This is a genomic window from Caballeronia sp. LZ003, assembly GCF_031451465.1.
GTDB lineage: Bacteria > Pseudomonadota > Gammaproteobacteria > Burkholderiales > Burkholderiaceae > Caballeronia.
In genome coordinates this window covers 1-55,296 of the sequence record NZ_JARUXJ010000197.1, presented here as the reverse complement: position 1 = coordinate 55,296, position 55,296 = coordinate 1, and the positions used below count along the sequence as shown (strand labels likewise).

Genomic DNA, 55,296 nt, shown 5'->3' with positions numbered 1-55,296 from the left:
GGACCGGATCAGCACAGAAAGACATCGATCTGACGACTGCGACGAGCTTCGGCACGCGCGATGGCGAGAACTGGATGCAGTCGCTTGATCGCCTTGTTGCGGCATCCGATCTATACGCGGACGTAGACTTCAACGCGCATCATGTGACGCTTCGCCGCTCGGCTCCCCAGTCGGTGGCTGTGAACTATGTTGCGCCGGTTGCTCAGGCTGCCGCAAATCCAGTCGCCGCACCGGCGGATTCGCCAAGCGGTGATCCTATCGCAGAAATTGCGAAGAAAGCTAACGCGGACACGCCGGCCGCAGCGGGTTCCGTCCTCGCAGCGAAATTCGGAGCGATGGCGATCCGCGACGGTGACGATACCCATATCCAGATCAAATTCTCGGCCAAACCTGCTGCTGAATTGAAGGTCACCGGACAGGAGGGTAAATCGCTGCGTCCGAAGTGGGATGACGCGACCAACGTGGTGACGTTCAATCGCGCAGAGCGGTTCACGATTTCGAGCGGCGCCGACAGTGTCGAGGTCGCGCGTGTTGCTGGGATCGTCTATGAGTTCGATGCCGGGAACAAGGCAGCCCTGCAAAGTGTGTTTGATCAGGATGGCTCGACATTCTTCAAGTTTGCCGACACGGTGGGCAAGGTGACAGTGGCTGATGTCGGCCACATGGGCTCCGGCGAGCAGAAGGGGCGATATTTCAAATTCATCGGCACGGCCGACCAGTTCATCGTTAATGCCGACGGCAATGTCGTCAACGTATTGCGCAAGCACGATGTCCGATTCTTTGATCGGCCCGCATCATGAGCCGACTGCTTCACCTCCTCACGTTTCTCTGTGCGGCCATCTCAACGCATGCGCATGCCGACTGTCTTGACGATGCGGCGAGCTACCACCGCGTGAGCGTTCAGGTCGTACGAGCAATCGCGCAACAAGAGTCGGGGATGCGCCCTTACGTGACCAGCAGAAATACAGACGGTAGCGAGGACATAGGGCTTATGCAGATCAACTCGTCGTGGTTGCCAAAGCTGGCTCGCTACGGCATCACACGACAGCACTTGTTCAACGCGTGTGTGAACGCGTACGTGGGAACGTGGATTCTTGCATCGAACGTAAAGCAGTTCGGTCCGACTTGGAAAGCAGTCGGCGCGTACAACGCGGTGTCCTCGAACAAGCAACTCATTTACGCCAACAACATTTACCGTCGCCTGCAGCGCGCGAACTGACCAACATGACGCCTATTTTCTCTCTTCAAACGCATCGCACCGCGCGCGTGGTGGCTCACTTGTTTGCGTGTCTAGCTCTTACGACGGTTTCCGGCCTTGCTTCGGCGGACCCGGACCAGTCCCGTCTTGCCCCGCCGCCCGGCGACGGCTGGCAGATGCTTGCAGCCCCCGGCGCACATGCCGCGCCGACGCAGATAGCGTTGGCTGCGCCGACGGCTACCCCTGCGGCCGTGCCGAAAGCGCTGCCCGGTCCGGCTGCGCCAGTTGCGCTGACCGGTGCACCGGCCGCGAAGCCGCTCGCCTCCCTCGATGTTGCACCGGTTGTTGTGCCGGGAGCTGCCACTTCCAGTGCGCCGGGCGGCATTCTCTCGTTCACGATCACGCCGCAGGACATCAATCTGCGCAATGCGCTCGATCGCTGGCTGCAACAGCAAGGCTGGCAGCTCGCATGGAAGATCGACGACGACTTGCCGCTCGAATTCAACGCGACGTTTTCTGGCGACTTTAAGTCGGTGCTCACGCAAGTGATGCAGGCGACCAATCACATGCGCACGCCCACGCGCGTGTGCAAGCACACCAACAACGTCATCCGCGTCGTCGCACGCGCAGCTAACTGCCAAGAGTAATCGTCATGCGCCTCATAAAAATTAAATCTGCTGTCGCCATGCTCGTGGCCGTATCGCTGACGGGCTGCGCGGTATCGCAATTCGACGTCAATCATGCTTATGATGCGGCGAACGCCGACGCCAGTCGCGCGATGGCGAATGTGCCCGAGTCGATGGCCCTCGTTGAAGATGTGCCGACCGCCTTTCTCGGGGACCGTCTTGTGCCCGTCGCGTACGAAGCGACGCTTCCCGCAATCTTCCGCGAGAAGAGCGTGACGTTTCCGGGCAATCTGCCGGTGTCGAAAATCGCGACGTTGGTGTCGAGCGCAACTGGCTATCCGGTGCATCTGAGCCCAGATGTTTTCATTCCGCGCGACGCGCTGATTCCGAAGACCAACGGAGGTGGGGTGTCGGTGCCCATGCAGTCGGCGGCGCTGGCGAAAACCAATGTCGAGCCAGTCTACGCGCAGCCGTGCAGTTGCAAGGTGGGCGAGTATCTGCGGGGCGTGACAGAGAACCTCGGACTCGACTGGACCTTCGACGGCACAACCATCTCGATCAGCCGCTTCGTCACCAAGACGTTCACGATCGCTGCTATCCCGGGCAAGGTGTCGATAAAGTCGACCTTGTCGAAGGGGACAGATACTTCAACCGGCAATCAGTCGTCGGGTGGCACGATGGGCGGCACATCCGGTAACACCGGCTCGTTCTCGTCGATCACGTCGTCGGGTCGCGACGGCACGTTCGATCAGATTGCTATCATCCAGTCGGAACTGGAAAAGTTGAAATCGCCGCTCGGCGAAGTCGTCGTGAACCCGCAAAGCCGCCTGGTTATGGTGCGGGACACGAAGGAAGCAGTCGATCGGATGGGGGCGTTGCTCGCGCGCGAGAACGCGATCTCTACGCGCCAGGTCGCGCTGCGGGTGCGCACGCTTCAGGTCGATATGAGCAATGGCACGCAGGCCGGCGTGTCGGCGGACTTCGTCTTCAATCGGATCTCGGACGGCCTGAAGCGGTATGCGGTCGCCTTTGCGTCGCCCACGTCGCTCGCGACGGCCGCCGGCGGCACGGTTGGCCTTTCGGTGCTCAAGCCTGGCTCGCCGCTCGAAGGCACCAACGCCATCATCAGCGGCCTGAACAGTTTCGGCAAGACGGTGCAGGACAACACTCAAACGAAGCTGACGTTGAACGGTTTGCCCGTGTCGATCGGATCCTTCGAAACGAAGGGTTATCTTGCTTCCACTTCGCCGAGTGTCGGCTCGCTGACGGGTGGCACATCGGGCGTCCCCGGCCTGCAACCGGGCTCCGTGACGGTTGGTGACTTCGTCAATATTCTGCCGTCGGTCAACGACCACAATCAGATCATTCTTTCATACTGGAGCGACAGCTCGAAGCTCAACGGTCCGTTCACGACCATCAGTACGGGATCCGGCGACACGCTGCAGCAGATTCAGTTGCCCGACATTCTCGGCAGCAAGGATGACCAGACGATTGCGCTGTCCGATGGCCAGACCGTCGTGCTCTATGGGGCGCTGACCAATCACTACGACGGCACCAGCAACAACGGCATCGGCGGCCTCTCGGGCGCATGGAACAAGGGACGCACATTCCAGGTGATCATGCTGACGGCGACCGTCGTCCCGTCGATCTGAGCGCGAGGTAAGCACATCCATGCACTTCGAATCGATACCGGGAGAGAAGGGCGCCAAGCTCGTGTTTGGGCTCGAGTGGCGCGCTTACTCTGCCAAAGGCGCAAGCGCTGAACGTCGGCGTTATGCTCAAGACCTAGGCGCCACGCACTACACCGAGATCAAGGCCAAAGACGAGACCATCGCGGGCTTTTGCGAACTCGACGCCTCCCAGCGCAAGGGTGGGAAGCTCTACTCCGCCGCCGCACGCATCGCCACGCTCGATCGAGTGCGTCGCCGGCCGGCAGTGCTGGTGTTGATTCAGAATGACGAACGCGTGCATCTTGTACTCGTTCTGCGCGGCGCGGTTTCGGTCGACGAGGAAGTGGCGCTCAATGCGCTTGCTGACCGGCGCGAAGAGATCGAGGACCAATGCGCCAAGGCGGGCCTCACGCTCGCGACGCTGGGCCACGGCGCGCTGCTGCACGCGCTCGACGAGAGTTTCGAGCTTCGTGAATTGCTAGTCGCACGCAAGGTCGGACTGATTAAGAAGGTCCCGGTCGCCATCCCTACTGCCGTTCCGTTGCTGGTGATTCTGGCAGCCGTGTTCTTTGGCGGCAAGCAACTGATCGACGTTCTGAATCCGCCGCCACCACCGCCGGCACCCCCGCCGACATTTATGCAGGAATACCAAGCGGCAGTGATGCGCACGCTTGGCGCTCCCGCGCCGCTGGCCAACATGCTCGCTCCGCGACTGCTCGCGAGTTTCGGCACACAGGAAAGCAATGTAGCCGGTTGGCAGTTCGAGAAGGCTTCCTGTTCGATCGCCGGACCCTGCGTCGTGACATACAAGCGTCAGGGCGGGACGTTCAAGGAATTTGATACACGCGCGCCCGAAACGCTGCGTCCGATCGTCTTCAATCCCGATGGGTGGCACCTCACCACGCGCGGTCCGGAAGTCACTGTAGCTGAGCGCGTGGCGCTTGCTCAGCAGAAGACATGGCCAAACCAGCAAGCGCTTATCAAAGCGCTGCAAACCGATCCGCAAAAGCTTTCGACCAAGCCGGACACGCTCGACAGTCATGGGTATGTCGTGGATATCAAGCCTGCCGAGCGGCTGATCCCCCGACAGCCGATGGCGGGCGAGGTGCAAGGTCCGCTCGTGCAGCGGGGCACGTGGCAAATCGATGGATACAAGTGGCAGAGCGCGCTGCTCGCGCGCCTGCCCGACAACATGGCGCTGGATACCCTCGACGTGGAGTTGAAGGAAGACGGCACCGGGGTGCATTTCACTGCGAAGGGTAAATATTATGTTCTCAACTAAGCGGCTGACCACAACGAGCTGGCCGCGCCGAGCGGTGTGCTTCGGCGCGTTGGTTCTTGTCACCGGCCTGTCCCAGGCGCAGGAAAGCCACCTCTCGCTTGACGATATCGACAAGCTCGCGCGCCAGAAGCTTGTAGATTCAATGCGCAAGACCGACGGGGCAGGATCCGGTGGCGTGGGCTTAGGCTCCCCCCTCGGTGCGGCCGCACAAGCCCCGGTGACGGTGCCGGCACCGGTGCCGGTGAAGGTTGAACACAAGCCCGCACTCGCGCCCAAACGCGTGATCCCGGTCTCCTTCGTTGGAGCCTATTCCGATATGTCGGGCGCATACGTGTTGTACGACTATCAGGGCACAACCTATACCGCGCGTCAGGGTTCCCGGCTGCTCAACGGTTGGACCGTTGCGTCGGTGAACGGCTTTGAAGTGAGCCTCGCCGACGGCAAGCGCAAATGGACTGAAAACATCTCGGCGCCGGTTGATACGCCGGTGGCACTTGCTGATAGCCCGTCGGTTCGAGCAATCACCGATCTTGGCTCCCCCCTTCCTCCCGGTGGCCTTGCGTCGGCCGCTCCGTCCTTCGTTCCTTTCGCGAAATAAATCATGGGTCTTTTTGGACAAGAAGAGCAGAACATCCCAGAAGCGCGCGGTGGATTTCTGAAACGTTTCCGGACTCCGCGCTCGAGCTTCGTTGAACCGAGCGCCGGCGCGGAGCCCGAGTTGAAGCGCTCCGCTCGCCGTCGCGCACAGACCGAATCTGATGATCGAAAGGAAGCGCGAGACGATATCGCTGCACCCCGCGCGACCAATCCTCAGGTTTCGTTTCTTGGGCGCGCGTTGTCCGGCGGCGACATCGAGGACGTCGAGAGCACTGAGGTCGAAAATGATGGTGTGGCCAACTCGATCATTGAGCCAATGACAGGCGCCCAAGCTCATTATCGCACCGTAGTCGGAGATGCGGAACATGGACTGGCGGGATTGGCGACGGACGAGCTAAATAGTGAACCTGCATATCGTCCCTTCGTGCCGCCGACATTCGCTCGTCCGAGCTTCGCTAGCATGACGGCCGGCATGGCGGCTATCGAAAGTCGCGGAGTGAGCAGATCGACGCCGGTCATTGACGAAGCGGCGGCCTCACCCAAGCCAGAGACGCCGACCGAAGAGGAGTCTGACCTTTTCCAGCAGTCCGCTGATCGCACAGAGTCACAGCCGCCCGAGGTAGTGACGCCTCAGCAGCGCACTGGGCGAATCGCCATTCCTGAAGACGACGTGACCGATGACGAGGATGCATTGAACGCCCCGATGCCGGGACGTCCCGAACTGGTATCAGTTGAGTCTCTACCCGAATTCAAGCGCATCCTGACTGTGGCTGACGACGATGCTGCATTGCGCATTCCAGCCAGCGCACGCAAGCAATTTGTCGCCGTGGAATTGCAGCCAGGCGTCGCAGTTACGGTTGCAAGCTCGCGCTTCGCAGAAAAAGCGCAGTACGCCACGTTCATTAAGGATCTCGGCGCGAACGACATTCTCGTGCGCGAGGAGATGATCGCAACCGAGGCGGTGATCGCGGCGATTTATGCAGGCAAGTCCGCATCGTCGGCCAACTCGGTAGTCCGTGAGGCTAGCCGCGCGATCGGCAATTTCCGTGACATCGTCGAAGCGGCTCATTCCTTCGGTGCCAGCGACATTCACTTTGAGCCGCGCGAATTTCACAACGAGGTCGAGGTGCGCTTCCGGGTGAACGGCGACATGTACACGTTCAGTCGCATGCCCAAGGGCATCGTGCGTCGTGCCTTGTTCGCCGCATACAGTGATCTCGTCCAGCGCAATACGAACTCGGGCAACAGCTTTCAGCCCAGTGCGCCCCAGTCCGCGATGATTCCGCTTGTCGTCAAGACGGATACGGTCAATCTACGTTGGCAATCATCGCCGCTCGTTGGCGGGTACGATGTCACACTGCGTTTGCTCGACGGCAACTTCAAGAACTACAACGTCCTGCTGCCCAAGGATATGGGGCTGGAAAAGAGCCAGCTCGACTTGATCGACACGCTGAACTATGTGAGCGGTGGCATCACGGCACTGACCGGCGAAACGGGTTCGGGCAAGACCACGACGCTGCGCGCGCTATCCTACATGTTGCCGGATCGCGAGTTGAAGAAGCAGTTTGCGGTGAATGAGCCGTCCGAGTATCCGATGCCGTGGCTGTCGGACTATTCGATCATCCGTCGTCCGGATGAGACTGACGACGAAGCCAACCGCAAGTATGCCGAGGTCATCCGAACGCTCATGCGGCAGGATCCCGACGATCTGACCATCGGCGAAGTTCGTGACCGCGTCGTGATGGGCCTCGTCGCCGAACTTGCGTTGACCGGTCACCCGGTGCGCTTCTCTTTGCACGCGGGGGACATCATTGCGGCGGTGATGCGGATGGCGGGCGGTCGCCTGCAACTGCCGATCGACGAGCTTGCGTCAGAAGGCTTCATCAATGCGGTGGGCAATCAGAAGCTGATCCCCACGCTCTGCGAGCACTGCAAGCTGCCGGCTGAAGATGTGATGCCGAAAGCCGACCTCGAAATTCTGCGCTCGAAGTTTGGCCTGGACACGTCGAGCATGGCATGCCGCAACTACGACGGTTGTGAGCACTGCCGTCTGAAAGGGCTCTTTACGCGCCTCGGCAAAGTCGCTGGCGGCACGAAACGTCCCTCGCTTGCGGCCGAACTTTATCGTCCGACACCTGAGTTTCTTGAGCGCGTGGCCAAGCGAGACTGGGCAGGCGCGCGCCAAGTATGGCGGGGCGAACGTCGTACAGGGTTCGATAACGCCGACATGACCGGAAAGACGCTCTATGAACATGCTCTTTTCAAGGCTTCGCGCGGTTTGATTGACCCACAATTCATCAATCGCTCGATGCAGTCGTTCGCGCAATACCGCGTGATGCCCGGCGTCGATGGCTTAATGGTCTAACTCGGGTCGCCCATGTTCAACAGCTTCGTCAAAACGCTGCCGGTCCGGCAGCAGCTCGCGATTGCGCGCGTTCGATTTCAGAAGGTCCGCGAGGACTTCTATCGGGAGACGCGTCTGGATATCGCAGCCAAGGGGTTGCGCAATACCGAGACGCTGTTCGACCGGCTCGAGACCTACGAAAAGCGCGGTCGCAGCCGTGGCCGCGTCGAATGGCAGGTCTTCGCGCGTATCCGTGAGACGATGCAGCGGGGTGAAAGCTTCGCGATCGCAATCAAGCCATTTATTCCGGGCGATGAATACGCGTTGCTCGATATCGCGGACGAGTCTTCGCGCGAGGACGCCGTGGTGCGCGGCTTCGAGCTCGCGGAAATGGCGGCCAAGGCCAAGCGCGTCTTGTCGGCGACGACGTCGGTGCAGATGGCCTATCCGGCATTGCTGCTGGTCTATATGTACGCATTCTGCATGCTTTTCGGCGGAGTGATTTTCCCGCAAGTGCTCGATGTGCGGCCGCTGGAGCAATGGCCCGATTTCGGGCAGTTGCTCTATCACGTCGACACCTTCTGCTTCGAGTACTGGTGGCTCACGCTAACGGTTCTGATCGGCCTTGTGCTTGCGTATTTTGCAAGCCTGAAACGATGGGCTGGACCGCTTCGCGATCGCTTTGATCGCATGCCCCTCCTGTGGCGTAATCGGCGGGATCTTCGCGCTGCTTTGCTGATCGTCTCGTTGGCTGGCTTGTTCGATTCCAATCTTACGCTGCGCGCGTCGCTCGAGCGGTTGATGAAGACGGCTGATCCGTGGTTGCGTTGGCACCTGTCGACCATGAACCGACGCCTGACCGCGCGTGCTGATGACCCCATGCGCGCGCTCGACACCGGCATCTTCTCGATCACGATCGTCGACACGGTTACGGACGCTGCAGGCCGCGACCAGTTTGAGGCAGCAATCAAAAGTCTCGGGCGCGAGTCACTGGATCGCGTCGTTGAAGCGGTCAAGCGCAATGCAAGACTGACTCACTACATTCTGCTTGGCTTTGCGGCCGCGCTTTTCCTGACGCTTGGCATCGGATCCTATGTGGTCACCGGGGCCGTCAATCTCACCTCCAGTAATTCCGCAGTCTCCAGCTACTAAGGATCATCAAATGACCAACGAAAACAAACAGAGCATCGAAAATAAACAAGCCACCCACGCCGATGAAGCGAAAGCGCGTCGTGCCCGTATGCTCAAGCACGCGCGGGCGACAAGGCAATCGGGCGAGCTCTCGATGATCGAAGCGGGCGCGGTGATGGCAGGCGCCGCGTTGCTGGCGCTTGCTGTCTACGCCGGCGGCAAATACGTGCTCGATCTCATTCACTCGTCGCAGTTCAAGAGCGAAGCGCAGATGTTCCATACCGGCGTCTTGAACGCGACACAGAACGATGCAGATTTTTCGTCCGAGACGCTCAGTGTCCTCGCGCAGAATCATGCGTTTGATTCGGCGGGTTCGCGGGTCGCTTCGGACAAGTCTGCGGTGAAGGGTATGTTCAACGGCACCGTCACGGCAGCGGTGAACACGCTCGTAACCTCGAACGACTCGTTGGTGCTGACCTATCCAGTCACCTCGACCGTGTGTTCGTTAAGTGCTGCCGCGCTGATCACGGTGTACACGCAAGTGACCGTGAACGGCACGACGATTTTCTCGCCGACCGTCACCTTCAATCCGCAAACGGTCGCGACGGCCTGTGCCTCCAACGGCTCGATGGCGTCAATGGGACTGTGGACCACTCGTACCTGATCGCGGACCGCCGACATGGGAAGCATTCTTGAGATGTTGATCGTCCTGGTCGGCGCTGCGTTGCTGACGGTACAAGGGATCAAGGAAGACATCGCTGCCAAACGCCAAAACATGCTGCAGATCGAAGGGCAGAACATTGCGTCGATCAATTCGGCGTTGGGCAGCTACATCACGAACAATTTTGCGACGCTGATTCCGGCCAGCTTCTCACAGAGCACATCGACGTCGATCGCGGCTCCGACGCTTGCGCAGTTGAGCGTGCAAGCAAATAACAAAGTTTCGTTCAAGAGCTCGTCATTTTGGGGCGGTACGTATCAGATAGCGATGTCGGTCGTGCCAGCTAGCTGCTCCACAGCAGCAGGAAACTGTCACATCGCCACGCAGATCTATCCGAGCACGCCGCTCATGAAGAGCGGTACGCCCGACATAGCAGGTGCGGGCATTATCACGGCCGCTGGCGGCTCACAGTTCGGCTACTCGACGAATCGGGCGCCAGGCACGATTACCGGCAACCAAGGCCAATGGACCTTGCCGAACCCGGCAGGCAACCGCGCCGGGATGGTTCTTGCCATTAATGGCTTTGGTTCGGATGGTAATTCGTCATACTACCGCCGAGATGGCGCGCTGCCATTGACCGGCACGATGAACGCCAACAATCAGGACATGCAAAACGTCGGCAATGTGACACTCGGCGGAGGCAAAGTCTTGAAGCTGCAGGCGGGCAATAGCGTGCAAATCGACAATGGAGCGATGTACTACGGCGACAGCGTGAACGCCGCCGTCCGTACCAAGGGCGCGCTTTATGTCCAGAACTACCAAGGAACGGGATCGGCGCCGATCAATGTCGGAGACGTCAATTCGAGCGGCACGTTGAACGGCAACGCTTTGACAGTAAATACAGCGACCGCAAACGTCGCGAACATAAACGCTGGTGCGGCCAACTGTGGCTGGAACGGCGTCACGATCCGCAACAACCTCATGTACGTCTGTAATAAGTGGGGCAACTGGGTCGGTGTTAGCTCTTTAGTGAGTAATCAGTCTGCCGATGCTCAATACACAGGGTACTACAACGGTTGGGGCATCAATCCGCCGGCGTGCGGTGCAGGCGGAAGTGCCTGGTACCGGATCATCCCCCAAAGCGTCACCACCGATTACTCGAATCACAATCCACCGATCGCTGGCGCGCGCTTCGGGATGGGCTGGAACGGAAGTCAGTGGGTCTTGCAAATCTACGACGTTCTTGCCGATGGAGCGAACACGCTGGTCGCCGATCAACTCGGCCTTCAGGCGCAGGTGGACGTGGGCTGCAATTACAGCAATCAATAATGATGAAAATAAAGAGAACGACGGGACTGGCGCTTTTGCTTGTCTCAATAATGAGCGCAACGTTGGCGATACCGCACGTGGCGACGGCGCAATGGGTCCAAATCCCTCTCGGCGTGCCACGAGCACCAGGATGTGACCCCGGCTATTCTTGGCAGAAAATCGGCGTGCGCTATCAATGTGTAACTCCACAGCCAAGTTGTGCTTATGGATTCGCGTCTGGGCCGGCATGGAACGGGAATTCGTGGTTCTATGCATGCAACGCTCCGCCGACGCCGCCGGCTCCTCCAACTCCCCCACAACCGCCTACGCAGCAAGACCCAACTCGGCAGGCGTTGGCAAACTGCGCAGCCTACGCTGCACAGTACCAAGTTACTTTAGGTCCATTAACACGAACGTTCCAACGGAGCAGTTCCAGCGGAACGTACACTCAACGCTATTACGACACATCGACCGGACCTACGTGGACGAAAGCCGATGGTTTTACTCAAAGCAATAGTTATGAGGTGTATTGTGCCACCATGGATGCTACTGGCGACTGGGCGCCGTTAGGCGGTGCTGGTCCCCACGCAATCTTTCGAAACGAAGATTCATGCCAAGGTTGCGGTGGGGGCTCATAATTTCATCTGGCGACAAATACGCAAACGCCCCGATGAGTTGCGTCGGGGCGTTTGTGCGTCGCTCAGCAAAAAGAGCTAATTAGCTTGCTGCTGTTGTGAATGACCAAGATGCGGAAATCGCGACTCCGTTGCGTGCGCCTTTGAATGTAACCGTATAACCAGTGCTGGCCTTTAAGGGCCCGAGGGGAAGCAACACAGCTGTACCACTCGGCAAACCATTGTTCACGTCAGCTGTCGCGATCGACGCGGATCCTGCGACTGCGGCAGACGGTACTAAGATACGAGCGGACACCGTTGTCCCCGATGCATCTGCCAAGGTAAGCTGACTAACCGTCAGAGTGTCGACCCCTTCTACGGCATTCACGCGGATAAGGACTGGTCGGCCAGGAGAGGGCAGATCAGGCGCTGGATTCGGTGCCTCGGAACGCATAGCCAAAGCAACACCGGCTTCGTTCGAGTACGGCGAGTGAACAATCGCCGTTGTAGCGATCTGCTGACCACCGATCGAGGTGTAAGTATTTGGCCCCGGATAAGCGGGCACGCCGCTCGACGTTCCAAAGTCACTGCTACATACATAGTTCTGGTACGCGCTTGTTCCTGCGTTATAGCCGAGCCCAATCGTCTCTTGAGTATATGTCAGAGAGACTAGATGATAAACCGAGGCTAACGCCTGTCCAATGCAGTCTGCTGCTGCTAATGAATTTGATGATCCGGTGCCCGATGCTAGATTTTCGCTGATGTATTCGGTCGAGGGGGCTCCGGCCTTACGCGCGCGCGCCAGTGGCGTGTCGGCATAATAATTTGCATTGCTGGAAAGTTCATCGTGCGAAAGTGAGGTAATAACCCCAGTGCTGAGGTTGCTGAACAAATAGAGGGCCTGAGCCTGCGCCGACGTGTCCAACGCCTGGTCCTGGCTCAGCATTCCAACCCCCATCGCATTGCGATATGCGTTGATTTGGTTAAACGCAGCGAGCTGAAATGAATCGGCAGCGTAGGTAGGCGTTGCCACAGACGTGCGAGGAGCAACGCCGGACGTCGGCTGACTTGCAGTCGGCGAGCTTGCTCCAGCTGCAGGCGACGCAGCGCTATTGCTACCGCCGCCGCCACCGCCGCATGCAGCGACCAAAAGCGATGCAGCGATCGCTGTCATCGAAAGTTTCAAGTTGCTCTTCATCGTCATTTGTTTGTTTCTCGTCTAGTTGTTGCAGTCGCCCCGCGATCTGCTTAGTTTCATCTTATCGAGCGATATTCGAAGTCAAGTTGCCTCCAAAAGAGGGCTTCGAAATCGCTTCCTCGTTAAAAAGTTGCCGTTGGCCAATAGGCGGCGCACGAATTGTAATGCCCGGTAAGGGGTGAAATCGGACCGTTGTGGTCCCGCAACCGTTTGCCGTCGTAGTTACGTGCGGACCCGATAATTCTTCACTTGACGAGCAATGAAGATAACGCCAAGCACGGCGGCAACGGCAACTGGTTGTTTCGCGCCGGCAGTTGATACGAGTGCGGTGCCACCCCATAGGAGAATTAAAAATGGTGCGAGAGCTGCGAACCATTTACTTCGCAGCACCGGTGCGAACGGCCGCCTTCCTTTACCGTACCTCTGCGAGAAACGAACGTTGCTGCTCTCGAGATCGAATCCGTCGGGCGACGGTGCGGTCGCTCGGTCGCTCCGGTAGTGCTTTTCATACTGCTTGAATCGTCCGTCACCGCGGCCGCGTAGCCATGCGCCGACGCTGTCCGAGAAGAGATAGGCGAAGTCCTGCATAGCTCAGTGCGTCACGTCGGAGTGAAACGCGATCGCCCCGATCACATCGGGAATCCACCGGCCGTCAGCCTCGCCGTAGTACGCGCCTGTTTGAAGGTCGAGCCAGCCAAACTGTGCCCGACCGTCTTGTGAGAAGACGATGAGCCCGGCTTCGACGGAAAATTCATGCGGCATTTGCTTACCTCCGATTTCGGTTTAGGACTTTGCCTTCTTCCTCTTTTTCGAGGCAAGACGTGATTTAACGGAATAGCTACAGCCCGGGCAGACGAAGTCTTTGGCGAGCTCGATCTTGCCCTGTTCGTTAGCAAGAACGTAGTCGGTCTTGCATGTGCGGCACGGAGCCATCGACAGCCTAGAGTCCATCGCCATTGCACCGGTCAAGTGGTTCACACGATCTGCGGTGATCATCAGGTCGTCGCCAAACAACTTAGCTGCAATGTCATTGGTTGCAATCAACGCTTCGGGGATATTCGCGTCGTTCCTGAGCGCGCACCGGTACAGCCAAACCACAAAAGTCGCTTGGACGCGGTTGATCGCACTTTGTACGTACCACGTGAGCGACTTCGTCCTACAGCCGACCGGCGAGCTAACTCCGTGGATCTGCTTGTAGATGGTGCGTGCGGTGGTGCGGTTAAGGTTAAAGAAGTCAACTGCGGTCGACGCGCGGCAACCCTGCGACATGAGGACTCGCGCAAATCCGTCGCGTTCTGCCCGTTCGAGCCGAAGGTTCGACCATGAGGCTTTATACGGCAACGTGGATGCTTGGATCTGTGCCGTGCTCATGAGATAGTGCGCCACCGATTCGTTGGAAAGCCACCCGGTGCAGTATTCTGTCCAGAACAACGAATCCACAAATCGCCATCTAAATAGCAGAAACTTGATCTGACCGATAGCTGATTCAAGCTGGCGCATTGGCCGCTTCATAAGATATTCGGCGAGTTCGAACGTAATGCCGAGTAGCGGGGCTGCAAGGATGTTCATATGCAGGACGTCTTTGAGCAGCGTGACGTACATGCAGTTGTAATGGAAGATATCGCGGCCGATCATGCCCTCGACGGCGGGCATCTTGGACGCAAGGTGTTCGACCGTCGGCGAGTACATGACGCCATCAACGAAAGTCTCCCAATCGCGGGGATTCGGCAGTGTAGGCAGCAGTGCCAGAAACGGCATGTTCATCAACGTCGCTTTCGGTGCAGCGTACTTGTTGAACGTATCCATATTTTCAAGGGAGACCGCGAATACCGTCTCGGCGCCCTCGTAGCGAGTGAGCACTTTGTGCATCACTTCAGTGAGGGTGTAGTTCGCGCGCTGAATCTTCTCGGCGAGGTAAGCGTGGAGGGTAAGACCGGTCTCGATCGCGTTAATTGTGGTAATGGCCATTGTGTTATTTATTTTTAGGTTTCTATCGTGGCGCGGATGACGCGCCATCGTTGCTTGTCGTTGTGCTGCTTTTATCGAGAAAGCCACGTATCGATTTCAACAAGCGACTTGCGCAACATTCCAGAGAGCGCTTCGACCAACTGGCGATGCTCCGCCGTATCGCTGGATGCTTGAATGGCCAGTTGGGCCGACGACAGCTTTCCAGCGAAGGTCTCGTAAGCCGACGTTGCTGCGCTCAATGCGTTTTGCACCTTCTCGGCGGCATCAATAGCCGTTTTCGCGTCATTTCGCCGTTGCTTAAGCGACTCTAGTTCCTGCCGGGCGATGTGAAGCGCTTGTTCCGTGCTGGCAAGCTCCGCTGTCTTTGCGTTCACGGCCTGGGAGATTGTCGTGAATCCTTCCGGGGGTTTAACGATCTCCTTTATTTGGACTTCAGGCTTTTGTGTCTCGAGAGCGCGACTAAGCCGTGCAATTTCCTTGTCCTTGTCGGCGATATCCTTTTCCATGCTGCTCAAACCTGCGGTGCGGCTGTTGAAGAGTTCGTCCAGCCTCGCTAGCTCTTCTTGCTTGGCGGTCAAAGCCCGCGCGTTTGCTGACAGTGCCTCTGTGAGGTGAGCGACATCCTTTCCTGCGAGGAACAGCTCATTTTTGCTGTCCTCTAACAATGATGCGACGTTCTCTAGTTGGCGTTCGCTGTCGGCAAGAGCTTCATCTCGTTGTTTGAGCTCTGTCAATAGTTTCTTCACGTCTCCGCGCGTCATTTCGCGGCTGTCCTTCTGCAACATGATTTCGTTGATGTGCGCGTCGGAAACATGCTTGGCTACCAGCATATTCAACTCGCCGACGTTGAAAACGCGGATTGCTTCGGTGTTGTCGCCAAAGCGCTCATAGCAACGAATGTAGCTTTTCGCCGCCGATTCCCTGATCTTCAGCGCTTTCTCGAAAAAATCGAAGGCCAGGCAAGCAGCCCTATTGCGTATCTCACGAGTGTCTCCCGCTTTCGCAACCATGTTGTTGCGAATGAGATGTCTCGAATGGAACAACTGATTGCCGAGCGCGATCATTTCAGCTGCGATCCGCTCTCTCGATTCCGCGACAGCCATCATGGCATCGGTCAACCGACCGATCAGTTCCTCTTCCTGACCGAAAAGCTCTCTCGCAGCTTTATCGATAGAGGATCGAGTGACGTGCCTGCGATCATCGGTAGGTGCGACGAATTCGTCGGACGTGTCGTCGTCGACCCGAATGGGGAGGTGATTAAACTTAGTTGGGGTGTTCTTGGATGTCTCGCCGTTCAGCATTTCTTCTCTCCAGATTTGCGACAGCACCACCCGGTGCTGTTTTCCGCGCCGCAAGGGTCTCTCGAAGGCCTCGCGGTACTACAAAACAGTTCAGCCTCTGTTCTATCTAACCGTGCAAGGACAGAAAAAACAGCCGCGTTTTTCATCAGTAACAAAGGGTAACATTTGTCATTGATTCCACATTTGGAAAAGAGGCGTATTTTTACCCCTCTTTCATTGTCTGGCGGTGCATAGCGCCGTATTTATCACGTACTCAGCAAACGTTTATCGGAAAGTTTCGGTAACACTTTAGTTCGTTCATGGGAGAAAATACCTATAAAGAAGCTTGCATTATCCGAGAACTTTCGATCTAAAGGTGTTTATTACAAACGGCTAACGCGTTCCTTATGTTTCAAGTGGGCACCTGTCCTGTCATCGGCAAACATCAAAACCGCCGTTTTTGCGTGCTCGACGCTCACTTGCTTATCGGAGGTGAACAGATCTCGTTTCATCCGCAGCTATTGCGGGAGATCATCGAGTGTGAGGAGGTCAGCTGAAAGTTTCGAATCGAGCACCGCGTCCTGTGAGGAAAATAATCCCGCACCAAAGACCGGCCACATCGACGGTAGTTGCGCTTGCAGGAAGCGGATCTTGCTTCGGTTCTGTTCGATTGGAGAGCGGCGTTCGTCTGTTTGGCCATTCGGACTGGTCCGGGTTAGCTTTCCGTCATCGGCCGCCGGTGCAATGTGCCCCGATCAATTTTTGGTTTCGAAAATGAAAACGCCGAAGGGTGTTACGGCAAGGTGGTCGATTTCCGCGGTAGGGAAGTCGGTCCAGGCGCGTGGTCAATGATGAGCGCGCCTTCGTGCAGATAGAAGTCATTCCCGCAAAGCCAATAAAGCGTCTTCCGAAGCCTTGCCTGTGCGGCGGCTTCTCCCGCCGCACCGATGGCTTCAGCGCCGCGGTTCAGAAAGCGGGGGGCGGGGCGTTTGATACTCGCCTTCGTGAGATGTCGGTACGCGTAGTAGCCGCCGACCACGACCATGATTTCGAAAAGCATTGCGTTACCTGGTTGGTTTGTCTGTGACCAGCTTGACACGCTCTAATCGTTGTCAAGGCGCGCAATGCAGTGCAAAACGTGCATCTCTCGAATAGACGCCATGTTTTTGGGAGCTTTCGCGTACATCGGTTTGCAAGACCAGCGTAAATTGGCCTTCATCCCCGCGTCTTCGACGCATCGACTGAAGCCACGCGAGATTTCGCGTCTGCTCCATTTCATCTTTTCCGCATAGAGTTGCTTCCGCCACGCCTTCTCGAGCCGTGACGAAAGCGTCTCTCCGCGCGCCGTTTTTCCCTGCTCACCCGAGCATCGAAACTTCCAGCGTTGTACTGGCTGGACATCCCCTAGTGCGTCTTTTTCTGGAGAGAAAAATGCCGAAGCAGTTGGTTTCCAAGGCGATCAAATCGCCCGCTTGGTTGGTCGCTGTGTGCTTTGCATTGTGGCTTGCTGCGCACTCGTTCTTCGCGTTTATGTTCGTCTCTTTCGTTGTCTTTTCGTGGATCAAGAGATCGATGAAGGCGGCGTTGAAAGAAGAGAAGATCGACGACGCGAAAGCTCCTGCACATGCTGTTGTCGCCCCTGCTGAAGCCAACGTCACGCCCATCAAACGGCAGTACGCTAAATCCGCAGTGGTCGTTCCACTTAAGACAGGCACCGACGACTAGTCGCCATGCCTGAATGTCAAGACCGCCCGAAAGGGTGGTCTTGATCCATCACCCCAACGGGAAACCATCCCGTTGCGGGCATGGGTTCTCGTTCATTCGGAGATTCCCATGCAAACCGAAGTAGCCGCATGGCAATTGGACATGTTCGACGCTTCAGCAGCGCCGATGACTCGTGTTCAAGCCAAGCCCGATCCGCTGCCCGATCCGCACCTGTGGAGCGCGGTGGTCAAAGACAAAATGGTCGACGCGTTGGTCCGTCTCGCGATGGATAGCAGGCGCGGAGACAACATGCCTGAGTCGCTGATGGATTGCGCTGCGTTGTTCAGCGAACGACTCAAAAACAAGAAGAAAATGGAATTCGAGGACTACCGGGCTACGCTTGGCTGGGTCATGGAGTTCTGGAATGGCGCTCTGCCTTATCGGTTCGTGTGCCAAGTCAATGGCGTTGATCCCGAGATCCTGCAGGATGTCATCCTGAGCAATCCTTTGCTCAAACGCGACATGGAAGAGGTGCGTCGCGAGTGCGTCGGCACACTGCTCTAGGAGGCCATTCATGAGCGCATCAACCTTTGGTCGACTGCTCGGAACGTTCTTCGGGGCATCTGTTCAGATACAGCCTCGCACCGTCCAAACATCCGAGCATTCGTCCCCAATCGAAGTGGGAATGGGCAGCGCCAAGGAACGGCATATTGCCATCGCAGGGCAGCCCACGCTCTTTCGGGACGAAGGCGGTGTCGTTGTGCAGTTCCGTCCGGCGTTCGGCTATGAGTTGAAACCGACAGCCGTCGGCCTGAAGCTTATACCGGCGCTCGCCCCGCACTGGGAAGTGCTGCGAGAGCACAAGGGCACGTTGACTGACGCGATTGCGGCGGCTGTCAAGGACGCTCACTCGCCAGAGGCATCTCCCGCGCACTCAGTCAATGCGGAAAAAGTGCGCTTCGTTCCACTCGGCGACGCGCAACGTCAGCACGACGTCGTGGACGCCGTCGTGCTGACGCCGCCTGCAACTACTGATTCATCCCCTCGACGGACTGAGCGCGCGCGGTATGGCGTTTTAAAGGAGTGGGGCGAAAAGGAGTTTCCCGATGGCAAGCGCCCGGGCAAAACCTACGAGTCGTTCTGCATCACCCTTGCGCACCGTGGCGGACTCGACGTGCTGCAGGGCGAGGGCCTTCGCGATGCTATCGCCGAAGCCAACTGCAAAGTCGGCGATCGAATCGAGGTCAGACGCCTTGGCAAAACCAAGGTCCCGGCTGTAGATAAACGTGGAAGACCGAAGCTTGATGCCAGCGGCGCGCAAGTGCTGTGGGATAAGTGGCTTTGGTCGATCAAAAAATCTTAAGGAGCCTTTACATGGCATCAGTAAACAAGGTCATTCTCGTGGGCAACCTCGGGGCCGATCCGGAAACCCGGTATCTCCCAAGTGGCGATGCCGTCGCCAATATTCGATTGGCCACGACGGACCGCTACAAAGACAAGGCCTCCGGTGAAATGAAGGAATTGACCGAGTGGCACCGCGTTTCATTCTTCGGTCGCCTGGCGGAGATCGTCAACGAGTACCTGAAGAAGGGCTCGTCGGTGTACGTCGAAGGCAGGATCCGCACGCGCAAGTGGACAGACCAAGCGGGTCAGGAGCGTTATTCGACTGAGATCGTTGCCGACCAGATGCAGATGTTGGGTGGCCGATCTGGAGGAGAGCAACGTTCCTCAGGCTCGGACGACTTCGAATCGTCACGCCCGCAGCGTCAAGCTCGACAAGAGAGTGCTCGCCCGCCGGCACCAAGTCCGTCACCTGGCAACGCGAAGTCGTCTTCGTCTTCGTTTGGCGGCGGCGGTGGGTTCGACTCGATGGACGACGATATTCCCTTCGACAAGCTGCACCCGCGACAGGCATGGGCCGCAATCTGATCCTGTAAGCGCTCACCTTTTCTCCCGCATCACCTCACCTTCGCAGTTCCGTCCGGCCCATTTGGGCTGGCGGAACCCGAAGCGTCCGCATTCTCCGCATCTGCCGCCGCGCCTCGCGCATCGATCTCTTCTGCACAACGCCTTTGCTGAAAAAAGCCGTCCGCCCGCGCGCCGGGAAACACGGACCGCTTTTTTGAGCACGGTTTTACCGCCTGTCTCAGGCATCGACCATAACCACCCCAAACGACTGGAGTGCCAACCATGAATGTAAAGAGCCTCAAGCTCACACCGGAACAGTGGGTTACGTTGCTCCAGAAGTACGGAGTGCCGGAACGCTCACTAACGGGAAAGAGTGGATCGTGTCCGATCTGTGGCGGTAACGATCGCTTCACTTACGACAATAAGCGCGGCCGCGGCGATTGGGTGTGCCGCAAATGCAATAACGGTGACCCCAAAGCCGGAGATGGCTACGAGCTCATCTGCAAGGTGACAGGGATGAGCTTTCCCGAGTTGATGGTTGAGCTCAAGGGCGGCACGATCGCAGAGGCCCGGCATTGTCAGCCGCAACCAGCAGCGCCAGCGCCTGGGCGAAAGGTCGATCCCGAATGGGCGCGAACGCGGCTTGATTCGATGTGGGATCGTGCGACGCGTATCGGGCCAGATGGATTGGTGTCGCGCTATTTGCGCGCACGTGTTCCGGGGCTGACGGCGTCGCCGTCACCCGCGCTGCGGCAGGCGATGCTCGATTATCGGCACGAGAAAAAGGTAATCGGGCAGTGGCCGGGCATCATCGCGCGTTTTACGTTGCCTGACGGACGCCTTGGCACACTGCATCGCACGTTCCTCGATCGCTCGAATGCCGCGAAGGCGACCATTGTCACTAACGATGGCGAGATCTTGCCCTCGAAGTTGAACGACGTAACGCTTCATAAGCTCAACGGCGGCGCAGTCCGGCTGATGGATCCCGTTGACGGGGAGATTGGCGTAGCCGAAGGCCTCGAGACGGCGTACGCCGCGCATATGCAGTTCGATGTGCCGGTCTGGTACTGCCTGAACCGCATTCTGCTCGCCGACTTCATGGTGCCGGATGGCCTCGGCATCCGCGTCGTTCACATCTTTGCCGATTTCGACGCGGTCGATCCACGCACGGGCAAGTCGCCGGGTGTGGACGCGGCGCTGAAGCTGGCCAAGCGGCTGCGTGCCGAAGGGTACACGGCTATGGTTCATCGTCCGAAGAAGCGGGAGACCGACTTTGCGGATGAGTGGCTGGCCGGTCACGGTCCGCAGAGTGCTGCATCCACTGTGCCTGTGGGCCGTTCCGAGCCGCAAGCCTTGCTTGTTTGATTGTCCGCGGCGAGTGCGCCGCTAACAGTAACTTTTGCCCGGTGGGGATTCGTCCCCATCGGGGCCGCAATCCGCCCGAGCTTTTCCAACGGAGAAGAGGAAATGAGCTTCAGCATGATTGTTGGCCGGTATCAAATCGTTGCTACGTCCGGTGTCGAGAACGGCTCGGTCAGAGTAGGGAAGTCAGAAGCGGAAGCTTATGACGTGATCGATCGTGGCCAGGGTGCTCACGGGCGACTCGACAAACGAGGCGTCACGCTCAACACCGCATGGTTCTATTGCATTCGTCGACAGGCGAGCGCACAAGGTGTATCTCTGCTGCATTGAAGTTCCCTTAAGTCAAAACCCCGACCGTTGGTCGGGGTTTTTTTTCGCCTGGTCATTTCGCGCCTACTTGAAGCGCACCACGTAGTTCAAGCGCCACTTCAAAACAAAGAACAAGACCTTTAGGAACGGGATCAGAATACCCATTGCCCATAACATGGTAAACCCAGCTGCGAACAGCAAAGTTTCGCTAAAACCGTTTTTTGGCAGGTGGACACTCACAAACATCGTGAAGAACGACGCCAGCGCAATGACGGCGCGGCGGGTGACGAATGGCAGGGCCATGAATTTAGCGAACATTGCTGCCTCCTTTCTTCCGGCTAATGATAGCGCGGTGAAACAAGAATGCGGCTTCGTACACCGCGATACCTGCGGCGACCAGGATCCACATCCGAACACCACGTGTCCAGTCAAGTTGCATCAAGCTGTCGAGAATGTCCATACCGCCTCTATAGTTGGTTGACGTGTCGCAAGCGGATGCTTGTCAACATCGATAACCCATCTTCGCAGATGCGCGCCAAAGTCAAGGTGTGAACGAATCGACGCGGCGGACAAAGCCTGGATGCCACGTTTGCGTTGCCGCCGCACGCCTGGGTGATGGTGAACGTCTAGGTCCGACTGCTTGCGCAGTCGGGGTATGACGATATAACGGCAAGTTCAAAGCGAATCTGAACTACGGCTGTGGACCGATCTATCGACTAGAAGCCGGCGAACTGGTCAGCGATCTCATCGACGTTGAAGCGATGCGATAACTCCGACATTGCATCTGGCTGTGCCGTGTCGACAGAATATTGCTCGACGGTCGCTACGATCGGGCGCGGCGAAACTGACGTCGTCGTGGGTGCCTCTGGCTTCGTGAGTGGTCGATCCGCTAGCCGCAGCGCCGGCGTTGCGTCCGGAGCGGATGCCTCGGGAACGGCGCTCGCCGGAAAACGCACCCGGTCGCTGGCTAGCGAGCGCAACACGGCCGCGCGCAGACGCGTGTTCTCGAATTCCTCCAAACGCTGATATAGCTCGGGAAAGAGCGCCTCGTCCACCGTCACCTTAATCAGCATTTTCCTTGTCATGCTGCTGCCCCGAGCGATTTACGCTCACGGGCCAGCGTCGATTCGCCGACGATAAGAAAGCCTTTCACATTCGCAAAACACGGTGCCTCGAGCAGATCGACTTGCGTACGGGGGAAAGCTGCGCGGATCGCCGGTTCATACAGAGCCGCCCCGCCACCGGTCAACACGATGGAACGGATATCTGCCGTGCGGCCGACCTTGTTCTGGATTTCCTTGACCGTGCTGAGAATGACCGCTTGAGACTGTTCAAGGTAGGGCGCAAGGTCGATGTCCTTGTTATAGAAAAGGAGGGGCTTCTTAAGCCTGAGCGATTCGTCGATACGCTCGATATCGGTCACCGGCTCGCCCTCCTGCTTTCCGATCAGCGACGCGATGCGCTGGTAGATCTGCGATGCGCCGCCCGGGGCGCCGCCGCTACGCCGGTCGTTCATCGTGAAGCCGTTTGCGACCACCCAGTCGGTCGTGAAATAGCCAACATCGATCACGAGATGTGCGTTGTCACGGTCAAAGCGGCTGCCGCCATACTCAGAGAACGAAACGAGCGAGCCTAGTGGCTGCGGGATGACCTTCACGCTGCCGATTTGTACCTGCCCGTGACCGAAATTCAGTGTGCCGGTGAATGCCTCCCGCACGCCTTCCGAATACTTGCCGATGCTGTGCACGGGTAACCCTAAGACTAGGCGTTCGACATCGGTGATCCCGGCGAAATGCAATGCGCCATAAAGCAACGCTGCATAGTTTGGGGTTGTGCAGAAGTCCTCTGAAAGCGTGCGGCCTGCGTTTCCATACGCCGAGGATCGGTCAACGCCCGGACCGACTTCATACACAGTGCCATCGACTTCGATCGCAGCGACTTTCCGATCAGCGAGAACGCCGTGGCCAAAACTCGACACCGCTTCGCTGACAAGCAGCGGAGCAAGCGACGGGAACATCATCGTCGCCAGATCCGATCCCATTCGGAACGCGCATTTCGTGTTGCCATAACCCACGTCCACCGCAAAAACTTGTGCTTTCAAGATTCTCCCTCCAGAGTTCAAATGACGTTAGCAGCGTGTCGCGCTTGGGCCCGTACTTGACCCTCGCTTGGCCCCAGGAGGGGCCAAGCGGTACGGTCATAGAGACCGCAACGCTTCGTAGGGGCCATGCTTGTCCCCGCAAGGAGCCAAGCAATTGCCTATGTTGACCATGCTATGGGGCAGCGCCCCAGCAGGGCCCCGGCAGAGGCCAAAGCCCGACGCTGGTGAACTCACTCTATCGGGAACGTGGCGAAGTCAAGGCAACAAAAGCTCGCATGATTTAGGCAGCTTTCCCTGCAGGTCTTGGATTTTTCCGAGATATTCTTTTTCATACCTACCGCGCGACCAGCGCATCGACCTCCTAAACGGACCATCCGAGGGCATCGCTTTGCCTAGCGAAAAGCCCTCTGTCACAGGCCGCAAAATGAAGCGGCCTTTTTCTGAAGCTAATCAAGCACAAGGTTACCCAAGTTGAGGAAACCGGACAGGCGATATCCATTGGGTTTGCGGGCGGTTTTGCCCGAATCTGCGAGTTGAGACGGCTTGGGAGCGGACACGGACACTGGTCCGGACGCTTCTAATTACGCCGTCTCGGCGAGCATGGACACATCCTTTCAGCACACGAAGCTGGGTACGTTGCATGAAGCCCGACACACTGCGGCGGATTGAACGCGCTTGGGGATGGGGGTATGGGCAAGCCGATAGACGCAGCTCATCCCTGTACGGAAGACGAACGGTAGGCGCGACCGGAGAAAGAACAGCGCAAACGAATTACCGAGCAATTGGCCAAGGTCGTGCGGTCGCAAGACAGAGCACACGGGCGCAGGAATGCGTCTAGGCCGGCGCGGTAGCCGTAGAAGCGGCGGTTCGGGTTCGCGCAGCGATGCGCGCCACGGGCAGCGGCAACGGCAGGGCAAGACTCAACGGCGAGGACTGCGAAAGCGGCCCGCGTGCGAGTGACCTGCAACAACGTCGCCAGCGGTTTTCACGCGGAGCGTGAGAACGGCAGCACGCAGCAATACGGACGGTCGATGCACGTTTCTTCCACGTGCGGGGCTATCGAATGGAATCGCTAAAGAACAGGAAGGCAGGGCCCGGCGGGGTTACGCGACGCGCAGCGCGATCGAGACCAGGAGATAGGCTCCCTGCGGCTCTCAAGCGGCGCGAACGAACCGGGATCGAGTGAGCTCGCCCGGACCCGAATCAACGCGAGCACGAGGTCTTGATGGAGCCTTCAAACGGGTTCGTCCTCAGACGGCCCATGAGTGGAGATGTGATTGTCGGCTCGTACCACGTCATGTTGGGGCCTGTCTTCTGGGAGTGCTTTAGAGATCCAAACCAAATCGCATATTACGGATTGACCTTTGACGTGGACCGGGCACATCGCTTTGAGAGCGACTCAATGGATAAGGACGCGTTGCTGTCTCAGATCCTTGAGAGCTATGCCGATCTTGACCCGGGAAGTGACTTCGAGCAGGTCGGTAAGCGAACGGGCGTGTCGCGGACGGAGTTCGTAGAGTGGATTGCAAACACGGTTTGGCTTGAAGTTCGCGTTTGTACGGTTCCCGTATTTTTGTGTCGCCTTCAAGGCCGTATTGACCGATCGTCTGAGTGCACGCGAGACCTTTCTTGCGCACATCGGTTTAGCCCATCGACGGCCCTGTTTGGCAAAGATCTGGATGCCATCCGACTTCACGGGCGGCTCGTACCGGCGACTGCTGCGCGCGAAGTGGCACGAATGGCACGGCAAAAGCGAATGGTCCGATGGGAGGACCGTGACCTCGCGGCGCATGCAGCGTGGTCGGAGTGGAAGCTATCACTTCGCTTTGGTCTCGCCGACGTGAAAGCACGACGCTTAGCGCTCGAGCACGCGGGCATGGCGGGATGGGAGATCGCTTCGTCAAGGTGTGGGCGGTATGAACGCCACTTTTCAAGTTCGGCTGAACTAGCGCAGGCGTTTGAGCTGGGCCGCGCGTTCCATCGCGCGGTGAGTCTTAAGTTGACCAGTTCTTAAGGAGCAACGAATGGCAGTGACGGTGAATGTACGCACGCTTCTGAGCGAATACAAACTTCCGAGCGATTTCAAGGGCGAACTCAGCGTACTGTTCCAGGATAACGCGGATCGGGTACACAGTCGCACGCGGGTCACTTCGAAACCGCTATCTGTGAAGACGCAGGGATATCGATTGCAGAAGCTGTGCCGGTCTTTCGTGGAACTTCGCGAGAATGGCTTTGCACTGCAATCGCCGTGGTCCGTTAAGGAAAAACACATTCGCTTTCTTGTGAATTTGTGGATCGGAAAGAAGCAAAGCGCCGGCACGATTGAGAACAAACTCACCTACCTCCGTGCGTTCGCGGGTTGGGTCAGCAAGCCCAATCTTGTTGGTACGTTGGCTGATTACGTCGATCGCAAAGAACACGGCCTTATTCGCACGTATGCAGCGCTCGAGGATAAGTCTTGGGAGGGCAATAGAGTTGATGCAGTGGCCAAAATCAACGAGATTGCCGGGACGGATTCAGTCGTAGCAATGCAATTAAAGCTCCAGGCAGCTTTTGGACTACGCGTCGAAGAGAGTTTTTTGCTGAGACCCAAGGAATCGATTCGCCGCGACGGTTTGTTAAGCGTCACCCGCGGGACAAAAGGCGGCAGGGATCGCGTTGTCCCGATGCAGTTGCAAATGGCGGTATTGGAAGATGCGATGCAGTTCTGCAACACGCTCACCGGGTCGACGATTCCGGACGGTTATACCAAGACGCAGTGGAAGAACCGCTATTACGAGGTGCTCAAGCAACACGGCGTGACGAAAGCAGGGCTGGGCGTCACGAGCCACGGTCTACGTCATCAGTACCTCCAGCAGATGTATGAGATGCTCACCGGCGTACCCGCCCCGGTCAAGGGTACGGGAGAGAAAGCTGACATCAAGCGACACAGGGAAGCGATGAAACAAGTTGTTGAGGCAGCGGGGCATAGTCGTCCCGATAAGGCCAACGCCTATGTGGCCAGCTTTAACATTGCGGCAAAGCAGAGGTCTGCGGCAATCAGCCTAGAACAGGCGCTCGCCGCGGTCGCGTCAACTGAGGGTGATAAGTCCGCTGCGGCGAAAGCCTTGGGTATTTCTCGGCAGGCGCTTTACCGCATCCTGGGCCAAAAATACGGTTGAGGTGTGACAATTCTCGCGTGTGTGCCGTTTTGTTACAGGCAAGCAAATTCAATAATAGCTTGATAAATCAGTGACATGGCCTGTGGGAATGGTCGACCTAGGCGTTATCAAGATAATTCCTAGGCGTATCTTGGTGACCGAGACTAATTTAGAAGCCAGCCCAACTGTTGATTAGTCAGCGCATGGTAGGTCAGGATGATGGCGAGCGCGAACACAGTTGCGAGCTGCGGGACGAGCTTCGTGCGAAGACGATAGGCCGTGCGGATGTATTCGATAGGGGACATTCTTGTTTCTCCGGATGTCGTTGGGACGGTAGGCAATACAGTCCGAGTATCGCAGACCCGGGTGAAGGTCAAGTCACCACCGATTGCGATCCGGAAGGTCATCCACGGCGAGGTTGATGCTGTTCTCGAAATTTCCCTCGTCTCCACCGGTCGCCGGTATGCGTGGGAACTGGATCGACGCGATGCCATCAATGTAGATGCGCTTGGCAAGTTGTTGGAGCTTTCGATACCTCGCCGCGTCGTTGAGTACAGTGTCCACCGCCCAGTAATCGCTCATCGTGATTTGGCTATCGACGATCTTCTTGGCGAGCATTGCGAAGATTGGACCACGTTTCTCCCAGTCGTCTTCTGTTCTGGCGAGCAAGTCAATCAGAAACGGCGCATCCAGAGCGCTGATCTCCTTTCTAATCAGTTTCAGAAGGTCACCCTCTTTTGCGACTGGGCGCCTCATGCGGGCGTTCCATATCGTGCCGGCTTTTTCGAAAGCAGCATGCCGGTCGTTCCCCATCGGAATCCAAGGCGTCTGCATACCGCAGTCTTCGCAGAAGATGCAGCACACTTTTTCTTGCGGAATCGCAAATAATGACCGTGCCTCGAGGTCATTCATCTGAGGCGCGACACTGTCCTCGGCACTCAGGTAATCCCGCGCGGGGGCAGATGGGCACTTCAGCAGCCGGTGGGAGTAGCCAAAAGCCCATTTTCCGCCGCAATGGTCGCAGGGAAACAGTTCGTCAGTCATGGCGTGGTCCTGGGCGTTGCCGGCGGGCGGCGAGATGAATTATGTAGGCGAGATGCATTATAGCGAGCACCGCACCCGCGCAATCCTCGCCAAAACCCGACGACTGGAAACGAGCAGCTATGTGGGGATGCAATCCGGAGCGATCGCGTCGTCGTCATTGTGCTGGCCGGTCAGACGACAGTAAGGCGGGGACGTCTTTAAGCTCACAGGCGGTCCACAAGGCTTTTCAGCGCGGCGACCTGCTTTTCAAGTTCATCGGCCGAGCGGCGATGAAGCTCGCATTGATCTTCATCCAACGCCATGCCGTTCGGCATACGCTTGCTCTCGGCGATATCGCGTAACGCGTTGATCGCGGCTTTCAGGGCTAGAGCGAGATCGACTTTCATTGGCATGCGCTCCGCAGGGAGGATCTACGGTTGGTGTGCGTGCGAACTACGCTGCTACACGATTTGCTGCGATCCCATTGTAGTCTTCGTGGCTGACGAGGCGCAGGGGCAACAATGTAGGCGCGTCGAAAAGGAGTCGATACGATCGGCCGACGGGCACGGAGAGAAGCTTACCCGCGGACGATTTGATGAACTTGCCGTCGAGAGAAAATGGATGAACGCCGCTGCTGACCTTCGCGAGCAGCTCGCGTGCTTCGCGCTGCACTGCTGAGAGATGCCGAACGATGGACAAGTCAATGGGGTCGGCCGCAATCGAGTTGCGTTTGGCTGCGCGTTTTTCTTCACAAGCGCGCAGCTGCTCGCCTTTTCGCTTTTCGGCCGCGGCGCACGCGTGGCAATGCTTTCCCTTCCCGGTGTGGCCGCATTCAAACGTCTGTTTCATGGTGCTGCTCCGTAGATTTCCGATGAGCCTATTGCACCATTGATCACTGCTCGGTCAAGTCTCGGTTGGCGACTGTTTCGAGGCTCTTTCTGAAGGGGCAAGTGCGTCGAGCTCTTCAGATAGTTTCAGCACGCGTGCGTCAGCAAGTGCCAACCGAGCGTTCAGCCGATCGATTTGAGCAAGGGCGAGCCCGTACTGCTTGGAGAGCATCGCCAATGCCCAAAATGGGCTGAGCATCGCGCCGCAGAGGGAGCAGACGACGCTGCCGACTGGATGGACCTTGATCTGTCGATGGGTGCATTCATCTTGCGAGCGTTCTTCCCGTTCGGCGACGCTCACAGGCCTGCGAGTAAACTTCAGAACGTTGCTCATGCGATGACGTGCTGGGGGAAGCCGTCGTGCAATCGCCCGTCGAGCAACCTTCCGGATGATTTCTTACCTAGCGCAATACTGACTGCCGCAGAAGGCGCACTGTTTTGCGCGGTGGCAGCCCACTCGTGATAACCGATGCCAGCGACACCGTTTCGATCGGCAAGCGTGGTTTCTTCGCCGTCGGGTAGACGTGCCATCCGCTTGCCGCCTTCGGCCGAGATCGCGATTGATGTCGGATACCACTCGCCCCATTGTTTGAAGAGGAAGGGTACGCCGGCGGCCGCGCACTCATCGCGAAGGGATCGAGCCCAAGCCTCGTGCATCGGCCGGGCACCATGCCCGCCTTCTCCGCCGACGATGACCCAATCGAGAGAATCATGGCGGCCCGGATCATGGATCGGATCGCTAACGTGGCCGCCACACGTAGCACAGTAGCCATCACTCGTTTCGACGCTGACCGAAAAGCCAGTTTTTCAATGGGGATAGCCGGGTTTCAGCCACTCACTAATCTTCACCGCGCCAAGAAGCGGCTCCATGCTCAGAAACTTCACGCGTGCGGCCGTGGCGAGCAGTTTTGGGACATCGCGGTCGGCTTCGCGCTGATCGACGATCGTTGCGCCCAACCAGACATTGTCCGGTAGTCGAGGTGACGGTAGGCACATGCGATCTGAGCGACGCTCCGCTACCTCCTGAATCATCGGCAGTACGTTGCCGATGCGTTTTGTCAGAAGCAACCAGTCGAGATCTTGCGTAGCGTCGATGAGATCAAACAGGTCTACGCGCCATTGGGGGTCGACCTCGTTATCGAACACATCTGCGAGGGACGCGCAGAAAACGCGTTGGCGTCTTCCGTGCTTGGCAAAGAACGCATCGGCCTGCGCGTTCCACTGCAGCGGCTTGCGCCAATTAGCTGGCGACGTTCTTACCCGCGCCTGACCCGCACCCCACTGAACTCGATGAAGCCGAGTGTCCATCATGGACTCAGCGTAGCAGTGGTCGCAACCGGGCGACACCTTTGTGCATCCGGACCATGGATTAAAGGTGCTGTCGGTCCATTCAATGGACGTCGTATCGCTCATTGCGTTCCCAAGTAGCTTGTGAGAAGGTGATTTTGCTCAGACGTCATCGGCGAAGTAGGCGCGCTCAACATGCGTGTCACAGAACAGCATGCCACCGTTGATCAGGCTCACTGCGACCTGCTCCCGCCTCATCGATAGACGCCAGCTACGTGCGTTTATCCGGCGCACAAGCGCGAGCGCGGTCATTCGGAAAATTCGAGTCAGACAAGAGTCTGATCGGCTGGAAAAAGCACGCGCGAGATAGTTCCGTCGCGCCGATAGTGTTGTTCAATAACTTCGAGGTATGAGCGAAATGACGGGGTGTCGAGAAGACCAGCGTCGAGCGTCCGATGCGCGATCTGGAAATCCGTTGGCACCGACGCGTGGCGCTCGAGCGCTGTCGCCGCGTCACGATTCGGCAGCCACCACCTGTTCCAACGAAGGGTGAACGCAAGCCAGCCGCGCGCGGATTCGTCAATCTCCTGCCACGTCGCTTCGAAATCGAGGATTGCGCCGAGGGTGCTGAAGAAGGCCATACGCACGTGGGTGTCGTCGGCGGCCGCGACCACGATCTGCTTGCGTCGCTCATCGACCGGGTCAATGGAACTTGCCATGGTGAGGGCAGGGTAGCTGACTTGCCAATCGGCATCGCGCGCAGTAGCGCGTTTCAAGAAAAACGAGTTCGAGCCCATATAGTTCCTCAGCAGTTGTTGACGTGCCTCAAACGTATCCCGGCAAGCTCAAGTGTCAAGTCATGGCGGCGGGGAGTCGCACAGCGGCGAGTTCGGCTGGCGGTATCCATTCGATGCAAGGCGTCGCCGCGCGAGCGTACAGAGCTTGCTTTTCCTTCTTCCGCGCGAAGTACTGTGGGTTTCCCACCATGCCGTAGACCTCGATCGCAGTCGTAATCGCGGTATCCGTCAATTGGAAGTCCGGTAGCATGGCCTCGCCAGACTCGAGCCTCAAAGGTTTCGTGAAACGGCGCCGTTCGGCGACGAGCCGGTTGGACATTGCGACCTCGTAGCTCGAATCACATGGCAAAAAGCTGCTGCTGCACAGTTGCAGTGCCATTTCGACGATACGGAGGTTTCCCTCTTTCGTTCGCTCGATTACGCCCAGCGCCACGACACGAGCGGTGGCGTCACCAACCATCGCCCAGGCAGATCGGAACGACGCGGCGGCCGTCTCGATGACCGCCTTGGAGGCGAAAAACGTACGCTTTGTCTGGCGAAGCTTGACGACATATCCGTACTTCGACGCGTCCACACCGCGCAGTTCGGCAATCACCAAGCCGCGCTGCGACGCTTCTGACGTGGTAGTGATTCGATTGAGAAAAGTCTCGAATTCGGCGGTGATGGTTTCGGCTTCGTTCTCATCGTAACGGCGCATGACGTGGAGAACGTCCTGAATCGGCTTGCCGTTTAGTTTGCCCTCGCCGAGCGCCGCCAGAATCTGAGCGTTGCATTGGCCCCAACTGCGTGCGGGTGCGCCTGACCAAACGTTCAGCCCAGCCTCAAGCCACAACCGCTGCAGGAATCCAAGCAAGGGCGCCGCGCGGCGTGTTGGACCCGTGCCTGAAGCGTTGCCAGTGGTTCGTGTCGAGCGTTCCACCGTTCGCACTGAAAGAGATGCGTCGAGCTTGACGTTCAGGCCCATAGGCGTTTGGCGGATCGCCTCTAACGCATCGGACTTCGCGCTGCCTTTCGGCGATGCTGCGGCATAAAAGTTACATGAATGCGCGTCGTGGATTGGCCCCTCATCAGGCCATCTGGCGAGATGGAAAAGCGCGCCGTAACGTCGGACGACCAAACGTAGAGGCGTGCCGCCGGCGACCAGCTTACATCGGCACACTGCATATCCCGGAGACTTCTTCGCGCGTTCGAGCTGACGAACGTATCTTGCGGGATTGTCTTGAACTTCCTCCAGCGTAACGGTGATGCCGTCAAAGGAGACTTGGGACATGTCTTGCCGCTTCGCTCAATGTGAGCTGTATTTGATCCGTTGGGACCTTGTGGATGTGCGCCCGGGTGCCAAGCAGATTGGCTACCTGGCGCACGCTCAGGCAGAACTGCTCGGCGTGGTCACCCGTCGGAAATCGCAGGCCGATCGTTGATACGGCGCCCGGGGCGGCGTAGTCGCGTGAGAACACGGAACCGGTTCCGACCAACGCGTCAATCCAGCTATCGGGAAATCCTGGAGAAGGCTCCGAGTTGGCACGCACGCCAGCGGGATCCTTGGTGAAGTTTTCGAAGCTAACTACGATCAGGTTCATTGTCCTATTCGCAAGACGAGGAGATGCGGTCATTGGCGGCCTGAAGCGACAGCCTGTGTCTCAACGCGGTATGCAGGCTGTCATGCGGCCGCCGCGGATGCGCTTGCGCGGCGGCGGCGCGAGGCGACCACCTCATGAAACGCGATCGCACCGACGATCGCGGCGATCGCGTTAAAACCACAGGCCGCGAGTAGGACGGTCAATCGCTTGTCGTTGGTAGTGAGTTCGACGGTGCGCGCTTGCTGTACAAAATCAAGCTCGCGACGCTGCGCGGAGAGAGCCTGCGCGAGTGCGCTCTCATCGTTGAAGCCGTATGTCGAAAGTAACGGTTGATGCTGACTGGTAGGAAAGTGCTCTATCGCGTCGGACAGTCCCTGAAGTCGCGCCGTGATTTCGGTATCCGCCATAACCAATACGGCAGACCGTTCGATTGTGAACTGCCGAGCGACGAGGCCAATCGCGCCAATTGAGCAGATGGCTGATGCACTAAGGGTGGCGACGGTGACGATGTGACTCAATTTCATGACGTCTGTTATGGGCCTCACGCACGCGCGTGCACAGACTGATTCTCGTCGTAGCAAGACAGTGTAGGACGCACAAAAGCGACCAAAATGCTTACGTCTTTCGATGGGGAAGGCGGCGTTGAACCAACGATTTCTGAAGGGCCGCTGTAATGTGAAGGGCAGAAAGCGACAGGTTTTCCGCGCTCTTTCCACCAAACCAGAATTATCATGATAATTCCTAGCCGACTGGGAAGCCGTAGTCGTCGATGGAACAGGGGTTCAAGAGCCTAGCCGCAAGAAATCAAGGACGAGATACGGGCAGCGTCGCTAGAAGGACCCTTAATATCTCGCCTTTCGCGTAAACGTTTCCGGCTTTACGCGGATATTGTTCCGTTATCACCCGCGCAACGTGCGCATCGATCCTTGGCGAACGAAATTCGCCACGTCACACATTTCCTATCAACCCGCAGGGGCATGTCCCCACAGCGGGCGTGCGCCTGCTCATCCGTAACGGAGCATTCGCATGTTTACCCACTTGATCCAGCAGTTCAAAGACGCTCAAACGGTAGCCGCCGCAGCTTACGGTGCCGTCGCTCAGGCCGAGCGAGATGCTTTCACAGACGGAAGAACCGAGTATTCCGCCATGGACGCCCGTAGCGAATACAAGGTCGAGCGGGAGCTTGAGAAATTTTGCAGTCGGCTGGTATCGCGCTTGGTAATGGAGGCTAGCCGCAAGTTCGCGCCGGCCGGCGGGAGAATCGAGATCGACTCGGCTCACGAGACCGATCGATTCGGACTTGATGTCGGCGGCGCTTTGCGAAAGGGGCATCTTCCGGACCTGGACGGCTTCTGGAAGCATCTTGAACAGACGTTCGGCGGTGAAGCCGGTGAGCAGGTCGCCTTTGAGCAAGCAGCGAAGGCGCTCATCGATGGCTTCTGGTTGAAGCCAGATACCGAGATCAAGCGCACCAGCAGCGCAATGATTCTGGAAAAGCGCGTTTCTTCGGAAGCCTCGTTCCGTTCAAAGGGCGAGCGTGAGGTTCACTACCACTCACAGTCATCTGTCTATGCAACCTTTCAGGGCCTGGCGACCTCTACGGACAAGCATGGCTTCGGCGCGCTCGCAAATAGCCTGCGCAACTTCAGCATCAATCATTTGACATTTTCCACTCGCGAGAATTTACTTTCACCGGACTGGAGATTGTGATGTTCAACGACAAATGGCAGTTCAAGTTCGCGCACCACGTGGGCGATGCACTGTCGATCTTCATCAGCGAGTTCGGCGCTAAGTATCTCGCCTCGCGCGATCGGTATTGATCGTCAACTCCTTCATCTTTTCGACCCGCTTCGGCGGGTTTTTTCTTTTCTAGAGGCATTTTCATGCAGAGAGATCTGTTCTCGTTTGAACCAGACTGGTACGAGCCGTTGCGTGCGATTCGAAGTCTCGGCTCGCAAGCGCCTTCAATCGCGCATCAGGGCGAACTGGCCGCAGCGCGCCGGCAGCACCTGGGGCAGTTCTTCACGCCGGATGCGATTGCCGCATTCACGTGGAGCTTCGTCAGCGGCTGGACGGTCGATCGGCGCATCCGCATTTTGGATAATTCGGTCGGCTCTGGACGACTCCTACAGTACGCAGACCCGGAACGCCATGCCGTGTACGGCGTCGATGTCCACGCCGATGTCATCCAGCAGTGCCAGAAGGTATTCGAAGAGGCGGGGTTTCATTGCGAATTCCGGCAGGCGGGCATGGAGGACATCCACCCAACGCGCTTCGATATCGCGCTGATTAATCCGCCGTTCTCGATCCACCTCGAATCGCCACATCTTCAATCGTTCGAATGCACGACGTGGGGCCGGTATGGCGCGCACACCAGCGCGCTCAGCCAGGACTATGCGGTGCATCAGGCGCTCGAGGGGGCAAACATTGTCATCGCGCTCCTTCCGATTACGGCCGCCGAGTCGATGGTCGCAGGGGAGCAAGGTGAAAGATTGAAACGCCGTGCAGCGGGCTTGTTCGAACTTCCTGCCAACGCGTTCCAACTGGAAGGCGCCAACGTGCGCACCGCAGTGGTGGTCTTCGATCGCTACCGGGATCGTCCATCGGATTTTGTCCGTGCGATCGTTGAAGACCTCTCGAAGCCTGGCCCGGATCTCAGGCTGCACTTCGAAGATCGCTCGTTCGGGGACGCGCGCTTGCGACTGCAGAAGCTGGACGACAGCGTTGCTTTCATCACGCGCGCAGTGACAGGCGACAAGTCGGTGAAGGTGTCGCATGATGGGCGGCGCATTCGCTTGGGCTTCGCCTGCGGGTTCAACGAAGCGATGGTCCTCAATGCGGTTTTCGTGAAGCGTATCTATTCGCGCGACGGGCATCGGCTCCCGCGGGGATTCCGTTACTCGGGTCAAGGCCTGCTCGATTTGGAAACGTATCTCGTGCAGGATGATCCGGTTGCGGCCTTCGAACAGTTGCTGAATCGAATCCGCAATGTAGGCGGCGAGCCTCAATTTGCTCACGGTTTTATGGAGCACTTTCGTAGACGCATGGGCAGAAGCGCGCGGCAGGCGGTTCCGCTGCGCCATGTTGCATGGACCACCGGTGCCGGTTCTCGTGAGAACGTCGCCGGCGCGGCGAAGGAAACCCACAAGGTGGATGTCACACGCTGGGCAAGTCCGCTCATCAAGTCGGGCGACACCGTTCAATTCGAGCGCGTGGCGGACGGCAGATACCAGTATTCACTGCATGGCGTCTCCTATCATCTATCCGTCGACGAGCTCAACACGCGATTCGCAGTCGATAACGTGAGCGAGGGATGGGAGGTGGTGCACGAAGGGTTGTGCACGCGCTTTCCGGATCAGGCGCTGGCGTTGCGCTCGCGCGCGAAGTCGCTTGGCGTTGATCGGTGGCTCAATTGGGAGTTTCAGGTTGACGATCTGGTCGAGACGCTACTGAAGCCAACTGGCTGTGTGGTCGCGTGGGAGCAGGGATGCGGGAAGTCTCGCCTCGCCCTTGCGTTGATCCTTGTCTCGGGTGTCAAGCATGGTCTCATCGTTGTGGAATCTCGGTTGATCGACGAGATGCTCAAAGAGATCGCACAGTTGCCAATCGAGGCGGACCACGTGAAGGTGATCGAGTCGGACACGGATCTGAATGATCTACGTCAGTTCAATCTCATTTCGTACGAGCGGTTGCGCATGCCCGTCGACAAAGCTAAATCCGCGCGCGTGACATATGCGCATCGGCTTCGTCGTCGCATCGGCCTGCTGGTGGCCGATGAGGGTGAGCGTCTTGCCAATCCGACGAGTGACCAGAGCCGTGCGCTCTGGCAACTTTCGGCGCGGCGGCGCTACGTTTTGACAGGCTCGCCGATCCCGAATTATCCGCGTGACGCATTCGGTCTCATTGCGTTCTCGCGTGGTGACGGCACGGCAGCGCAACCGTACGGGTACCGCGTCGGATACCTCGAGCAGAACTGGATCAACTCGGTTGAGTACGCGATGCGCGGCGTCGACCGATTCAGGGATGACTTCGTGGTGCTGGAGTGGGTGACATGGCAGTTCGCGGAGAGCCTGCAGGATGGGGCCAAGCGCGAAGTGCCGAAGATCGGCAACCTTCATCGGTACCGGGCGATGCTCGCGTCGCACATCAAGCGCAGGCTGGTTGCAGAGCCGGAAGTGTCGCGATACATCCAGATCGAGCCGCCTGAATTCGAGGTGGAAACGGTTGAATGGGATCGCGAGCACCTGGCGACATATCTGCGTGCCGCCGACGACTTTGCAGATTGGTATCGCAATTCGCGTGACGACAAGAAAGCGTGCAACCTCGTGACGATCCTGGCTCGCATCCGTGCAGTGCATTTCGCCGCTAACTATCCGCAGTTCGGGATGGAAGGTGTCGATCGCATTGGCGGGCTGACGAGCAAGCAGCGCGCGGTGGTCGAACGCATGCAGGCGATCGCAGCGGAGGGCAAGCAAGCGATCGTGTTTGCCGAGAATCCCGGTGTGCTCGATCTTCTTGCGCGTGAGCTTGATTCACACGGCGTGCAGACGGTGCCATTTCACGGTGAGATCCCGATCAAGCGGCGCGTGGCCGATAAGGACAAGCGTTTCTTGACGGGACTGGCAACCGGGCTGATGGCCACTAAGGCGTCGGGGCGCGCGGGCTACAACCTGCCGAACGCCGACTACATTCTCTTCTATGACCGGTCGTGGACGTGGCGCATCGAGTATCAAGCGATGCGGCGCGCGCTGCGCTGGAACCGGAAGGGGGTCTTAAAGGTCGTGTATTTTCATCTGCCAGGAAGCATCGATATCTATCAGGATCAGATGGTCGCGCACAAACGTGATGCGACGCAGGCGGGCCTGGACTGGGCGACACCGGAGCTTGAGGATGAGACGTTCTTGCATATGGACTCGTTGCTGGATCGCTTCGTCGATGACCTTGCATTGCTCGCCGACAGCACGGCGGGCGACATGCGCAAACAACTGAAGGAGGCTGCGTGAAAGACGCAAATGTATTTGTACTGGTAGGCGACGGCGTCGTGACGGTCAAGCGCGAAGGCTCGAACCGGGCCGTCATGGCGAAGATTCTTGGCAAAGTGCAGGTCGAAGGCGTAGAGGTGCTGTGCCTGGACCGGCTTGTGCACGAAAGCCACGAACAGCAATTCGGCGAGTGGACGTTTGCGGGAGCGGTTACGACGCTTCTATCACGCTCGATCGCTACGCCGATCACGGCAATCGCATGAAGCGGGCGGCATCTTCGGATGCCGCTTTATCCGCTCATCTCCTACACGAACCCGGCCGCGCGCCGGGTTTTTTTTCGTCCGCATCCCGTAGGTTGAAGTTGCGGGCGATACGGCATCCTCGATCCGAGGCTGTGGCAGCATATGGCAACGGCCTTGCGTTGGCTGTCCCTTTCGAATTCTTTCGCGACCAGATCGCTCGAACGAAAATGCACAGAATCACCTTTGAAGTGCCCGAACACCTCGTTGCCGCATTTAGCGAGACGGCGAAAGACTTTTTCGAAAAAGCGCGCAGCGGTGCGACCAATGCACAGCGGGCTGCGGAGATACGAGCGAGCGATAGGGATGCGGGTCTTGACTCCCTCGCGTACCTGCTTCGCGTGGCCGAGGGGCCAAGCGACGACGCGGGCGTCATCGCACGTTTTCTCGTGGGCTTGTACAACGGCTACGATTTTCCGTTCGCGTTGACAACGTTGCGTCAGCTCGATGACGAGCTATTCGAGCACTGTCTGGCCGTTTTGAGGCTCGATAATTCAGCATCAGCCGAAGTGCACGACTACTTTCCGAACGGCGCGGTTCGTTGGCAGACGATGATCAAAAATTGGAACCTCGCGGAAAAGCCCGCGCAAGAGTCCCTGCCTCCCGAAGGTCATGTTCACCACTGTAGCTATGAGAATCTGACAGATGCGCCTGGCTATCGTGACGCAACCCTGTTCTTCAAGGTTGCCGAGGAGGGCGAGGCGCCTCAATCGTTCGGATTGGCGTTATCGGCAGAGGACTCTAAGAAAATCGCAAGAGACCTCGTCGGACTGCATCGGCGCGCGTGGCAGCGCGGAAAGCCCGTCGACGTGGCCGCGTCCGAGAGTCGGCCGGACTGGCTTTAAGAGCGTATGTTTTTGTGAGCTTTCATAGGTAAAACGGCTAAGTAAACCGCTATCTTTGCTTCATCACCCGCGTCTCTGACGCATCGACTCAGCGCCGACTTTCCGTCGGCCCACGTTGTTCAACCCTTCGGGAACCACTCCCGAAGGGGTGGGTTCCCTCTCAAGAGAACCCCACAATGCAACAACAACCTACTCTCGCGCTCAAGCACATCCAGGTCAGCGTCAATCCCCGCAAGTATTTCGATGCGGCGGAGATGGAAGAGCTGACTGCGTCCGTTCGTGAAAAAGGCGTCATTCAGCCGGTCATCGTGCGAACGCTTACCGACGGTGGTTACGCGCTCGTCGCTGGCGGCCGAAGATTTAAGGCTGCACTTGCGGCGCATGGCGAGGACTACGAGATCCCGGTGGTAGTCAGGGAGATCGACGAGGTCGAAGCCAAACAGCTCGCCATCATCGAGAACATCCAGCGGGCCGACATGTCGCCGGCGGAAGAAGCGGTCGCGGCAGCCGAGCAGGTCGGGCTGTGCAAAGGCGATCGCGACGAAGTCTCGCGCATCTTCGGTTGGTCGCGCGCGACGCTCGATAAGCGTCTTGCGCTGATGAACTGCAGTACGGCCGTGCTCGATGCACTTAGCACGCGCCAGATCCTGCTGGGCCACGCCGAGTTGCTTGCCGCGCTTCCGAAGGAAACGCAGGACAAGCTGCTGCCGGTGATCGTCAAGGAGGAGAAATCCGTGGCGGAGGTCAAGAAAACCATCGAACAGGTCGCCTGTTCATTGGCTGCCGCGATCTTCGACAAGGCCGACTGCGCCGGATGCCCGCATAACTCGTCCACACAGGGCGAGATGTTCGGCGAGTCCATTGGTACAGGCAACTGTACGAACCGCACTTGCTACAACGAGAAGACCGAAAAGACGCTCGACGCGACGGCGGCAAGCCTGCGCGACGAATATCCGGTCGTGCGTATCGTACGTGCGGGTGACAACCACACGCGCGCGCAACTCGCCGTCGACGGTCCAAAAGGCGTTGGCGAAGAGCAGGCCAGGGCGTGTCACGCGTGCCAGAACTACGGCGCGGCGGTGAGCGGCCTGCCTGACTCGATAGGCAAGGTCTACAAGGGCCAATGCTTCGACACGGTTTGCAACATGAAGAAGGTCGCAGCGCAACTGCAGGCGGTGAAAGCGGCGACGCAGCCGAAGCTCGAAACAGCGAAGGGGGGCGCGAAAGCGTCGCCTGCAGCAGCGAAGGGTACCGCCGGTTCGTCCGCTGCATCAACGACGAGCAATCCGCCGGCGACGGTGGTGGCCGAGTCGGACAAGATGAAAGCGTACCGCGTGGCGTTATGGCGTAAAGCCCTGCGCCGTGAAGTGGGTGCAGATCCCGCACTCGCCCAGCGATACCTCGTTGCGATTGCGCTGTCTGACCAGATGCGCTGCGTCGATCACAAGACGCTCTCGGGCATCTGGGAAAAGCTCACGCAAGAGCAGATCCCGGCGGGTGACGTGACTAAGGCCGCGGCCGCTACGGCTGCAGCCGATGACGCACAGATGGCGCACGCCGTGACTGGTGTCACTATCGCAGCGATCCAGGGTCTCGACGTCCAGCACCTCACGCGTCTTTGCAAACACCATCGTCTCGACATCACGAAGCACTGGAAGCTCTGCAAAGAGTTCCTGGAGTTGATTACGAAATCGGAAATGATGGTGGTCGCTGACGAACTCGGCATTCGTGCCGCGCTCGGCGACAACTTCAAAAAGGTCTTCGGCAAGTCCAAGTCCGAAGTCATTGACGCGCTTCTGGCGGTCGAAGGCTTCGATTACACGGGCAAGATTCCGAAGGTGCTCAAGTTTTAATTGCGCGGCTCGCCCGAGCATCGACCGTAGTTTCCATTCTTTTTAGACCGCCCATCCTTTGGATGGCGGTCTTTTTTCTTTCTCAGGAGTTTTCCATGTTTGCAACTATTGAACCGCTTCTGCGTCACTGCACGAAGCTCACGTTGTCCTTGCAGATGAAGGGCGACGAGATGGTTGTCTGTGTCATGCCGCAAGGCACGGCAAAAGACGCCGCCATGCTTCAGCCGCTCGCGCTCACCGCAATGGCAGCTGAACTCGACGCGGGCTTTGTAGACGCGCTCGCCGCCTATAGCAGCGCGCACGCATCGCTCGCCGAGCAGGTTGCTGCGACCACCGCCATCCTCGAGGCCGCCAAGACGACGCAAGTCTCCAAGGCGACCAAGACGCTGGCCAAGGGCAGCAGCAAGCCGGCATTGCCGGCGCCCGGCAGATCGAGCACCGATGCGGAGAACGATGATGACGACGCTAGCGACAGCGATGAAGGGCAGAGCACCGCCCCGAGCGCATCGTCCGCATCGGAGGCATCGGCGGCGCCGGCTGACACCGGGACTAACCTCGCATCGCTTTTCGACTAAGGAGCAGAAATGGCTATTCAAATTGCGAAGCTCACGCGCGAGTTCGTCTACAACGGCGTGACATTCCCCGATCCTGGGCCGACGTTTTCGCCCGACGATGTCCGCGATCTCTACTCCGCGCAGTACCCGGAGCTGACGACCGCGGCGATCGACGGACCGGCGACGGAGGGCGATGTGTTGCGCTTCACATTCGTGCGTGCGGTGGGTGCCAAGGGTGCAGGATTGCCCAACTGCGGCCATGCGTAAGCGCGATCTGTTTAAAGCGCTGTCCGGTACGGACGCAGCGCACAACCATCAGAAGCCGCCCGAAAGGGCGGTTTTTTTTCATGACAAGGAGATCGCAGCATGTTCTTCGATCCTCGCGCGACTGGTTCAACGGTCGCTGACTCAGGAGAGCACTGGCAACCGCCACGCTCTGCCGCTGCCGGACACCGATCTGCCGATGATTTTCTGACACTGCCGGCACTGTCTCAGAGGGTGCCGGGCAAGGCAGTGATGCAATGGGGCGCGTCGCCAGATCTCACGGCACTCGCCCAGGCGCACTTCGAGTCTGGTTGCTTGCGCGCGCGTGACGTTCCGACCTTCCAAAGTGCAGGCGACGCGCTCGCGCACGGCTTCTTCGGTTTCGCCAAGCGCCATCGGCAAAGGTGGAACCGGCTCGAGCTCGATTTCACGCTGTGCGATGTCGAGGCCGTTCGTGAGCAGATCCAGTATCACTACGACGCGCATGAGTTCACGCCCACGTCGTCGCTATACCTCGGTATCGAGAACGAAGGCGATCAGCTCTGGCAGTTGGATGGTCATTCGACCGCGTTGCGTCGGGTTCATCCCCGGCTGCTGCAGACGGTGCTCGTGTTGATCAATCGCGCCTCGAGCCGAACCGTGTGGATTCGCACACCGGACGAATTTCTCGGCATGTTTGCCCAGTTCTACTGGGACGGGGACCCGCATGCGGCTGACGAGGAAGTGGTCGAGGTGCTCAAGGATCGCTTCGGCGACGAAGAGGACGCCATCGAGCATTTCTTGCCCTCGACGGTGCGCGACGAGCTTTGCCCGGCCGACATCGACGTTGGAACCTGGTCTCCGATCAAGGGGCGCTGGATCGCAAACGCCGCGTTGGGGATAGCGGCGCTGCGCCGTATCCGCCGCTTCCAGCATGGTTGGATCCGCCGGCTTTGTCTTGAACTCGAAACGCTGACGCTGCTGCTGCAGCGCGCCGGACGCCGTTCGCTTTTCGACTATGCCGTCCGGCCGGAAGCTATTTATCCGGCGTGTTCCCTGATCGCACAGGACAACGAGCACATCGGGGACCTGCTCGACAGCCACTACGAGTACTTCAACTCGGGCGGTGATGGTTCGGTCTATCTGGGCTTTGTGCCTTTCGCGCAGTTGCCCGATGACATCCGCCGGCAATACGCGGACTGGGCGCTTGGGCTTTCCATTCTCAATTGCGTCGATCGCGTACTTACGCTGGTCACACGCTAACCTTCAAGGTCACCCATGAAATTGAATCTTGGCCCCGGATCGGGTGCGCACGTCGTGGCAAGTTGCGCGATCGTGTTGTACGCGCAGGAAGGCGGTCAGACGGTGTATGGAACCGTCCATCCGATTCAGCGCGACGACGATCGCCCTTCGATTGGTGCCGGACGGCCGATCGATCGCGCGGCGTTGCTGAGTTGTTTGAATGAACTGGCGGCCAACACAGCGCCACGTGCGGAGTTCTTGCCGGAAACGGTGCTGGCCGTAAGCCAGAGCTCGATTACGTGGTGGTGCAGACCAGGCTTGCGAAGGGTCTTTTTTGACTGTCGCGAGCTGGGCAAGCGCACCGCGATCGTGCCGCATCCGAGCCTGGTGTTCCATGCAGCGCCGACCGGATTTAGCGTGTTCGCGCTGCGAGAGGACAGCCGCCCGAACCCGGATTCGACGCTGCACGAACCGCCTTACTTTAACACCTGGGACTGGGGAAAGATTTGTATCGGAACCGCCCACGTGCCCAAGCGCATCGACATCGCGTCGATCGCCGGGTGGGAGAGCGGCTTCTTCGAATCTGCTTTCACGCACCCTAATCATGGTGGCAAACGCATCAATCATCCGAAGGGCGAGTTTGCCTTTTGGCAGGCGATGCTCGACGGGCAGTATGCCGATGCCTTTCCGAAAGATCTTCTCATTCCCATGAATAAAACCGTCGGTGATCTCATCGGCGGGAAACTTGGAGCTTGATATGCATTCTGCAATGAATGCCGCTGACGCGGCTTTGCAGCGTTCGTTTCCCGCCGTCATGGTTCCCCGGCGTGAGCCGGTGGCACCCATGCAGACGTTCGGGGAGCGATTGCTGATCGCGGCCAACGGCGTTTTTCTCGAAGTCAATCAGCCGTGGCTCACGTTGGTGCGACGCATCGCGTCGTACGCTGTTCCCACTGCGATCCCGTATGGCGAGGTTGCGCAGTCCACGGAACTGGTGTGCGAGCACTTCCCGGCAACGCTCGTGGGTGAGTTCGCACGCATGGCGCGCGAGGCTTCACCCAACGAGACGGGGGCATGGATTGTCTGGAATCGCGAAACGAGTCAGTTCCGGTTGGCACCGGTGACGATTCTGTCGCATTCAACGGCCGCGCTACGTTACGAGCCGCCTGTGCTCGGAGCTAACGAGGTGCGAGTGGTGGACTGTCACTCGCATGGTCTGCATCCGGCGTTCTTCTCGTCGACGGACGATGCTGACGACCTGCACGAGATCAAGTTCTCGCTCGTAATCGGTAACTGCCTGTCTACGACGCCCAGTATGGCGTTGCGTCTGTGTGCGAAGGGCATATTCGAAACCGTCGAACGCGTACCAGCAGCATGGTATGCGGCAGTGAAGATGGTGCTTGCTACGGACGCAACGGAGGCGGTATGAACGGTAATCTGCATCACTTGTTGCCGTCTCGGATGGTCGAGCGAGCCTGGCATGTAATCGTAGTGGGCGCTGGGGGCACTGGTAGCGCGGTGCTACCGAGCCTTGCCCGGCTGCATCACGCTATGTTGGAGTTGGGGCACGCGAGCGGGATTGAGTGCACGGTGTTCGACGACGATCGCGTGAGCCCAACCAATGTTGGTCGGCAGGGTTTCTATCCAAACGACGTCGGCGAGTACAAAGCGTCACTGATCGTCAACCGCTTGAACATGCTCATGGGCACGAACTGGCGGGCCGAGACAAAGCGCTTTACCAAAAGCGTGGCCTGCCACAAAGTCGATTTGGTCATCGGATGCGTGGATACGCGCGCGGCTCGCCGTGCGATTGTCGATGCGACAAAGAACTGCGATGTGTACTACCTCGACTGTGGCAACGACACAGACCGAGGGCAGGTCGTCATCGGGCAGGCGGAGCCGGCGGGTTACCAGAAGGTGAAGCGTGCAAATCCGGAGCGGCTGCCGCATGTGGGGCAGTTGTTTCCGGAACTCATCGATGCTTCGCTGGATGCGAAAGATGACACGCCCTCATGCTCGATGGCCGAGGCGCTGCGCAAGCAGTCGCTGGTGATCAATCAGGCGATTGCCGTGCAGGCGTTCAATCTGCTTTGGACGATGTTCAGGACGGGCGCGATACCGTTTTCTGGTGTCTTCGTGAATTTGAAAACGGGCCGTACCAATCCGATTCCGCTGGACCCTGTTGCGTGGGCGCGCTTCGGATATGCAGTCCCAACCCCTCCTGCCAAGAAAGCGAGCAAGAGCCGAAAGGCGAAGATCGCTGCTTAATGACCGCCGACCACCGCAAGGGGTCGGCTTATTCTTCTTAACCCCAGCGGGTACGCAGCCCGTTGGGGCTGCTCCGCGTTTCATTGGAGCAAAGCATGAGTTCTACCATTTTGACGGGCAAGCGCGCGGCGGCGTTTGCGAAAGCCGACGGCCAGTGGATTTACGCGCTGTTCGAACGTGGCTACGAGTCGAACGTCTATCCGCACCAGGATAACTGGTCCGCGGTTGCGTTCGGATCGTACGCAGATGTTATGCGACGGATCTTCGGGCGTGCGACGAGCTGCGAGGGCGGCTCGCTGAGAAGCAAGGCCGGCTCGATCAAGCCTGAGAACTACATAGCCAGTTGGCAGCGGGAGCTTGCCAGGCCATTCATGCTCGCGGATCGACCGATCGAGCTTTCGCTGTCGCAGTCGTTCTACGCGACGGTGCCGGAAACGCAGTTCGCTGATGTGCGCGCGTCGCTCGTCCGGGCTGGTTTCGAAGCCCGAGCGGAAGAATTGGCCGCAGGCAATTTAAACGTCTTCCTGCACGCGGACATCGAGCTTTTGCTTTCAATCTTCGGCAATGATGGGCCGCTTAGCGTGTGGCGGATCTTGAAGGAATACGACAGCGGGACCGTGCAGATCGACGTTCCTGTTCCGCGCGCATTGAAAGCAGCGATGGATCGTATGCCGGAGGTGCGGTGTCATGCGATCGACGATGAAAATCGGCTAGTTGCCATCGGTTCAGCGCCGTGGCGTCATGCAGGCTGGCAGTACAACGCGGTCGGTTCATTCGTTACTGAGGTTGCTTATCCGATCGAGATGGAAACGCCGGGTTTCGCGAAAAAGGCGATTCCGGCTTTCCGCGATGCTATGCGTGGGGCCACTTCACTTCCGGCCGCGACTCGGATCACCGTAACGCGTGCGCCCGAGGGAGAAGACGAGTGGCGCATTCGGCGGGCGGACGAGCTCGCTCAAAGGCTTGGCATCGTGAGTGACGGCGAAGGCGCGCCGACCACGTACAGTTTCGCCTTCGGTGACTTGTGCTAACGAGAAGACGCGGACCGGTTGCTGTACGGACTAGGCGGCTTCAGTGACGCCCAGTTGCATTGGGAGATCTCGAAGCCATTGGAGGGAGCAAAACCAGACCCTGCATATTTCTGCGTGGAGTCACAGCTTACGCTGTCTCTCGCCTAACCTATCGCTCAGCGCCACACTCCGGTAATTCCGGGGAGTGGCGCTTTTTTTTCGCATCTTTGCGATTAAGTTTGTCGTCGGCCGACCGATAGCATCGGATTGGTTCAATCGATGGGCACTGCGCCTTATTTCACTGGCAGAGACGAGCGCCGATCTACTAGATTTACCTGGAGACATCCATGTTGGATATCGAGATTTTTGTTTGCGTTCTTGCGATTGTTGGCACGTTGACGTGCGCGGGCCTTGGCCTGGCAGGCTTTGGCCGCATCTCTCTCGTACCGCTTCTTCTTGGGTTCGGGCCTTACTGTGCTCTCTTGGTAGCTGATCGGATTGATCGCTGGCGAAATCCGAAGTGCGCGCATGAATGGCAACCACTTGAAGTCGATCCGATGCGTCGCACGATGTGCACGCATAAATGCGTCAAGTGTCGTACAGAGCGCTTCGAGGTGAAGCGCAAACCTGCCCTTAATGAGGCGAAGTGACGATTTGATAGGAAGGCTGGGGCTTGCTTTTCGCGGCGTCGCTTCGAGCTTTGAATAAAAATCACGTTCAGGATATTCCAGTGCGTGGCGTTGTTCTTTAATCCTTCTCAGGTAAGAGTGCGCCCGACAGCACCATAAGCTTTTGGCAAATCTTTCGACCAGCGCCACGCTCCCGAACTTCCGGGGCGTGGCGTTTTTTCTGCCTACGATGTGAGCGACAGGGGCGTCATATGGCGAAGGAGCGTCAGGAGGGTGGTGGGCGGATTGCTTTTGTTGCAATACGCGTCGATGCCAGACGCTATGCCTTCCGTCACGACGTCGTCTTCTGCAAGCGATGTGTGAGCAATGATCGGAACCAGGCGCATGTGCGCGATTTGCCGCAGCGTTCGCGTCAGGTCAAAGCCGTTCCGGATCGGCATCTCGATGTCAAGAACCACAATGTGAGGGATCCAAAGGCCAATGAGCTTGAGGGTCGAAGTGGAGTCAGCGACCCGCACCCTGAATCCCTCGGTTTCCAGCACGACTTGCATGGCGCTTGAGACGTTATCGTCGTCGTCCACGATCAGCACGCAGACGGGTGGAGTGACCGGCGCAAATGCGCGAGTGGTCCATAGCGGCGGTGTAGATGAGGCGGCGGGCACGGGCGTGAACCTCTGATATTTTCCCGAGATAGTGCAACGCGCGTTCCCAACCGTCTCTTGCGTCAGCGGCCGTCCCGTAGCTCGTCCAGAGCGAGTTCCGCCTCTCGGCGTGCCTGCTCATAGGTAGCTGAAGCCCGAAGCGACTGGCGCAGCAGTTTCATCCTGTGTTCAGCGACATCCGGGGCGGTAATCGACCAGACCCAGCCGCCGTCCTCGTGCTTCACGGCAATGACTTCAGAAGGTTCATCCATGCGCCGCGTCCTCTCGCTATTGTTCCGTGCGGGGAGTGTACTGGAGCCCAACGGGGTCCGGTCGTGCATGCTGCAGTGCGTTCTAAAAAGCGAAGGAAGCTTGTTGCGGCTGCAGGACGATTTCCGGTGCGCTGTTGCTTCTTTCCAGCAACTCATCGTACCGCTCGAGCACCGACGTGGCGTCCGCACACTGTATCTCGATGCCGACGAGCGCCGATACGCGGGAGCGCACGCTGGCGAGCAGTTTTGCTTCGTCAAGGGTCGGACGGACGGTCGGCCAGCCTGAAGTGAACAGCAGATGCGGGGGAATCTCCGCCTCGATGGCTTGCCGCTGAACGGCGGCGCCTTTGGCGCGCGCGATCGCGGCCATCAGAGAAGCGGGGAGCAACTCCGGTGCAACGTCAGCTAGCCACCGCTGCCCTTGGAACGCGAATGTCGACGTGGCCTCCAGTTCGACCATCGCGCGGTAGACGTCGTGATTGTCCGCGCAGCTTGCTGCGGCGCGCAGGTCGTTCAAGGAACTCATGATGCAGTAAGCGCACGACACGCGCGACGCGCCGTAGACCGTGTAGGCCTCGTGCAGCGCGAGACCGGCCGCGGCAATCTCAGTGAACACCTCGTCGACAGTCCATTCGATGATGGCGTTCCATGTGATGCCTGTGCGGCCCTTGGTCGAGAGCGCAGCGTGCGGGGTAGATACCGGCAGCTTGCTGCGGGCGCTGCTTTCTTGACGGCGCACGCCCACGACGTTGACGATGTTCTGCGTCGGAAACCGCTTTTTAAGCGCGCTCGAAAGCAAATTTGACTTGAATTCTGAGGTGTTACGGCGACCTTGGAGCTAACCGTAAATAACTTACGGTATTCGCTTTCCTGATCGGTACGCAGCGTATTGGTACAGGGCGACGACGGCGGTTGATGCTCAGGGGAGTAGAGAGTGTTCATTCTTGCGTTAGATGCCGACGAATCATGCTGCATCGCGCAACATAATCAGGTAGCAATGCGTCGCTCGGCGGACGCGTATCGGACCCGCTCCCTACACATAGGCTTTTCCACACCGTTCAGTCAGCCAAATCCAATTTACGCGAGCTGGGGTGACACTAAGGTACCGTAAGCGACCTCGCCCAATCGGCCACAAGCCGTCATACACCGCGAAGTTGCAAACGACTGTTGCAGATGAGCAAGTGGACACCGACGGACTGAGGCTGCCGTTCTCACACCTTCCCTGAGGCGCTCCGAGCGTTCCCGCGCCTTCGATCGCTTACGCCGCACTGTCGCGGATATCGACGACTCTCTCAGGCTGTTGTCGGGCTACCAGACGACTGCCGGCATGCATCTCCACTTTCCATCACGCGCACAGTTGGAGCCCAAGCTGCGCGCGTTCATCGATGTGAGCCGTCAGCGGCAACTGTCCTGATGCCGATCCGGCGCCGTCAGCGGTTCAGCGTGCGGCCGCCGTCGACGATGATTTCAGAGCCGGCAGTCCACTTCGACTCATCCGACGCAAGATACATCACGGCTTTCGCGACCTCTTCCGGCGTCCCGAAGCGGCCATACGGAATGGTCGCGACAATGTCCTTGTTGACCTGCTCGCGATATGCGTCGGGAATACCGAGCTTGTCGTAAAGCGGCGTGTCGATCGGCCCCGGGCTGACCGCGTTGACGCGGATGCCACGCTCGAGTAACTCGCCCGACAGCGTCTTCGACAGGTTCAGGAACGCCGCCTTGGTCGCTGCGTAGACCGACGAGTGCGCTGCGCCCACGTGCGCGTTGATCGACGTGTTGAGCACAATCGACGCCGGATTCGCGAATACGGGCAGCAATGCCTGGATCAAAAAGTACGGTCCTTTGACGTTGATGTCGAACGAACGGTCGAACATCTGTTCCGTCCATTGCTCGATCGGCATCCAGACGGACACGCCCGCGTTGAGGAACGCGGCGTCGACCTCTCCGTAATGATCGGCGACGGACTGCGCGAGGTGTCGCTGTTCGTCTACGCTCGCCGAATCCGCGCGCAACACGAGTACCTCTTTGCCGAGTTCGACCTGTGCGTGGGCGACGCGCTCGGGATCGTTGCCGGTCACCACTACGCGCGCGCCTTCGGCGAGAAATTGTCTGGCTGTCTCAAGACCGATACCGCTGGTGCCGCCGGTGATGAGCGTGCGCTTTCCTTGCAAACGTGACATGGAGATTCTCCTTTAAGGGTGGCAGTGCAAACGGACGGGGAACGCTGCCCGCCTGCTACGTCTCGAAGAATGAACTCATGCCGACATGACGATAAGACAGTGAATTCGTATATATTTCATGCTCGGTAAGCATGAGTGGAAATTGAAATGGATCGGTTCCTGCTGATGAACTGCTTTGCTCGCGCGGTCGAAACCGGGAGCTTTTCGGCTGCTGGACGTGACCTGGGGCTCGGCCAGCCGAATGTGAGCCGGTACGTTGCCGCGCTGGAAGAACATCTGCAGGCCCAGTTGCTGCATCGGTCCACGCGCAGGCTATCGCTCACGCCGGAGGGCGAGCGCTATTACGCAGAAGTCAGGCGCATCCTCGATGCGGTCGAAGAAGCCGATTCTTCGTTTCGCGATCAGGTCGCACCGTCGGGTCTGCTGCGGGTCGCCTGCCCGAGCGCGTTGGCGCACACCTTTGTCATGCCGGCGATTCCTGATTTTCTCGCGCGTTATCCTGAGTTGGAACTCGATCTGCAAATCGGCGATGGGTATGTCAATCTGGTTGACGAGGGTGCCGAACTCGCGATCCGCATTGGACATCTCGAAGATAGCGCCTTGCGTGCGCGGCGCATTGGCCTGTTCGAGCGTGTCTGTGTCGCAAGCCGTGGCTATCTCGCCAGACGCGGCACGCCGCAAGTGCCCGACGATCTGGGCGAGCATGATTGCATCGTCTATACGTTGCTCGCTTCTGGGAACACGTGGCATTTTCGCGGTAGCCAGGTGTCGGTATCCGGGCGGCTTCGCGTCAATTCTCCACAAGCCGTCCAAGAGGCCGTGGACTCAGGCATCGGCATCGCCCATGGACCACGATGGCTATTCGACGCCGGACTGAAAAGTGGCAACCTTGTGATGGTATTGAGCGACTATGCCCCGGCGCCGGTGCCGATCCAGATTCTTTATGTGGCGAACCGCCTGCTCCCGAAGCGGGCCATCGCATTCATGGACTTCATTGCCCATGCGTTTTCCGGCTTCCCCGCGCTTAACGTGCGTCAAGCGGAGCGTTTGCAATAGCCAGGACTCTTTTGTGGTCAGCATCTCGATGTCCCCTGTGCTCAGGGAAGCGGCCCTTGGAAATACGTGTGCGAGCGGCGGCTCAGGGTCGATGGCGGCCAGACCGTGCTATTTCTGACGTTGGAAGCGCCGAACGGAAAGTTCAAAGTTAAGAGAACCAAAACCCGGATAGTCCAGACTTGAACGAACCGGCAGTTCAAACTTAGTTGAGAATGAACTCACGACTCCATGAATACTCTCGAACAAAACCGCCCATTGTCAGCATCCGAGATGTCCCTTGCTCGTTGGATGCATGAGCACGGCGACCCGAAGGCGCGAGAGTTTTCGAACAACTCGAAGAGGCAGAGGTAACGCCATGGCGCTGTCCTTGCGGCTGTGGGTCCATCAATTTCCAGATCAAGGGCCGTCACCCTGCGCCCCCAGGCGTACACATCCTCGGCGAATTTATTTTCGGTCCAGACAATGAACCAGCCGGGATATTTATATTCGAGAACGGCGGTTTGTTGAGTGGCATCGAGGTCTACGGGCTCGCGGGCAATCCTCCTGCAGAACTGCCCCGAGAAGACGCGCTTCGGCCCTTGTTTTCCGGCATCGTAGATCCTAGTGCGTAGGAAGGCCATACAGTGGCACGAGCAGTTCGGATGGCTTCGGAAGCCGTCGCCGGAGTTGGCGGGGACCAACGAATTTGACTGACCTCACTCGCGCTCGACACGCGCCCGATATCTCGGCACTTGGGCGTGAGACGACGCGATCGGGACGATGACGAAAGATGCGATTGATCACAACAGCATTCCGACTCATGTGGCTCGGGTTGAAAGCACGGCGCTCGCCGGTGCGAGAGTTCATGTGAGCTCAACATAGTTAGCTGACGTGACGTTGAAAGAAGTCTATGACGGAGTCGACAACCACTCTGGTCTTTGCGGCAAGACGCTGCTGCTCAGGGTAGGCCGCATAAATGGATTCTTCTGCTCCGGACCATTCTGGCAGGACGCGAATCAAAGTGCCACGTGTAAGTTCGTCTGCAACATAGTATGTTGGCAGGAGCGCGATTCCGCTTCCCGATAACAAAAGTTGCTTAATGATTTCCAGGTGGTTAATCGTTGTGTTCCCTGGCAGATCAACCAACGAATGGTTAAGCTTTGATTGTAGCTTCCAGATTCGCGGACGGCGCCCATAGAATTCGATCAACGAGTGGCGCTTTAAATCCATCGGTCCTTGCGGTACAGGCACGTTTTTGAAATATGTGCTACTTGCCACCAGAATCCAACGTATAGTGCCAATGCGTCGAGCTACCAGGCGGTTGTCGATGATAGAGGTGGCGCGAATTGCCATATCGAATCCTTCATTGACTAAGTCGACAATGCGTTGCGACAAATCGATTTCCAGGCTGATTTCCGGGTATTTATACTGTAATTCTGTAATTAGAAGGGAAAACAGATTTGGCGGCAGAATATCGCTTGCGGTTGTTAGTCTCACTGTTCCTCTAGGAATATTGTGGTTGACGCTCGTAGCACTCTCGGCACCTCGCAGAATTTCGATCCCCTCGGCTGCTCTGTTGAAAAATGTTTGACCGGCTGCAGTTAGGTTGATCTTACGCGTCGTGCGATGGAGCAGCGTCACGCCCAATCGGCGTTCAAGACGATTTACCTGCGCGCTCACGGTCGAGTTGGGCATGCCTAACTGCTTCGCAGCAACGCTGAAGCTGCCGGCCTGTACGACCCTTACGAAAACGCCGATGGGTGTGAGGTCCAAAGGACCGTCACCCTTTTGTGGTGTCCTACTCATATATCCTCCCGCCTATCGCTAAGAATGGCCAGACTAGGGCTCGCATTTGATCAATGATTATCCATTCCATTGGACGATAGTTCCAGCAGATTGACGTCTGCCTCGACACACTATTCAATACGCTGCAAATGGACAACGAGCCGATGCATGCGCTGCGTGCGCTAATCGGCGCACTTGAGAGTCCGTCGAAGCAAGGTCGGCTAGCTGTCTACCGGAGCGGCAACTAAACGTACGGTTGGCATGTGACCTACGCAGGCTCTCCAAAGGGTTTTCATTTAAAGGGTAATCAATGAAGAAGGCCGCGATTTTTACGCATGGAAAAAAGGAAGTAGCCCCGGGAGTCCAGCTTCACTTCGTCGAAGCGGGTGAAGGCTCCCGTACCGTTGTCTTGATTCATGGATTCCCGGAAACATGGTGGCAATGGCGTCACGTGATGCCTATATTCGCAAATGCCGGGTTTCGAGTGATCGCTGTCGATTATCGCGGTGCGGGCAATTCCTCCAAACCGTCAGGAGGCTACGACAAACGCACAATGGCGCGCGATATCCGGAGTCTTGTCGACCATCTTGGAATTGATAACAAGATCCATATGGTAGGGCATGATCTTGGCATGAAAGTAGCATTTTCATACGCTGCTCTCTTCCCGGAACAAATCGAGAAACTGGTTCTAGTGGATGCAATCATTCCGGGAGCCAAGCATTTCGACGACCTTATGACGACAGGGAAGCTGTCGAATTTTGATCTAGCGCACTTCTTCTTTCATAATGCAAAAAACACATTGCGGAGACTTTGACATACGGTCGAGAGCGCGCTTATATCCAAGATTTTTTCAACCGACATGCTTTCAATTTCGACGCGTTCCCGCCGGAGGTGGTCGACGTATATGCCACAGCTTATTCCGCACCTGGAGGGATGCGTGCCGCCTTTGAGGTATATCGTGCGTTCGACCAAGATTCAAAAGATGACAAGGAGACGTTCGCCAAATCCGGAAAACTGCGCAACCCGATGCTTTTTATTGCAGGTCAAGAGAGCGGCTTTCTAAGTACTGTCGCAGAGAACATCGCAACTGAGATTGCGGAAAATGGGATCGTTTATAACCGTTGCCAACAGTGGACATTACGTCCCGGAAGAGAATCCAGAAGGTTTTGCGGAGGCGGTGTTAGCCTTTTTTAATCAAAATGGGACGCCTCACGCGTGAGCGGTCGCAACTTTGCTCTCCAGTGATTAACGCCTCCCTATTGGAACGATAAGCTAGAAATTAGCTAATTCATTCTGAGTAAGCGGACTACAAGTCGACTACGAAAAGGAGTTGGGCAATGCCGAGCGAAAGATCACCTCGCTTCACGAACAAGATTGTGCTGATAACCGGCGGCAGCAGCGGCATCGGTTTTGCGGCAGCGAAAAAGTTCATTCAGGAGGGCGCATCGGTCGCCATTGTTGGGCGCGACCAAGACACCTTAGACAAAGCCATTCAAGAACTTGGGCAATCTGCATTTGCTATACGCGCAGACCTTAGTCGCCACCAAGAGATTGAGGATGTTTTCACTCGCTTTCGAGCGCGGTACGATCGCTTGGACATCCTCTTCGCAAATGCTGGAGCGCCAAAGCTTGCTTCAGTTGCTGAGACCTCGGAAGAGCTGTTTGACCAGATCTTCGCTGGCAATTTTAGGGCCTCGTTTTTCACCGTAAAGCACGCTCTTCCACTGCTGAGCCATGGCGCGGCAATCGTTTTTACGACTTCGTTTTTCGACCAGAAGGGCATCGCTGGGTCATCCGTCATTTCAGCGAATAAGGCTGCAACGCGGTCTCTCACTCGCACTCTTGCTGCTGAGTTAGTCGAGCGAGGCATCCGTGTGAATGCCGTGGCTCCAGGCTCCATTGACACCCCGGCCATGAGCAAGATGGGCATGACTCCACAGCAGCAACAGGATTCGGTCCGCCACAATGTTGCCCAAATACCCATGGGCCGTGTTGGTCATGCCGAAGAAGTGGCGAACGCGGTGACTTTCCTTGCCTCCGGCGAAGCTTCCTACATTACAGGTCTCGAAATCAACGTTGATGGTGGTCGCCTGCAGCTATAGAAGACTCAGCGTTACGTTGCAGGAGCCAGCACCTCGCACGCGGGCGTAGAACTCTGATGGGCCGACCGAGAGCCTCCAGGAGGCGTAGCTTCGAGCAAGCGCCAGTTGTGAGGTGCCCGCACGCCGACAATCGTTTTCGGAAGTTTTCCCCGTAAGAATAACTGCGTCTCTGGCCCCGATCCCTAGACTCTTCATGATCGCAGTTTGAACTACCGAATCCACAATGGACTATGTGACCATGAACATGCCATACCAAAAAACAACGTCTTTGTGCTGAAACGGCTGAACGTTTTGATTTGAAGGTGCGGTTTGAGTCGATGTCGTCATTGAAGTCGCATGCGGTTTATTTAGTGTGCGGCGGAGAACGTATCATGCAGAATGAGGGCAACTCTACACGAACGTCCGTTACGAAATAATTCGCAGCTAGACGCTTGCATTTTCTGGATGTCGCTTCCTGGCCGGTTGCCGAAGTTCGTTCTATGCATAGAACTGGTGGAAAGCTTCAATCGACGCCGCTACGGAAAGCGGTTGTAGCGGGAAACATTGTGCAAGCCCGTTCATGCTGGTCTGATCGGTAAGCCGCCGAGTGAATAGCGCCACAGCGTCTTTCCTAACGTGCCCATGGCGGTTCAGAAATTGCCCCCATAGGGGCATATTGCGCAACCTGTTTTCTGCCACCGTCGCCGTCGCGACGTAGCACTCAGGAAATAACCGTCTATAGGCTGGCAAGTTGTATAGCCACGAGACGCCGGTTACTTGCCTGACCTCCCTGTGCTGTGAGCGGACGTGGTTTATAAGCGAAGTCAGCTCAGATAACCGGGAGGCCAATCGCTCCTCGCTCAATGGAGCATAACGCTCCTCATCGGCGTTATGGAAATGAAGCCGAATTCGGTCCGAATCCTCAATAGCGTACGAGAAACATCCGAACGTTGCGACAACCGTTATGGGCTGAACCCGATGGGGCAGACGACGGTAAAAGCGATACGTCCAATCGCTTAGATCGGTCTCGCGCCCCAACCCTGCCACGTAAGCTGTCCACACCGGACTATTGCTGTCGAATTTTCGATCACCAACGAACCGCACGTACAGATTCGTGAAGTCAAGAAGGGCCACTTGCAACGGGATGGGTCCTAGCTCCGAGACTCTTTCGGCGAACTTGAGTTGAAGGTCAAAGAATTCCTTGGCGTAACTCATTCCGATTCCACTCGGTGAGACGTTTTCCTGTTGCGAGTGCAACAATTGTCGCCAATCCTCGGTCGGCTGCCGAATGTCCGGAAGTGGCCCAGACCGTGTCAAAACGTCATTTTGAAGCGTTATGATTTTCGTATCCGATAGCGGAGGCGAGCGAGATGAAGCGATTCGTTCAAGGCGATAGCCG

61 protein-coding genes and 1 pseudogene (1 of these 62 only partly in view) are annotated in these 55,296 nt (G+C 57.8%); 35 read left to right on the top strand and 27 right to left on the bottom strand.

All coding sequences use genetic code 11. The annotated features are described in order from the left end of the window. The 10 genes in view from QCE79_RS34325 to QCE79_RS34280 are tightly spaced (at most 19 nt apart) and all read left to right on the top strand, a layout consistent with a single transcriptional unit that may run on beyond the window. A protein-coding gene (locus QCE79_RS34325; RefSeq protein ID WP_309852191.1) for a hypothetical protein crosses the window boundary here: on the top strand, positions 1–800 show its 3' portion. 460 nt of this gene lie to the left of the window's left edge; only the last 800 of its 1,260 coding nucleotides appear in the window; its start codon lies off the left edge, out of view; it ends in the stop codon at positions 798–800. Next, positions 797–1,219, top strand: coding sequence for a lytic transglycosylase domain-containing protein (locus QCE79_RS34320; RefSeq protein WP_309852188.1), 423 nt, complete (start codon positions 797–799; stop codon positions 1,217–1,219). The genes QCE79_RS34325 and QCE79_RS34320 overlap by 4 nt, the downstream gene beginning before the upstream one ends. Before the next feature lie 5 nt (positions 1,220–1,224). Further along, complete coding sequence (locus QCE79_RS34315; RefSeq protein ID WP_309852186.1) at positions 1,225–1,845, top strand: toxin co-regulated pilus biosynthesis Q family protein; 621 nt, start codon at positions 1,225–1,227, stop codon at positions 1,843–1,845. Between the two features lie 5 nt (positions 1,846–1,850). Beyond that, positions 1,851–3,476 (top strand): type II secretory pathway protein, encoded by a 1,626-nt coding sequence (locus QCE79_RS34310; protein WP_309852183.1) that lies wholly within the window; start codon positions 1,851–1,853, stop codon positions 3,474–3,476. Positions 3,477–3,495: 19 nt separating this feature from the next. Next, on the top strand, positions 3,496–4,776 hold the full coding sequence (locus QCE79_RS34305) for a hypothetical protein (RefSeq protein ID WP_309852180.1): 1,281 nt from the start codon (positions 3,496–3,498) through the stop codon (positions 4,774–4,776). Then, positions 4,763–5,374, top strand: a complete 612-nt coding sequence (locus QCE79_RS34300) for a hypothetical protein (RefSeq protein WP_309852178.1) — start codon at positions 4,763–4,765, stop codon at positions 5,372–5,374. The genes QCE79_RS34305 and QCE79_RS34300 overlap by 14 nt, the downstream gene beginning before the upstream one ends. Positions 5,375–5,377: 3 nt before the next feature. After that, positions 5,378–7,738: an ATPase, T2SS/T4P/T4SS family gene (locus tag QCE79_RS34295; protein WP_309852175.1), complete on the top strand. Its 2,361-nt coding sequence runs from the start codon at positions 5,378–5,380 to the stop codon at positions 7,736–7,738. 12 nt (positions 7,739–7,750) lie between these two features. Continuing rightward, positions 7,751–8,869: a type II secretion system protein gene (locus QCE79_RS34290; protein WP_309852172.1), complete on the top strand. Its 1,119-nt coding sequence runs from the start codon at positions 7,751–7,753 to the stop codon at positions 8,867–8,869. 10 nt (positions 8,870–8,879) lie between these two features. Then, positions 8,880–9,512 carry a hypothetical protein gene (locus QCE79_RS34285; RefSeq protein WP_309852170.1) on the top strand — a complete coding sequence of 211 codons (633 nt, stop codon included), beginning with the start codon at positions 8,880–8,882 and terminating at the stop codon, positions 9,510–9,512. 15 nt (positions 9,513–9,527) lie between these two features. Further along, positions 9,528–10,838: a hypothetical protein gene (locus tag QCE79_RS34280; protein WP_309852166.1), complete on the top strand. Its 1,311-nt coding sequence runs from the start codon at positions 9,528–9,530 to the stop codon at positions 10,836–10,838. A 696-nt stretch (positions 10,839–11,534) separates the two neighbouring features. Here the strand turns inward: QCE79_RS34280 and QCE79_RS34275 are convergent. The 7 genes from QCE79_RS34275 to QCE79_RS34250 all read right to left on the bottom strand — a co-directional run bounded on the left by QCE79_RS34275 (position 11,535) and on the right by QCE79_RS34250 (position 16,937). Then, complete coding sequence (locus tag QCE79_RS34275; RefSeq protein ID WP_309852163.1) at positions 11,535–12,635, bottom strand: CAP domain-containing protein; 1,101 nt, start codon at positions 12,633–12,635, stop codon at positions 11,535–11,537. A 216-nt stretch (positions 12,636–12,851) separates the two neighbouring features. Further along, complete coding sequence (locus QCE79_RS34270; protein ID WP_309852160.1) at positions 12,852–13,217, bottom strand: hypothetical protein; 366 nt, start codon at positions 13,215–13,217, stop codon at positions 12,852–12,854. Between the two features lie 3 nt (positions 13,218–13,220). Further along, positions 13,221–13,391, bottom strand: coding sequence for a hypothetical protein (locus QCE79_RS34265; protein ID WP_309852156.1), 171 nt, complete (start codon positions 13,389–13,391; stop codon positions 13,221–13,223). A gap of 21 nt (positions 13,392–13,412) precedes the next feature. Next, positions 13,413–14,684 (bottom strand): FlhC family transcriptional regulator, encoded by a 1,272-nt coding sequence (locus QCE79_RS34260; protein ID WP_309852152.1) that lies wholly within the window; start codon positions 14,682–14,684, stop codon positions 13,413–13,415. Continuing rightward, a complete protein-coding gene (locus QCE79_RS34255; RefSeq protein WP_309852150.1) occupies positions 14,669–15,898 on the bottom strand; it encodes a hypothetical protein in 1,230 nt (409 codons plus the stop codon). Before QCE79_RS34255 ends, QCE79_RS34260 begins: the two co-directional genes overlap by 16 nt. A 734-nt stretch (positions 15,899–16,632) precedes the next feature. Next, positions 16,633–16,689 (bottom strand): nuclease-related domain-containing protein, encoded by a 57-nt coding sequence (locus QCE79_RS39560; RefSeq protein WP_404989481.1) that lies wholly within the window; start codon positions 16,687–16,689, stop codon positions 16,633–16,635. After that, positions 16,671–16,937 carry a hypothetical protein gene (locus tag QCE79_RS34250; RefSeq protein WP_309852148.1) on the bottom strand — a complete coding sequence of 89 codons (267 nt, stop codon included), beginning with the start codon at positions 16,935–16,937 and terminating at the stop codon, positions 16,671–16,673. Before QCE79_RS34250 ends, QCE79_RS39560 begins: the two co-directional genes overlap by 19 nt. Before the next feature lie 371 nt (positions 16,938–17,308). On the opposite strand from QCE79_RS34250, the gene QCE79_RS34245 reads away from it, so the two are divergent. The 6 genes from QCE79_RS34245 (at position 17,309) to QCE79_RS34220 (ending at position 21,181) form a co-directional block, all read left to right on the top strand. Continuing rightward, positions 17,309–17,602, top strand: coding sequence for a hypothetical protein (locus QCE79_RS34245; protein WP_309852146.1), 294 nt, complete (start codon positions 17,309–17,311; stop codon positions 17,600–17,602). Positions 17,603–17,710: 108 nt separating this feature from the next. After that, entirely contained in the window at positions 17,711–18,145 is a 435-nt protein-coding gene (locus QCE79_RS34240; protein ID WP_309852143.1) for a hypothetical protein, read from the top strand. 10 nt (positions 18,146–18,155) lie between these two features. Further along, entirely contained in the window at positions 18,156–18,944 is a 789-nt protein-coding gene (locus tag QCE79_RS34235) for a hypothetical protein (protein WP_309852140.1), read from the top strand. A gap of 11 nt (positions 18,945–18,955) precedes the next feature. Continuing rightward, entirely contained in the window at positions 18,956–19,510 is a 555-nt protein-coding gene (locus QCE79_RS34230) for a single-stranded DNA-binding protein (RefSeq protein WP_309852138.1), read from the top strand. A gap of 261 nt (positions 19,511–19,771) precedes the next feature. Continuing rightward, positions 19,772–20,854, top strand: a complete 1,083-nt coding sequence (locus QCE79_RS34225) for a primase-helicase zinc-binding domain-containing protein (protein WP_309852136.1) — start codon at positions 19,772–19,774, stop codon at positions 20,852–20,854. Positions 20,855–20,956: 102 nt separating this feature from the next. After that, positions 20,957–21,181: a hypothetical protein gene (locus QCE79_RS34220; RefSeq protein ID WP_309852133.1), complete on the top strand. Its 225-nt coding sequence runs from the start codon at positions 20,957–20,959 to the stop codon at positions 21,179–21,181. Between the two features lie 63 nt (positions 21,182–21,244). Here the strand turns inward: QCE79_RS34220 and QCE79_RS34215 are convergent, their stop codons facing one another. The 4 genes from QCE79_RS34215 to QCE79_RS34200 form a co-directional block, all read right to left on the bottom strand. Beyond that, a complete protein-coding gene (locus QCE79_RS34215; RefSeq protein WP_309852130.1) occupies positions 21,245–21,478 on the bottom strand; it encodes a hypothetical protein in 234 nt (77 codons plus the stop codon). Then, positions 21,468–21,620, bottom strand: coding sequence for a hypothetical protein (locus tag QCE79_RS34210; RefSeq protein ID WP_309852128.1), 153 nt, complete (start codon positions 21,618–21,620; stop codon positions 21,468–21,470). The genes QCE79_RS34215 and QCE79_RS34210 overlap by 11 nt, the downstream gene beginning before the upstream one ends. Before the next feature lie 256 nt (positions 21,621–21,876). After that, complete coding sequence (locus QCE79_RS34205) at positions 21,877–22,245, bottom strand: hypothetical protein (protein ID WP_309852125.1); 369 nt, start codon at positions 22,243–22,245, stop codon at positions 21,877–21,879. Then, on the bottom strand, positions 22,242–23,261 hold the full coding sequence (locus QCE79_RS34200) for a PRTRC system protein D (RefSeq protein ID WP_309852123.1): 1,020 nt from the start codon (positions 23,259–23,261) through the stop codon (positions 22,242–22,244). The genes QCE79_RS34205 and QCE79_RS34200 overlap by 4 nt, the downstream gene beginning before the upstream one ends. A 2,024-nt stretch (positions 23,262–25,285) precedes the next feature. Here QCE79_RS34200 and QCE79_RS34195 point away from each other — a divergent pair. Then, a complete protein-coding gene (locus tag QCE79_RS34195) occupies positions 25,286–26,422 on the top strand; it encodes an integrase domain-containing protein (RefSeq protein WP_309852120.1) in 1,137 nt (378 codons plus the stop codon). 143 nt (positions 26,423–26,565) lie between these two features. Here the strand turns inward: QCE79_RS34195 and QCE79_RS34190 are convergent, their stop codons facing one another. From QCE79_RS34190 to QCE79_RS34140, 11 genes and pseudogenes are all read right to left on the bottom strand, one after another. Beyond that, the gene (locus tag QCE79_RS34190) at positions 26,566–26,706 is read right to left on the bottom strand and encodes a hypothetical protein (protein WP_309852117.1); all 141 of its coding nucleotides are present in this window, start codon (positions 26,704–26,706) and stop codon (positions 26,566–26,568) included. A 73-nt stretch (positions 26,707–26,779) separates the two neighbouring features. Then, a complete protein-coding gene (locus QCE79_RS34185; protein ID WP_309852114.1) occupies positions 26,780–27,445 on the bottom strand; it encodes a Lar family restriction alleviation protein in 666 nt (221 codons plus the stop codon). A gap of 203 nt (positions 27,446–27,648) precedes the next feature. Further along, a complete protein-coding gene (locus tag QCE79_RS34180; RefSeq protein WP_309852111.1) occupies positions 27,649–27,831 on the bottom strand; it encodes a hypothetical protein in 183 nt (60 codons plus the stop codon). A gap of 46 nt (positions 27,832–27,877) precedes the next feature. Beyond that, positions 27,878–28,273, bottom strand: coding sequence for a hypothetical protein (locus QCE79_RS34175; RefSeq protein WP_309852108.1), 396 nt, complete (start codon positions 28,271–28,273; stop codon positions 27,878–27,880). Positions 28,274–28,327: 54 nt separating this feature from the next. Further along, positions 28,328–28,645 (bottom strand): hypothetical protein, encoded by a 318-nt coding sequence (locus tag QCE79_RS34170; protein WP_309852105.1) that lies wholly within the window; start codon positions 28,643–28,645, stop codon positions 28,328–28,330. Further along, a pseudogene (locus QCE79_RS34165) lies at positions 28,642–29,724 on the bottom strand (phage Gp37/Gp68 family protein). Before QCE79_RS34165 ends, QCE79_RS34170 begins: the two are co-directional and overlap by 4 nt. A 36-nt stretch (positions 29,725–29,760) precedes the next feature. Beyond that, entirely contained in the window at positions 29,761–29,910 is a 150-nt protein-coding gene (locus QCE79_RS34160; RefSeq protein WP_309852102.1) for a hypothetical protein, read from the bottom strand. A gap of 14 nt (positions 29,911–29,924) precedes the next feature. Further along, positions 29,925–30,395 (bottom strand): hypothetical protein, encoded by a 471-nt coding sequence (locus tag QCE79_RS34155; RefSeq protein ID WP_309852100.1) that lies wholly within the window; start codon positions 30,393–30,395, stop codon positions 29,925–29,927. A gap of 55 nt (positions 30,396–30,450) precedes the next feature. Continuing rightward, positions 30,451–31,665: a DUF1173 family protein gene (locus QCE79_RS34150; protein ID WP_309852097.1), complete on the bottom strand. Its 1,215-nt coding sequence runs from the start codon at positions 31,663–31,665 to the stop codon at positions 30,451–30,453. After that, complete coding sequence (locus QCE79_RS34145) at positions 31,646–31,975, bottom strand: hypothetical protein (RefSeq protein WP_309852095.1); 330 nt, start codon at positions 31,973–31,975, stop codon at positions 31,646–31,648. The genes QCE79_RS34150 and QCE79_RS34145 overlap by 20 nt, the downstream gene beginning before the upstream one ends. 80 nt (positions 31,976–32,055) lie before the next feature. Then, positions 32,056–32,499 (bottom strand): hypothetical protein, encoded by a 444-nt coding sequence (locus tag QCE79_RS34140; protein ID WP_309852093.1) that lies wholly within the window; start codon positions 32,497–32,499, stop codon positions 32,056–32,058. Between the two features lie 502 nt (positions 32,500–33,001). On the opposite strand from QCE79_RS34140, the gene QCE79_RS34135 reads away from it, so the two are divergent. From QCE79_RS34135 to QCE79_RS34070, 14 genes are all read left to right on the top strand, one after another. Then, on the top strand, positions 33,002–33,685 hold the full coding sequence (locus QCE79_RS34135) for a hypothetical protein (RefSeq protein ID WP_309852090.1): 684 nt from the start codon (positions 33,002–33,004) through the stop codon (positions 33,683–33,685). A 173-nt stretch (positions 33,686–33,858) separates the two neighbouring features. Next, positions 33,859–36,978, top strand: coding sequence for an SNF2-related protein (locus QCE79_RS34130; RefSeq protein ID WP_309852088.1), 3,120 nt, complete (start codon positions 33,859–33,861; stop codon positions 36,976–36,978). Next, a complete protein-coding gene (locus QCE79_RS34125; RefSeq protein ID WP_309852085.1) occupies positions 36,975–37,220 on the top strand; it encodes a hypothetical protein in 246 nt (81 codons plus the stop codon). Before QCE79_RS34130 ends, QCE79_RS34125 begins: the two co-directional genes overlap by 4 nt. 206 nt (positions 37,221–37,426) lie before the next feature. After that, positions 37,427–38,101, top strand: a complete 675-nt coding sequence (locus QCE79_RS34120; RefSeq protein WP_309852082.1) for a hypothetical protein — start codon at positions 37,427–37,429, stop codon at positions 38,099–38,101. Positions 38,102–38,277: 176 nt separating this feature from the next. Beyond that, entirely contained in the window at positions 38,278–39,954 is a 1,677-nt protein-coding gene (locus QCE79_RS34115; RefSeq protein ID WP_309852079.1) for a PRTRC system ParB family protein, read from the top strand. 95 nt (positions 39,955–40,049) lie between these two features. Beyond that, positions 40,050–40,529, top strand: coding sequence for a PRTRC system protein E (locus QCE79_RS34110; RefSeq protein WP_309852077.1), 480 nt, complete (start codon positions 40,050–40,052; stop codon positions 40,527–40,529). A 9-nt stretch (positions 40,530–40,538) separates the two neighbouring features. After that, positions 40,539–40,775, top strand: a complete 237-nt coding sequence (locus tag QCE79_RS34105; RefSeq protein WP_309852073.1) for a PRTRC system protein C — start codon at positions 40,539–40,541, stop codon at positions 40,773–40,775. Then, positions 40,768–40,983, top strand: coding sequence for a hypothetical protein (locus QCE79_RS34100; RefSeq protein ID WP_309852070.1), 216 nt, complete (start codon positions 40,768–40,770; stop codon positions 40,981–40,983). The genes QCE79_RS34105 and QCE79_RS34100 overlap by 8 nt, the downstream gene beginning before the upstream one ends. Before the next feature lie 41 nt (positions 40,984–41,024). Next, positions 41,025–42,014 carry a PRTRC system protein F gene (locus tag QCE79_RS34095; protein ID WP_309852250.1) on the top strand — a complete coding sequence of 330 codons (990 nt, stop codon included), beginning with the start codon at positions 41,025–41,027 and terminating at the stop codon, positions 42,012–42,014. Between the two features lie 15 nt (positions 42,015–42,029). Then, positions 42,030–42,749 carry a PRTRC system protein B gene (locus tag QCE79_RS34090; RefSeq protein WP_309852067.1) on the top strand — a complete coding sequence of 240 codons (720 nt, stop codon included), beginning with the start codon at positions 42,030–42,032 and terminating at the stop codon, positions 42,747–42,749. A 13-nt stretch (positions 42,750–42,762) separates the two neighbouring features. After that, positions 42,763–43,422, top strand: a complete 660-nt coding sequence (locus QCE79_RS34085) for a PRTRC system protein A (protein WP_309852064.1) — start codon at positions 42,763–42,765, stop codon at positions 43,420–43,422. Then, positions 43,419–44,261 carry a PRTRC system ThiF family protein gene (locus QCE79_RS34080; RefSeq protein WP_309852062.1) on the top strand — a complete coding sequence of 281 codons (843 nt, stop codon included), beginning with the start codon at positions 43,419–43,421 and terminating at the stop codon, positions 44,259–44,261. The genes QCE79_RS34085 and QCE79_RS34080 overlap by 4 nt, the downstream gene beginning before the upstream one ends. Positions 44,262–44,344: 83 nt before the next feature. Beyond that, positions 44,345–45,292, top strand: coding sequence for a hypothetical protein (locus QCE79_RS34075; protein ID WP_309852061.1), 948 nt, complete (start codon positions 44,345–44,347; stop codon positions 45,290–45,292). A 326-nt stretch (positions 45,293–45,618) separates the two neighbouring features. After that, entirely contained in the window at positions 45,619–45,921 is a 303-nt protein-coding gene (locus QCE79_RS34070) for a hypothetical protein (protein ID WP_309852059.1), read from the top strand. Between the two features lie 203 nt (positions 45,922–46,124). Here QCE79_RS34070 and QCE79_RS34065 read toward each other — a convergent pair whose 3' ends face one another. The 4 genes from QCE79_RS34065 to QCE79_RS34050 form a co-directional block, all read right to left on the bottom strand. After that, complete coding sequence (locus tag QCE79_RS34065) at positions 46,125–46,481, bottom strand: response regulator (RefSeq protein ID WP_309852056.1); 357 nt, start codon at positions 46,479–46,481, stop codon at positions 46,125–46,127. Positions 46,482–46,624: 143 nt separating this feature from the next. Then, complete coding sequence (locus QCE79_RS34060; RefSeq protein WP_309852053.1) at positions 46,625–46,813, bottom strand: hypothetical protein; 189 nt, start codon at positions 46,811–46,813, stop codon at positions 46,625–46,627. 82 nt (positions 46,814–46,895) lie between these two features. Then, positions 46,896–47,612 carry a hypothetical protein gene (locus QCE79_RS34055; RefSeq protein ID WP_309852050.1) on the bottom strand — a complete coding sequence of 239 codons (717 nt, stop codon included), beginning with the start codon at positions 47,610–47,612 and terminating at the stop codon, positions 46,896–46,898. A 631-nt stretch (positions 47,613–48,243) separates the two neighbouring features. Continuing rightward, positions 48,244–48,996, bottom strand: coding sequence for an SDR family oxidoreductase (locus QCE79_RS34050; RefSeq protein WP_309852047.1), 753 nt, complete (start codon positions 48,994–48,996; stop codon positions 48,244–48,246). Between the two features lie 147 nt (positions 48,997–49,143). Here QCE79_RS34050 and QCE79_RS34045 point away from each other — a divergent pair, with 147 nt between their 5' ends. Next, the gene (locus tag QCE79_RS34045; protein WP_309852044.1) at positions 49,144–50,052 is read left to right on the top strand and encodes a LysR family transcriptional regulator; all 909 of its coding nucleotides are present in this window, start codon (positions 49,144–49,146) and stop codon (positions 50,050–50,052) included. Positions 50,053–50,913: 861 nt separating this feature from the next. Here the strand turns inward: QCE79_RS34045 and QCE79_RS34040 are convergent. After that, positions 50,914–51,837, bottom strand: a complete 924-nt coding sequence (locus QCE79_RS34040) for a LysR family transcriptional regulator (protein ID WP_309852042.1) — start codon at positions 51,835–51,837, stop codon at positions 50,914–50,916. A gap of 289 nt (positions 51,838–52,126) precedes the next feature. On the opposite strand from QCE79_RS34040, the gene QCE79_RS34035 reads away from it, so the two are divergent. From QCE79_RS34035 to QCE79_RS34025, 3 genes are all read left to right on the top strand, one after another. Further along, positions 52,127–52,630, top strand: coding sequence for an alpha/beta hydrolase (locus tag QCE79_RS34035; protein WP_309852039.1), 504 nt, complete (start codon positions 52,127–52,129; stop codon positions 52,628–52,630). Continuing rightward, positions 52,627–53,010, top strand: a complete 384-nt coding sequence (locus QCE79_RS34030; protein ID WP_309852036.1) for a hypothetical protein — start codon at positions 52,627–52,629, stop codon at positions 53,008–53,010. The genes QCE79_RS34035 and QCE79_RS34030 overlap by 4 nt, the downstream gene beginning before the upstream one ends. Before the next feature lie 143 nt (positions 53,011–53,153). Then, positions 53,154–53,918 carry an SDR family oxidoreductase gene (locus QCE79_RS34025; RefSeq protein ID WP_309852034.1) on the top strand — a complete coding sequence of 255 codons (765 nt, stop codon included), beginning with the start codon at positions 53,154–53,156 and terminating at the stop codon, positions 53,916–53,918. Positions 53,919–55,296 lie beyond the last annotated feature (1,378 nt).

What these genes read in the sequence shown, in the direction of transcription:
- QCE79_RS34320 (WP_309852188.1), top strand. Translation starts at nt 797, where the DNA reads ATGAGCCGACTGCTTCACCTCCTCACGTTTCTCTGTGCGGCCATCTCA.
- QCE79_RS34315 (WP_309852186.1), top strand. Translation starts at nt 1,225, where the DNA reads ATGACGCCTATTTTCTCTCTTCAAACGCATCGCACCGCGCGCGTGGTG.
- QCE79_RS34310 (WP_309852183.1), top strand. Translation starts at nt 1,851, where the DNA reads ATGCGCCTCATAAAAATTAAATCTGCTGTCGCCATGCTCGTGGCCGTA.
- QCE79_RS34305 (WP_309852180.1), top strand. Translation starts at nt 3,496, where the DNA reads ATGCACTTCGAATCGATACCGGGAGAGAAGGGCGCCAAGCTCGTGTTT.
- QCE79_RS34300 (WP_309852178.1), top strand. Translation starts at nt 4,763, where the DNA reads ATGTTCTCAACTAAGCGGCTGACCACAACGAGCTGGCCGCGCCGAGCG.
- QCE79_RS34295 (WP_309852175.1), top strand. Translation starts at nt 5,378, where the DNA reads ATGGGTCTTTTTGGACAAGAAGAGCAGAACATCCCAGAAGCGCGCGGT.
- QCE79_RS34290 (WP_309852172.1), top strand. Translation starts at nt 7,751, where the DNA reads ATGTTCAACAGCTTCGTCAAAACGCTGCCGGTCCGGCAGCAGCTCGCG.
- QCE79_RS34285 (WP_309852170.1), top strand. Translation starts at nt 8,880, where the DNA reads ATGACCAACGAAAACAAACAGAGCATCGAAAATAAACAAGCCACCCAC.
- QCE79_RS34280 (WP_309852166.1), top strand. Translation starts at nt 9,528, where the DNA reads ATGGGAAGCATTCTTGAGATGTTGATCGTCCTGGTCGGCGCTGCGTTG.
- QCE79_RS34275 (WP_309852163.1), bottom strand. Translation starts at nt 12,635, where the DNA reads ATGACGATGAAGAGCAACTTGAAACTTTCGATGACAGCGATCGCTGCA.
- QCE79_RS34270 (WP_309852160.1), bottom strand. Translation starts at nt 13,217, where the DNA reads ATGCAGGACTTCGCCTATCTCTTCTCGGACAGCGTCGGCGCATGGCTA.
- QCE79_RS34265 (WP_309852156.1), bottom strand. Translation starts at nt 13,391, where the DNA reads ATGCCGCATGAATTTTCCGTCGAAGCCGGGCTCATCGTCTTCTCACAA.
- QCE79_RS34255 (WP_309852150.1), bottom strand. Translation starts at nt 15,898, where the DNA reads ATGCTGAACGGCGAGACATCCAAGAACACCCCAACTAAGTTTAATCAC.
- QCE79_RS34250 (WP_309852148.1), bottom strand. Translation starts at nt 16,937, where the DNA reads ATGCTTTTCGAAATCATGGTCGTGGTCGGCGGCTACTACGCGTACCGA.
- QCE79_RS34245 (WP_309852146.1), top strand. Translation starts at nt 17,309, where the DNA reads ATGCCGAAGCAGTTGGTTTCCAAGGCGATCAAATCGCCCGCTTGGTTG.
- QCE79_RS34240 (WP_309852143.1), top strand. Translation starts at nt 17,711, where the DNA reads ATGCAAACCGAAGTAGCCGCATGGCAATTGGACATGTTCGACGCTTCA.
- QCE79_RS34235 (WP_309852140.1), top strand. Translation starts at nt 18,156, where the DNA reads ATGAGCGCATCAACCTTTGGTCGACTGCTCGGAACGTTCTTCGGGGCA.
- QCE79_RS34230 (WP_309852138.1), top strand. Translation starts at nt 18,956, where the DNA reads ATGGCATCAGTAAACAAGGTCATTCTCGTGGGCAACCTCGGGGCCGAT.
- QCE79_RS34225 (WP_309852136.1), top strand. Translation starts at nt 19,772, where the DNA reads ATGAATGTAAAGAGCCTCAAGCTCACACCGGAACAGTGGGTTACGTTG.
- QCE79_RS34220 (WP_309852133.1), top strand. Translation starts at nt 20,957, where the DNA reads ATGAGCTTCAGCATGATTGTTGGCCGGTATCAAATCGTTGCTACGTCC.
- QCE79_RS34215 (WP_309852130.1), bottom strand. Translation starts at nt 21,478, where the DNA reads ATGTTCGCTAAATTCATGGCCCTGCCATTCGTCACCCGCCGCGCCGTC.
- QCE79_RS34210 (WP_309852128.1), bottom strand. Translation starts at nt 21,620, where the DNA reads ATGGACATTCTCGACAGCTTGATGCAACTTGACTGGACACGTGGTGTT.
- QCE79_RS34205 (WP_309852125.1), bottom strand. Translation starts at nt 22,245, where the DNA reads ATGACAAGGAAAATGCTGATTAAGGTGACGGTGGACGAGGCGCTCTTT.
- QCE79_RS34195 (WP_309852120.1), top strand. Translation starts at nt 25,286, where the DNA reads ATGGCAGTGACGGTGAATGTACGCACGCTTCTGAGCGAATACAAACTT.
- QCE79_RS34190 (WP_309852117.1), bottom strand. Translation starts at nt 26,706, where the DNA reads ATGTCCCCTATCGAATACATCCGCACGGCCTATCGTCTTCGCACGAAG.
- QCE79_RS34185 (WP_309852114.1), bottom strand. Translation starts at nt 27,445, where the DNA reads ATGACTGACGAACTGTTTCCCTGCGACCATTGCGGCGGAAAATGGGCT.
- QCE79_RS34180 (WP_309852111.1), bottom strand. Translation starts at nt 27,831, where the DNA reads ATGAAAGTCGATCTCGCTCTAGCCCTGAAAGCCGCGATCAACGCGTTA.
- QCE79_RS34175 (WP_309852108.1), bottom strand. Translation starts at nt 28,273, where the DNA reads ATGAAACAGACGTTTGAATGCGGCCACACCGGGAAGGGAAAGCATTGC.
- QCE79_RS34170 (WP_309852105.1), bottom strand. Translation starts at nt 28,645, where the DNA reads ATGAGCAACGTTCTGAAGTTTACTCGCAGGCCTGTGAGCGTCGCCGAA.
- QCE79_RS34160 (WP_309852102.1), bottom strand. Translation starts at nt 29,910, where the DNA reads ATGACCGCGCTCGCGCTTGTGCGCCGGATAAACGCACGTAGCTGGCGT.
- QCE79_RS34155 (WP_309852100.1), bottom strand. Translation starts at nt 30,395, where the DNA reads ATGGGCTCGAACTCGTTTTTCTTGAAACGCGCTACTGCGCGCGATGCC.
- QCE79_RS34150 (WP_309852097.1), bottom strand. Translation starts at nt 31,665, where the DNA reads ATGTCCCAAGTCTCCTTTGACGGCATCACCGTTACGCTGGAGGAAGTT.
- QCE79_RS34145 (WP_309852095.1), bottom strand. Translation starts at nt 31,975, where the DNA reads ATGAACCTGATCGTAGTTAGCTTCGAAAACTTCACCAAGGATCCCGCT.
- QCE79_RS34140 (WP_309852093.1), bottom strand. Translation starts at nt 32,499, where the DNA reads ATGAAATTGAGTCACATCGTCACCGTCGCCACCCTTAGTGCATCAGCC.
- QCE79_RS34135 (WP_309852090.1), top strand. Translation starts at nt 33,002, where the DNA reads ATGTTTACCCACTTGATCCAGCAGTTCAAAGACGCTCAAACGGTAGCC.
- QCE79_RS34130 (WP_309852088.1), top strand. Translation starts at nt 33,859, where the DNA reads ATGCAGAGAGATCTGTTCTCGTTTGAACCAGACTGGTACGAGCCGTTG.
- QCE79_RS34120 (WP_309852082.1), top strand. Translation starts at nt 37,427, where the DNA reads ATGCACAGAATCACCTTTGAAGTGCCCGAACACCTCGTTGCCGCATTT.
- QCE79_RS34115 (WP_309852079.1), top strand. Translation starts at nt 38,278, where the DNA reads ATGCAACAACAACCTACTCTCGCGCTCAAGCACATCCAGGTCAGCGTC.
- QCE79_RS34110 (WP_309852077.1), top strand. Translation starts at nt 40,050, where the DNA reads ATGTTTGCAACTATTGAACCGCTTCTGCGTCACTGCACGAAGCTCACG.
- QCE79_RS34105 (WP_309852073.1), top strand. Translation starts at nt 40,539, where the DNA reads ATGGCTATTCAAATTGCGAAGCTCACGCGCGAGTTCGTCTACAACGGC.
- QCE79_RS34100 (WP_309852070.1), top strand. Translation starts at nt 40,768, where the DNA reads ATGCGTAAGCGCGATCTGTTTAAAGCGCTGTCCGGTACGGACGCAGCG.
- QCE79_RS34095 (WP_309852250.1), top strand. Translation starts at nt 41,025, where the DNA reads ATGCAATGGGGCGCGTCGCCAGATCTCACGGCACTCGCCCAGGCGCAC.
- QCE79_RS34090 (WP_309852067.1), top strand. Translation starts at nt 42,030, where the DNA reads ATGAAATTGAATCTTGGCCCCGGATCGGGTGCGCACGTCGTGGCAAGT.
- QCE79_RS34085 (WP_309852064.1), top strand. Translation starts at nt 42,763, where the DNA reads ATGAATGCCGCTGACGCGGCTTTGCAGCGTTCGTTTCCCGCCGTCATG.
- QCE79_RS34080 (WP_309852062.1), top strand. Translation starts at nt 43,419, where the DNA reads ATGAACGGTAATCTGCATCACTTGTTGCCGTCTCGGATGGTCGAGCGA.
- QCE79_RS34070 (WP_309852059.1), top strand. Translation starts at nt 45,619, where the DNA reads ATGTTGGATATCGAGATTTTTGTTTGCGTTCTTGCGATTGTTGGCACG.
- QCE79_RS34060 (WP_309852053.1), bottom strand. Translation starts at nt 46,813, where the DNA reads ATGGATGAACCTTCTGAAGTCATTGCCGTGAAGCACGAGGACGGCGGC.
- QCE79_RS34050 (WP_309852047.1), bottom strand. Translation starts at nt 48,996, where the DNA reads ATGTCACGTTTGCAAGGAAAGCGCACGCTCATCACCGGCGGCACCAGC.
- QCE79_RS34045 (WP_309852044.1), top strand. Translation starts at nt 49,144, where the DNA reads ATGGATCGGTTCCTGCTGATGAACTGCTTTGCTCGCGCGGTCGAAACC.
- QCE79_RS34040 (WP_309852042.1), bottom strand. Translation starts at nt 51,837, where the DNA reads ATGAGTAGGACACCACAAAAGGGTGACGGTCCTTTGGACCTCACACCC.
- QCE79_RS34035 (WP_309852039.1), top strand. Translation starts at nt 52,127, where the DNA reads ATGAAGAAGGCCGCGATTTTTACGCATGGAAAAAAGGAAGTAGCCCCG.
- QCE79_RS34025 (WP_309852034.1), top strand. Translation starts at nt 53,154, where the DNA reads ATGCCGAGCGAAAGATCACCTCGCTTCACGAACAAGATTGTGCTGATA.